This window comes from Rhodococcus maanshanensis NBRC 100610 (assembly GCF_001894865.1).
GTDB lineage: Bacteria > Actinomycetota > Actinomycetes > Mycobacteriales > Mycobacteriaceae > Rhodococcus_G > Rhodococcus_G maanshanensis.
Map to the genome: position 1 here is coordinate 1 of NZ_BCXA01000056.1, position 43,921 is coordinate 43,921.

Consider the following 43,921-nt stretch of genomic DNA (forward strand, 5'->3'; position numbering starts at 1 on the left):
TGGGTTAGCAGATCACGCAGACGCTCGGCTGGGCTATCCCAGTCGAGCGTTCTGCGTGGACGGGTGGTGAGTTGGCGAGCGTGGTGCTCGAGGACAGCCCCAAGCCTTCCGGGCCCACACGCATCCGGTGTCCCGGTTGATCCAAACAGCCCGAGCCGGGGCCGTCACACTTCCAACACGGCCCATCGACGCAAGAACCCGCAGCTTCAACACTTCGCGGTCAACCTCTGAAATCGACGCGGTCGTCGCAACTCCCACTGGGTGTTGCGACGACCGCTGGAAGCTGCCCGTGGGTGTGACCGGGGCCGTTCGTGTCTCCTCGAAGCCGACTACGCGCGGGCGTCAGAAGGCCCGGCAGGACCGGATGTCGGAGGCCAGGATCGCCTTCGCGCCGATCTCGGCGAGCTGATCCATCACGTCGTTGCTGACCTTGCGCGGCACGAGCGCGCGGATCGCGACCCACGCCTCGTCGGCCAGCGGCGAGATCGTCGGCGACTCGAGGCCGGGGGTGATCCGCAGCGCCTCGTCGAGCAGTCCGCGCGGGCAGTCGTAGTCGAGCATCAGGTACTGCTGCGCGAAGACGACGCCCTGCACGCGGGCGATCAGCTGGTTGCGCGCCTTGTCGGTGCCGTCCGAGCCCTCGCGCTGGATCAGCACGCCCTCTGAGTCACAGAGGGATTCGCCGAAGGCAACCAGGTTGTGCTGACGCAGGGTGCGGCCGGAACCGACGACGTCGGCGATGGCGTCCGCGACACCGAGCTGGATCGAGATCTCCACGGCGCCGTCGAGCCGGATGACGGTGGCCTCGACGCCTCGGGCGGCGAGGTCCCGCCGGACCAGGTTCGGGTACGAGGTGGCGATCCGCAGACCGGCCAGGTCGGCAGGCGACCAGTCCTTGCCCGCGGGGGCCGCGTAGCGGAAGCTCGAACGACCGAATCCGAGGGACAGCCGCTCGGAGACCGGGGCTCCCGAGTCGAGAGCGAGGTCACGACCGGTGATGCCGAGGTCGAGTTCGCCCGACCCGACGTAGATCGCGATGTCCTTGGGACGGAGGAAGAAGAACTCGACCTGGTTCGCCGGGTCGAGGACGGTCAGATCGCGGGAGTCGGTACGGCGGCGGTAGCCGGCCTCGTCGAGGATCTCGGCGGCGGACTCGGACAGCGAGCCCTTGTTGGGTACTGCGACGCGCAGCATGGGGTGTTCCTTCCGGAAGTGGCGAGAGGGTGGCCAGAGGACGTGTGGAGTCGATGCGGAGCGCGACTCACAGATGTCGGTAGACGTCCTCGAGCTTGAGCCCACGCCCGACCATCAGCACCTGCACCCAATAGAGCAGTTGGGAGATCTCCTCGGACAGCGACTCGTCACTCTCGTGCTCGGCGGCGATCCACACCTCACCCGCCTCCTCGAGCACCTTCTTGCCCTGCGCATGGACGCCCGCGTCCAACGCGGCCACGGTGCCGGAGCCCTCGGGACGGGTGGCGGCACGGTCGGTCAGCTCGGCGAACAGCGAATCGAAGGTCTTCACGGGTCACGATTCTTTCACGGGCGAGAAGCGACTCCCCACTCGGCCAGCAGATCGAGGAGCTCGAGCCCGCGCTCAGGCGTGGACGGTTCGCCACGCCGCGGCGAACCCCGACTCCCCTATCCCCTCGAGACTCGCCCTGTGCACCCGGCGCGGTCCGATCGGCACCGCGACCTCGCACGGCACCACCAGCACCGCGCAGCCTGCCGCCTCGGCGGCCGCCGAACCGGTCGGCGAGTCCTCGACCGCCAGGCAGTGCTCGGGAGCGATGCCGAGCAGCTCCGCCGCGCGCAGGTACGGATCCGGCTCGGGCTTGCCGCGGGGAACCTCGTCGCCGCAGACGGTGACGTCGAAGTGCTCCCGCCCCAACGTGTCCAGTGCCTGCTCGGCAAGCACTCGCTCGGTGTTGGTCACCAGCGCGGTGCGCAGCCCGCTCTCCCGCGCCGTGCGCAAGGCCTCCTGCGCGCCCGGCCGCCACGGGATGCCGAGCGAGAACAGCTCGGTGACACGGGCGTTCATCCAGGCCGCGGCGTCCGCGAGGGCGGCGGCCGTCGGGTCGAGCTCGAGTGCCCCGAAGATGGTCGCGAGCGCATCGGGCCCGGAGGCGCCGATGATGGCGTGCCGCGTGCTCGCCGTCATCACCCCGCCCAGTTCGGCCGCGAGCTCGTGCATGGCGACGTCCCAGAGCTTCTCGGAGTCGAGCAGGGTGCCGTCCATGTCCCAGAGCACGGCCTTGAGGTCTGGACCCGATACCGCCATCGACACCCCGAACGTCGAGGCCTCAGACATTGAAGTACTTGGCCTCGGGGTGATGCAGCACGAACGCGTCGGTCGACTGCTCGGGATGCAGCTGCAACTCCTCGGACAGCACCACGCCGATCCGCTCCGGCTCGAGCAGGGCCACCATCTTGGCGCGATCCTCGAGGTCGGGGCAGGCGCCGTAGCCGAACGAGTAACGGGCGCCCCGGTAGCCGAGCTTGAAGTACTCCTCGACGTCCTCCGGGTCCTGCTCGGCGAGGTTGTGTCCGCCGGCCAGCACCAGCTCCTCGCGAACGCGGCGGTGCCAGTACTCGGCGAGCGCCTCGGTGAGCTGCACGCCGATGCCGTGCACCTCCAGGTAGTCCCGGTACGAGTTCGCGGCGAACAGCTCGTTCGCGAAGTCCGCGATCGGCTGGCCCATCGTCACCAGGTTCAGAGGCAGCACGTCGACCTGGCCGGTGCGGCGCGCCTCCTCGCGCGAGCGCACGAAGTCGGCGATGCACAGGAACCGGTCCCGGTGCTGACGCGGGAAGGTGAACCGGAACCTCTCCGGCGCATCGGGAGTCGGCTCGGTGAGCACGACCACGTCGTCGCCCTCGGAGACCGCAGGGAAGTAGCCGTACACCACCGCGGCGTGCGCGAGGATGCCGTCGGTGCTGAGCCGGTCCAGCCAGTAGCGCAGCCGCGGCTTGCCCTCGGTCTCCACCAGCTCCTCGTAGGTCGGCCCGTCGCCGGCCCGCTGCCCGCGCAGGCCCCACTGGCCCAGGAACAGCGCCCGCTCGTCGAGCAGTCCGGAGTAGTCCGCCAGCGAGATGCCCCTGACGATGCGGCTGCCCCAGAACGGCGGCGTCGGGACCCCGATGTCGGTGGCGACATCGGACCGTTCCGGCACCTCGACAGGAACCTCGGCGGCCTTGCGCGCCTCGGCGATTCGCTTGGACCGCTCGTGCCGCGCCTTGCGTTCCGCGGCCTTCTCCTTGGCTGCCAACGCCTCCGGGCTGTCCGGGTCCGGTCCCCCGCCGCGCTTGGTGGTCATGATGGTGTCCATCAGCCGCAGGCCCTCGAAGGCGTCGCGCGCGTAGGAGACCTCGCCCTCGTAGATCTCGGCGAGGTCGTTCTCGACATACGTCCGCGTCAGTGCCGCGCCACCGAGCAGGACCGGGAACTGCTCGGAGACGCCCTTGGCGTTGAGCTCCTGCAGGTTCTCCTTCATCACCACGGTGGACTTCACCAGCAGGCCGGACATACCGATCACATCGGCCTTCTTGTCGATCGCGGCGTCGAGAATGGTCGCGATCGGCTGCTTGATGCCGAGGTTGACCACCTCGTAGCCGTTGTTGCTCAGGATGATGTCGACCAGGTTCTTGCCGATGTCGTGCACGTCGCCCTTGACGGTTGCCAACACGATCCGGCCCTTGCCGTCCTCGTCGGTGGCCTCCATGTGCGGCTCGAGGTACGCAACGGCCGCCTTCATCACCTCGGCGGACTGCAGCACGAAGGGCAGCTGCATCTGTCCGGAACCGAACAGCTCGCCGACGGTCTTCATGCCGTTCAGCAGTGTGTCGTTGATGATCTCCAGCGGGGGCTTCTCGGTCATCGCCTCGTCGAGGTCGGCCTCGAGTCCGTTGCGCTCGCCGTCGACGATGCGCCGCTCGAGCCGCTCGAACAGCGGCAGTCCGGCGAGCTCCTGTGCCCGGGTCTCGCGGGCCGAAGCCGCGGACACGCCCTCGAACAGCTCCATCAGCTTCTGCAGCGGGTCGTAGCCATCGCTCCTGCGGTCGTAGACCAGGTCGAGCGCGACCTGACGCTGCTCCTCCGGGATCCGCGCCATCGGCAGGATCTTGGACGCGTGCACGATCGCGGTGTCAAGGCCCGCCTCCGTGCACTCGTGCAGGAACACCGAGTTGAGGACCTGTCGGGCGGCGGCGTTGAGGCCGAACGAGATGTTCGAGATGCCGAGGGTGAAGTGGATGCGGGGGTGCGCCGCCTTCAGCTGCCGGATCGCCTCGATCGTCTCGATGCCGTCCTTGCGCACCTCCTCCTGACCGGTGGAGATCGGGAAGGTCAGCGCGTCGATGATGATGTCGGACTCGTCGAGGCCCCAGTTGACGGTGATGTCCTCGATCAGTCGCTCCGCGATCCGCACCTTGTGCTCGGCGGTGCGCGCCTGGCCCTCCTCGTCGATGGTCAGCGCGACGACGGCGGCGCCGTGCTCCTTGACCAGCCGCATGATCTTCTGGAACCGCGAATCCGGCCCGGTGCCGTCCTCGTAGTTCACCGAGTTGACCGCGGACCGTCCACCGAGGTGCTCGAGACCGGCCCGGATCACGTCCGGTTCCGTCGAGTCGATCATGATCGGCAGCGTCGAGGCGGTCGCGAGCCTGCTCGCGAGTTCGGTCATGTCGGCAGCGCCGTCGCGCCCGACGTAGTCGACGTTGAGGTCGAGCATGTGCGCGCCGTCGCGTGTCTGGTCCTTCGCGATGTCGATGCACCGTTCGAAGTCCCCGGAGATCATCGCCTCGCGGAAGGCCTTGGAGCCGTTGGAGTTCGTGCGCTCACCGATCACCAGGATGCTGGCGTCCTGCTCGAACGGCACCGCGGCGTACAGGGACGAGGTGCCACCCTCGGGAACCGGGTTGCGCGTTGCCTTCTCGACCGTGCGCACCGCCTCGGCGACCTGACGGATGTGCTCGGGCGTGGTGCCGCAGCAACCGCCGACCATGCCGAGCCCGAACTCGGAGACGAAGCCGCTCAGCGCATCCGCGAGTTCCGGTGCGGTGAGCGGGTATTCGGCGCCCTTCGCGCCGAGCACCGGGAGTCCGGCGTTCGGCATCACCGACACCGGCAGCGTCGAGTGCTTGGACAGGTGCCGCAGGTGCTCGCTCATCTCCGCGGGCCCGGTGGCGCAGTTGAGACCGATCATGTCGATGCCGAGCGGTTCGAGCGCCGTCAGCGCGGCGCCGATCTCGCTGCCCAGCAGCATGGTTCCTGTGGTCTCGACGGTGACGTGGGTGATGATCGGGATCCGGCGGCCGAGCTTCTCCATGGCGTGCTGGCTGCCGATGATCGCCGCCTTGACCTGAAGCAGGTCCTGGCAGGTCTCGACGAGGATGGCGTCGGCGCCCGCCTCGATCATGCCGAGGGCGGACTCGGTGTACGCATCGCGGAGCACAGCGAACGGCGCGTGCCCGAGCGTGGGGAGCTTGGTACCTGGCCCCATCGATCCGAGCACGAACCGCGCCATGCCGTCCCGGCCGGGGCCCATCTCGTCGGCGACCTCACGCGCGATCCGGGTGCCGCGCTCGGACAGATCGCGGATCCGGTGCGAGATGTCGTAGTCGGCGAGGTTGGGCAGGTTGCAGCCGAAGGTGTTGGTCTCGACGGCGTCGGCACCGGCCTCGAAGTAGGCCCGGTGGATGTCCGCGAGCACGTCGGGGCGGGTTTCGTTCAGGATCTCGTTGCAGCCCTCGAGGCCGAGGAAGTCGTCGAGAGTGAGATCCGCGTCCTGCAACATCGTTCCCATCGCACCGTCGCCGATGACAACGCGCTGCGAGAGCGCATCCAACAGGGCGGAGTGAAATGGGGCAGACATGCCGTCCAGAGTAGTGGGCCCCTTGAAGGACCCTGGTCGTAGGCTGGTCGGGTGAGTCCAAGCGAACCCGAAGTCACGTCCGAGCACGACGCGCCCGCGCTGCGTGACCCCATCCTCGTCGCCGCCTTCGAGGGGTGGAACGACGCGGGCGACGCCGCCAGTGGCGCCGTCGAGCACCTGGAACTCATCTGGGATGCGCGACCGCTTGCCGAGCTCGACTCCGAGGACTATTACGACTATCAGGTCAATCGTCCGACGGTTCGCCAGGTCGACGGGGTCACCAGGGAGATCGAGTGGCCGGCAACCCGGGTCTCGGTGTGCTCACCCCCCGGCAGCGAACGGGACGTGCTGATCCTGCGCGGCATCGAGCCGAACATGCGCTGGCGCAGTTTCTGCGACGACCTGCTCGAGATCATCGAGGACCTGGGCGTCACCACCGTTGTCATCCTCGGCGCCCTGCTGGCCGACACCCCGCACACCCGGCCGGTGCCGGTCACCGGCACTGCGTACAGCACGGAGTCGGCCGAGCGGTTCAACCTGGAACAGACCCGCTACGAGGGCCCGACCGGGATCACCGGGGTGCTCCAGGACGAATGCGTCAAGGCGGGGGTGCCCGCCATCTCGTTCTGGGCAGCCGTCCCCCATTACGTGTCGCAGCCGCCGAATCCGAAGGCCACCGTCGCGCTCCTGCAGCGCGTGGAGGAGGTGCTCGACGTGGAGGTGCCGCTCGGCGAGCTGCCCGCCCAGGCCGAGGAGTGGGAGCAGTCGGTCACCGAGATGACCAAGGACGACGAGGAGATCACCGAGTACGTGCGCTCGCTCGAGGAGCGCGGCGACGCGGAGGTCGACATCTCGGAGGTCATCTCCAAGATCGACGGTGACGCCATCGCGGCCGAGTTCGAGCGCTACCTGCGCAGGCGTGGACCCGGCAGCTTCGGCGGCCTGTGAGATTCGTCTCTCCCGGTCACCGGGAGGCCTTTCGGCGGGGTCGGTCCCACCCCTCGGGGCCGATCCCACCAGATCACAGGCCTGTTATTCATGTCCTGACATGTGCTGGATCGGACCGGTGAGTTCTTCCTGATTCCCACGTAACCTCTGCGCAGCCACTTCGTCACCGGAGCGCAGCACCCTCGAATCCATGGCGAGCACACGGCGGTACCTGCGCAGCGTGGACAGGTGCACCGACGGGGCCGTCACGGACCTCGGACAGGTGGTGCTCTGATGCGACGACTGGTTGTGATCGGCAACGGGATGGCGGGCGCCCGCACGGTGGAGGAGATCCTCGCCAGGGGCGGCGGCGACCAGTTCGACATCACGATGATCGGCGACGAGCCGTACGGCAACTACAACCGGATCATGCTCTCGCACGTGCTGGCCGGCGAGTCCAGCACCGACGACGAGGACCTGATCCTCAACCCGATGAGCTGGTATCGGGAGAACGGCGTGAAGCTGTACGCGGGCGATCGCGCCGTCCGGCTCGACCGGTTCGCGAAGACCGTGACCTGCGCGAGCGACCGCGAGGTCGGCTACGACGTGCTGATCGTGGCGACCGGCAGCAACACCTTCTTCCCGAACATGGACGGTCTGCGCGAGGCCGACGGACGGCTCGCGCGGGGCGTGTTCGGATTCCGCACCATCGCCGACACGAACGGCATGCTGCAGATGGCACAGGCCGAGGACGATGTCTCCGCGGTGGTCATCGGCGGTGGGCTGCTCGGGCTCGAGGCGGCCTACGGACTGCGCACCCAGGGGCTCACGGTGAACGTCGTGCACTCCCCCGGCCACCTGATGAACCAGCAGCTCGACGAGCGCGGCGGATCGGTGCTGCGCGCCAAGATCGAGGCGCTCGGCGTCGGTGTGCACACCTCGGTCCGGACCGACGCGGTGTTGCGGGACGAGCAGGGGCGGGTGACCGGCGTTTCCTTCACCGACGGCAGCTCCCTCGCGGCCGACATGGTCGTCGTCACCGCGGGAATCCGTCCGAACACCGAGCTCGCCCGCGCGGGTGGCCTGGTGATCGAACGCGGCATCGTCGTCGACGACCAGATGCGCTGTGAGGACGAGGGTTCGGTGTACGCGGTCGGCGAGTGCGCACAGCATCGCGGCGAGCTGTACGGGCTCGTCGCCCCGGTGTGGGAGCAGGCCGTGGTGCTGGCCGAACACCTGACCGGTGCGAATCCCGAAGCCGCCTATGAGGGTTCACGCTCGACCACCAAGCTCAAGGTCGCGGGCGTCGACGTCGCGGCGATGGGTGTCAAGGGCCCCGAACTCGACGACGACGAGTTCCTCCAGTTCTACGATTCACGCAACGGCACCTACAAGAACGTCGTGGTGCGCGACGGCAAGCTGATCGGGGCGACCCTGATGGGCGAGGTCGGCAAGGCCGGGATGCTCACCCAGGCGTTCGACGGCAAGATCGAGCTCCCCGAGGACCGCCTCAGCCTGCTGTTCGACCTCGCCGACGGCGGCGCGGGGTCCAGCGCGGCCGACCTGCCGGACGACGCCCAGGTCTGCAACTGCAACGGGGTCAGCAAGGGCGACATCGTGTCCTGCGTGCACGCGGGTGCGTCCTCGCTCGGCGAGGTCATCGCGAAGACAAGGGCGGGCAAGGGCTGCGGCTCCTGCAAGGGGCTCGTGGCCGACATCGTCGCCTGCGCGGCGGGTGGCGCACTGGTGCCGGATCCGTCCGCCGACTGGTACGTCCCCTGCATCCCGATGACCAAGGCCGAGCTGATCGCCGCGATCCGGGAGCAGGACCTGCGCGCGGTCTCGCAGGTGTTCACCGCACTCGCCGCCGACGGTGCCGAGGACGCGGGATCCAAGATGCCGCTGGCCTCGCTGCTGCGCACCATCTGGGGGCCGGACTGGGTCGACGAGCGCGGCGCGCTGTTCATCAACGACCGGGTGCACGCGAACATCCAGCGGGACGGCACCTTCTCGGTGGTACCGCAGATGAAGGGTGGGGTGACCACGCCGGACCAGCTGCGCCGCATCGCCGACGTCGCCGACAAGTACCACGTGCCGCTGGTGAAGGTCACCGGCGGCCAGCGCATCGACCTGCTCGGGATCCGCAAGGAGGACCTGCCCAAGGTGTGGGGCGATCTGGACATGCCGTCGGGCTACGCATACGGCAAGAGCATGCGCACGGTGAAAACCTGTGTCGGCAGCGACTTCTGTCGGTACGGCCTTGGCGATTCGACCGCGTTGGGCATCGCACTCGAGGAACGGTTTCAGGGGCTCGAGACGCCCGCCAAGCTCAAGCTGGCCGTCGCGGGCTGCCCGCGGAACTGTTCCGAGGCGCTGTGCAAGGACTTCGGCGTGGTCTCGGTTGGCGAGGACCGATGGGAGATCTACGTCGGCGGCGCGGCAGGCGCCCACATCCGCAAGGGTGATCTGCTCGCGACGGTCGAATCGTCGGACGCCGTACTCGCACTGGCAGGCCGCTTCATCCAGTACTACCGCGAGGACGCGAAATGGCTGGAACGCACATATACCTGGGTTCCGCGAGTGGGACTGGAACACTTGCAGGCCATACTGATCCGCGACGAGGAGGGGGCCGTGGCCGGTCTGGACGAGCGCATGGCGATCGCGGTCGCGGGGTACCGCGACCCGTGGCAGGAACGCACCGAACCGAAGTCGCCCGCACAGTTCGTGCCGTCGCTTCCGCTGCTCCCGCTCCCCCAGGTGCCGGTCCGATGACCGCGATCGCCGAAGGCGCGACGCCGACCACGCTCGGCGCGGTCACCGACCTGACCCCGGGTGAGGGCAGGGCGTACGCCGTCCGTGGGCTCCAGCTGGCGGTGTTCCTGTTGTCGGACGGCACGATCCGCGCGATGGACGCGGTGTGCCCGCACAAGGGCGGACCGCTCGCCGACGGACAGATCGACGGCGGCGTCGTGATGTGTCCGCTGCACCAGTACGCGTTCTCCTTCGACACGGGTGCGTGCACCTCGGAGGGCGTCGGTGCGGCGCAGACCTACCCGGCCCGGGTCGTCGACGGAATGGTGATGGTCGACATCTAGGAACCCGGCACACAAACGCAGCTCAACAAGTGGGGCCCCGCCTGCGGCGGGCCGAAGATCCTCGGAGAGGTACCGATGCCAAGCTCAACCAAGCCCGGCAGCACAACAGGAGTCGCGGGAACCGACCTCGCCGATTCCCTGCTCAAGTTCGGCAGACACTTCCAGCGCGGCGAGGCCTCCGAGGACCTGCGCACGCTGTACCAGATCGGCGGCCGTTCGTCGGACGACTTCTACCGCGATCGGATGTCATACGACAAGGTGGTCCGGTCGACACACGGCGTGAACTGCACCGGATCCTGCTCATGGAAGATCTACGTCAAGGACGGGATCATCACCTGGGAGGCCCAGCAGACCGACTACCCGTCGATCGGCCCGGACAAGCCCGAGTACGAGCCGCGCGGCTGCCCCCGCGGCGCCTCGTTCTCCTGGTACACCTACTCGCCGGCGCGGGTCCGCTATCCGTACGTGCGCGGCGTGCTGCTCGAGATGTACCGGGATGCCAAGGAACGCCTCAAGGATCCGGTGCTCGCGTGGGAGGACATCGCATCCGACCCCGAGAAGTCCAAGCGCTACAAGTCCGCCCGCGGCAAGGGCGGATTCGTGCGGGCCGAGTGGTGGGAGGCCGCCGAGATCGTGGCCGCCGCGCACGTGCACACCATCAAGAAGTACGGTCCGGATCGCGTCGCCGGGTTCTCCCCGATCCCGGCCATGTCGATGGTCAGCCACGCGATCGGCACCCGGTTCATCTCGCTGATCGGCGGCGCGATGCTGTCCTTCTACGACTGGTACGCCGACCTGCCCGAGGCCTCGCCCCAGGTGTTCGGTGACCAGACCGACGTGCCGGAGTCGGCCGACTGGTTCGACGCCGGCTACCTGATCATGTGGGGCTCCAACGTCCCGGTCACCCGAACCCCGGACGCGCACTACATGACCGAGGCCCGCTATCGCGGCCAGAAGGTCGTGGTGGTCTCGCCCGACTACGCCGACAACACCAAGTTCGCGGACCAGTGGCTGCCGGCGCGCCCCGGCACCGACGGCGCCCTCGCCATGGCGATGGGTCACGTGATCCTCAAGGAGTTCTTCGTCGAGAAGGACACCGAGCGGTTCACCGACTATGTCAAGAAGTACACCGACCTGCCGTACCTGATCACGCTGGACGAGCGTGGCGACGGGTATGTGCCCGGAAAGTTCCTCACCGCAGCCGATCTCGGAGACACCGCCGAGGGCGCCGAGCACAAGACGGTGCTGCTGAACGCGGAGACCGGCGAGACCGTGGTTCCCGGCGGCTCCCTCGGACATCGGTTCACCGAATCCGGCAAGGGCCACTGGAACCTCGACCTGCACGGCATCGACCCGCTGATGACCATGCACGAGGATCCGGAGATGGCGGCCAATGCGGTCGCCGTGGATTTCCCCCGCTACGACACCTCCACGCCCGGGGTGCTGCGGCGCGGTGTGCCCACCCGGATGGTGGCGGGCAGGCGGGTGACCACCGTGTTCGACCTCATGCTCGCCCAGTACGGCGTCGGCCGTCCCGACCTGCCCGGCAACTGGCCGACCGGCTACGACGACACCGAGGAGCCGTACACCCCGGCGTGGCAGGAGGGCATCACCGGCGTGTCCGCGGCCGCCGCGGCGCGGGTCGCCCGCGAGTTCGCCGACAACGCCGACCGATCCGGCGGCCGGTCGATGATCCTGATGGGTGCGGGCACCAACCACTGGTTCCACTCCGACCAGATCTACCGGTCCTTCCTGACCCTGACCATGCTCACGGGCTGCCAGGGCGTCAACGGCGGCGGCTGGGCCCACTACGTCGGCCAGGAGAAGTGCCGCCCTGTCACAGGCTGGGCGACACTCGCATTCGGCTCGGACTGGTCCCGACCCGCCCGGCAGATGCAGGGCACGATCTTCTGGTACCTGGCCACCGACCAATGGCGCTACGACCCCTTCACCGCCGAGGTGATGTCCTCCCCGCTGGCGAACGGCACGTTCGCCGGCCGCACCGCCGCGGACAACATCGCGCTCGCCACCCGCCTCGGTTGGATGCCGAGCTACCCCACCTTCAACCGCAATCCACTCGACCTGGCGGACGAGGCGGACCGGCTGGGCAAGAACGCGGCCGAGCACGTGGTGGACGGCCTCAAGACCGGTCACCTGCAGTTCGCCGTCGAGGACCCGGACGCGCCCGAGAACTTCCCGCGCTGCCTGACGGTGTGGCGCTCGAACCTGCTCGGCTCGTCCGCGAAGGGCAACGAGTACTTCCTCAAGCACCTGCTCGGCGCCGACTCGAACCTCAATGCCCGTGACTCCGAGGGCATCCGGCCCGAGGAGCTGATCTGGCGGGATGAGGCCCCCGCGGGCAAACTCGACCTACTCACCACGCTGGACTTCCGGATGACGAGCACCACGCTGTTCTCCGACGTCGTGCTGCCCGCCGCCACCTGGTACGAGAAGCACGACCTGTCCAGCACGGACATGCACCCGTTCGTGCACGCCTTCTCCCCCGCGATCTCTCCGCCATGGGAGACCAAGACCGACTTCGAGGCGTTCCACCGCATCGCCCGCGGCTTCAGTTGGCTGGCCGAGAAGCACCTCGGCACCCGGCGCGACATCGTCGCGGTGCCGCTGACCCACGATTCCAACGACGCCACCGCGCAGCCGGGCGGGCGAGTGCTGGACTGGAAACGCGGTGAATGCGAGCCGATCCCGGGCAAGACGATGCCGAAGCTCGTGGTCGTCGAGCGGGACTACTCGGCGATCGCGGAGAAGCTCGGTGCGCTCGGTCCGCTGGTCGAGGAGCTCGGGCTGACGACAAAGGGCGTCACCACCCACCCGACCGAGGAGGTCGAGTACCTGCGCGGCGTCAACGGAACGGTGCAGACCGGCGTCGCGGCCGGACGGCCCTCGCTGGCCAAGGACAAGCACGCCTGCGAGGCGATCCTCGCACTGTCGGGTACCACCAACGGACGGCTCGCAACACAGGGCTTCGAGCACCTGCAGGAGCGAACCGGAACCGAGCTGGTCGACCTGGCCGCCGAGAACGAGGGCACCCGAATCCGATTCGCCGACACCCAGGCCAGGCCGGTGCCGGTGATCACCTCGCCGGAATGGTCGGGATCGGAGACCGGCGGCAGGCGGTACTCACCGTTCACCATCAACACCGAACGGCTCAAGCCATGGCACACGCTGACCGGCAGGCAGCACTTCTACCTCGACCACGACTGGATGGCCGAGCTCGGTGAGCAGCTGCCGATCTTCCGTCCGCCACTCGACATGACGGCGCTGTTCAGCGAGCCCGCGGTGGGCGAGACCCACGGCAACGGGGTCGGCGGCACCGTCACCGTCCGGTACCTGACCCCGCACTCGAAGTGGTCGATCCACTCGGCGTATCAGGACAACCTGCACATGCTCACGCTCTCGCGCGGCGGTCAGTCCATCTGGATGTCCGACGTGGACGCCGCCAAGATCGGTGTGGCGGACAACGACTGGATCGAGGCGAGCAACCGGAACGGCATCGTGGTCGCCCGCGCGATCGTCAGCCACCGGATGCCCGAGGGCACCGTCTTCATGTACCACGCCCAGGACCGCGCGGTCGACGTGCCGCGCACCGAGCGCACCGGCAAGCGCGGCGGCATCCACAACGCCTTGACCCGGCTGATGATCAAGCCCTCGCACCTGATCGGCGGCTACGCCCAGCAGTCCTTCGCGATGAACTACCACGGCCCGACCGGCAATCAGCGCGACGAGGTCACCACGATCCGCCGCCGCGACCAGGAAGTGACGTACTGATGAGAGTTATGGCGCAGATGGCCATGGTCATGAACCTGGACAAGTGCATCGGCTGCCACACCTGCAGTGTCACGTGCAAGCAGGCGTGGACCAACCGCGGCGGCGTCGAGTACGCCTGGTTCAACAACGTGGAAACCCGCCCTGGACAGGGCTATCCGCGGCAGTATCAGGACCAGGAGAAGTGGAAGGGCGGCTGGACGCTCAACAAGCGCGGCAAGCTGACGCTGCGCACCGGCTCCCGGCTCAAGCGGCTGCTCAACATCTTCGCCAACCCCGACCTGCCGACGGTCTCGGACTACTACGAGCCCTGGACCTACGACTACGAGAACCTGCTGGCCTCGCCCGCCATGGACACGGTCCCGGTCGCGCGCCCGAAGTCGCTGCTGACCGGAGAGGACACCAAGGTCACCTGGGGCGCCAACTGGGACGACGACCTCGGCAGCGGACCCGAGCAGGTCGGCAAGGATCCGTTGCTGGCCAAGGTCTCCGACAAGGTCAAGCTCGAGTTCGAGCAGACCTTCATGTTCTACCTGCCGCGCATCTGCGAGCACTGCCTGAACCCGGCCTGCGCGGCGTCGTGCCCGTCGGGAGCGATCTACAAGCGCTCCGAGGACGGCATCGTGCTCGTCGACCAGGACAAGTGCCGCGGCTGGCGGCAGTGCGTCACCGGCTGCCCCTACAAGAAGATCTACTTCAACCACAAGACCGGCAAGGCCGAGAAGTGCACATTCTGCTACCCCCGGATCGAGGTCGGCATCCCGACCATCTGCTCGGAGACGTGCGTCGGCCGGCTGCGGTACATCGGCGTGATGCTCTACGACGCTGACGCCGTCCTCGAGGCCGCGTCGGTCACCGACGACAAGGACCTCTACCCGTCGCAGCTCGGTGTGTTCCTCAACCCGCACGACCCGAGGGTGGTCGCCGAGGCCGAGCGCGCCGGCATCTCCGCCGAGTTCATCGAGGCCGCGCAGAACTCCCCGGTGTACAAGCTGATCGTCGACTATCAGGTGGCGCTGCCGCTGCATCCGGAATACCGCACCATGCCGATGGTCTGGTACATCCCGCCGCTCTCCCCTGTGGTCGAGGCCCTCTCGGACACCGGCCACGACGGCGAGGAGGCCGACAACCTGTTCGGTGCCATCGACTCGCTCCGCATCCCGGTCGAGTACCTGGCCGAACTCTTCACGGCGGGCGAGATCGGACCCGTGCGCGCCTCCCTGCAGCGATTGGCGGCGATGCGTGCGCACATGCGCCGGGTCAACCTCGGCGAGCCGACGCGGCCCGAGGTCGCGAACGCGGTCCGGTTGACCGAGACCGAACTGGAGTCGATGTACCGGCTGCTCGCCATCGCGAAGTACGAAGACCGGTACGTCATCCCGAACGGTGCAGGCTCGGACGCGCACCGGCTCGACGCGCTCGCCACCGGCTGCAGCCTCGAGGGCGACGGCGGACCCGGCATGACCGCGTTCGACGTGATGGCCGACAAGTTCCATCTCACCGAGCAGGTCGTCGACACCAATTCCGATGCGGCCCCGGAGAACAAGTCCGGCCGGATCAACCTGCTCAACTGGGACGGCAAGAGCACAGCGGGCCTGATCCCCGCCGCGGCCGCCTCCAACCGGGACGGCGCCTGATGGTCGCGCTCGGATTGCGCCGCAAGGTGTCCAACAAATTCCGGCCGGGGGCGGAGGTGACCCTGTCCGAGCGGGACCAGCGGGTCGTGTGGCGGATCGCCGCCCTCCTGCTGGACTACCCGACGGAGCAGACGCTCGGGATGCTCGGCGACCTGCGCAGAGCGGCCGAGACGGTACCGGGATCGGCAGGCGCGAACCTGGTTGCGTGCGTGGACTTCATGCAGCGCACGCCCCGGATCGAGCTGTCCTCACTGTACGTCGAGACGTTCGACCTGCGCAGGCGCAGCAGCCTGCACCTGTCCTACTACGCGTACGGCGACACCCGCAATCGCGGTATGGCGCTGCTGCGCTTCAAGAACGCCTACCGCAACGGCGGCGTGACGCTGGGTGACCACGAACTGCCCGACTTCCTGCCCGTGGTCCTCGAGTTCGCGGCGACCACCGATGCCGCGCGCGGGTGGCGGCTGCTGGTCGAACACCGCGCCGTGGTGGAGGTGCTCCGGCTGTCCCTGCGCGACAGCGAGTCCCCCTTCGCTCCCGTCCTGGATGCGCTGTGCGCGACGCTGCCGGAACTCGACACCGACGACAGGCAGAAGGTGGCGAAAATGGCAGCCGAGGGCCCGCCCGAGGAAGCGGTCGGCCTCGACACGTACGCGCTCGACCCCGCATTGCACCCCGAGATGGGAGAACGACGGTGACCACGCTGATGTGGCTGACCCTGCCCTATATCGCCCTCACCTCCTTCGTGGTGGGGCATGTGTGGCGCTACCGCAAGGACCAGTTCGGCTGGACCACCCGCTCCTCCCAGATGTACGAGAGCCGATTGCTCCGGCTCGGCAGCCCGCTGTTCCACTTCGGCATCCTGGCCGTGCTCGCGGGGCACATCGGCGGCGTGTTGATCCCGGCCAGTTGGACGGAGGCGCTTGGCATCTCCGATCACACCTATCACCTGCTCGCGGTGGGGTTGGGCGTGCCCGCCGGCATCGCGACCGTCGTCGGCCTGGCCATTCTCGTGTACCGGCGGATCAGTGTGCCTGCCGTGCGTCAGTCCAGCAGCACCAGCGACAAGATCATGTACGTGCTGTTCATCGCCGTCATCGCGACCGGGATGTTCAACACCCTCGGCGAGAATCTCATCCTCGGCGATTACGACTACCGCTCGACGGTGTCGCCGTGGTTCCGGAGCCTGTTCACGCTGAACCCGCAGCCGGACCTGATGGTCGGCGTCCCGCTCAGCTTCCAACTGCACGGCCTGACCGTGCTGGCGCTCCTGGCGATCTGGCCGTACACCCGCCTGGTGCACGTGTTCAGCGCACCGATCGGATACCTGGGCAGGCCGTACGTGGTCTACCGCAGCAAGGACGTCAAACGACCCGGTGGAAACCGTTACGACAAGGCCTGGGAGACCGCAAACCGAAACCGCGCGTGAACACCTGTCGCCACACTGCCGAAAATGTCGCGGCAGCCAGCGCTATCAACTAGCGTTCGAGAAGCATCGGGGATCTGTGTTGATTTGGGCCAATCGCGAGTACGCGAGGGGAAACTCGACCGAACGGATGTGGAATTCATGGCAAGATTTCGTGGACCTCGGCGCCACCGCGGAACTGGGCCTGGTCGGGCGGCTGCGGTTGCCGCCCTCGCGGTTGCGGGAATGATCCTGGGAAACGGCACCTCGGCAGCGGTGGTCAACAATGCGAACAGTCTCATCGACTACAAGGGCAATCGGATCGAGGTCTCGCAGGGCGACACCAACATCACTGCCGTGCCGCCACTCGACAGTTCGCCTCTGAGCCGGGAGTTCTTCCACAACGGCTACGCCCAGGTCACCATCGACGGCCCGACGGCAGCGGACTTCACCGGCACCAAGCTGTCCTTCGGCTATCAGATCGGCTACCCGGTCGCGCTCACGGGCGCGTCGGTGCAGCTGAACACCCCCGGACTCGGCTTCGAGCTCGAGCACACCGACGGCATCATCTTGGGCGACTTCTTGGGCGATCCCAATGTCGAACTGGGCTTCGAGAACCGCGGCATGCTGGTAGGCGACATCATCCCGCAACAGAATCTGATCGTCGACCTCGAACCCGGCGGGATCACCGATGTCCCGCTGGTCAGCGAGAAGGAGTTCGACGGCCCGGGAGCCAGGATCCGGCTCGCGGGTGTGCACGGCAGCATCTCGGGTGCCCTCGGACAGGTCACGCTCCGGCCGTATGCCCGGGTCGAGACGGCGTCCGGCGACATCGCGATGACCTACGGCGCCCCGGTGCCGCTGTAGGCCCCGGAACAGCACAGACGAGGGCAGGGGGACGCGGGTTCGCGTCCCCCTGCCCTCGTCTGTGCGGCCGGCGACGGGTTGCGAAACGCCGATCCGAACGCCCGCTAGGTACCGTCCGGCCGCTCCCCTACCCTGTTCACGATGAGTGATTCCGGAACGCCCGCCGCGGGCCCGCGCGATGACCGGCTGCGGCTGTTCGCCTTCACCAGCGCGGAGAAGCGCGGGGAGTACCTGTGGGTGCTGCGGGCGTTCGACCACGCGAGGGCGAACTACGTGGTCCTGCTGCACGCGGGCGAGATCGCGGAGATCCTGGGCCGGATCGCGGGCGACGACCAGGCAGGCCGGCTGGCGGGCGCCGAGATCACGCCGCTGCTCGAGCAGCTGCACCTGTGGGGCGTGCTCGAGCGCAGCTACGACGGCACCAGGGCGGCCACCCTCGCGGAGTACCGCAACCGTCACTTCGTCTACCAGTTCAGCCAGGCCGGCTACCAGGCTTTCCGGGCGGTCGAGGACGTGCTCGGGGCACGCCTCGAGGACGCCTCGCTCTCCCGCCTCGCGCTGCCCGACCTGCTGGCCGACATGCGGGAGCTGGCCGAGGCCAACCGGGATGCCGACGGCGACCTGATCTACCGCAAACTCAGCAGGCTCGATTCCACGCTGTCGGACATGGCGACAAGGGCGGCCCAGTTCTACCTCACGCTCGGCGACCTGGTGCGCACCACCGAGATCACCCCCGAGTCGTTCCTCGCGCACAAGGACGCGCTGCTCACCCACATGCGCGAGTTCAGCTCCGACCTCGCCCGATACGCGCCCAAGCTCGCGGAGGCGATCGCGGCCGTCGAGGACACCGGGATCGACCGGCTCGTGGCCAGGGCCGCGGCCAGCGACGAGCGGGTGTTCCTGACCCTGCACGAGCGCGAGGACGACTGGCGGTCGCGCTGGTCGGGGCTCAAGCACTGGTTCGTCGCCGACGCGGGTGTCAGCGAATCGGACCGGCTGCGGGAGGGCACCATGAGCGCCATCGCCGCTGTGCTCTCGCTGCTGCGCCGCGTCACCGAGACGCGCAGGGGCGGCGTGAGCAGGGAGAGCCAGCTGCGGCACCTGGCCGGCTGGTTCGCGGCGACCCCGACCGAGGACGCCGCGCACGCGCTGTACCAGGCCGTGTTCGATCTCGGCAGGCCACGGCACCTGTCGATGCTGCACCCCGACGCCGACATCATCCCCGAGTCGCGGTCCTGGTGGGACGCCCCGCCGGTGGAGATCTCGCGCACCCTCGCCGAGACCGGCCGCACCCCGTCTCCCGGCCTGCCCGGCCGGGTGCAACGCAACGACGCCAGCATCCGCAGGCTGCGCGAGGGGCAGCTCGCGGCGCAGCGCGCCCGCGCCACCGCGGCGAAGTCGCTGGCCGGTGGGGGTGTCTACGACCGGGTGCTCGACGAGCAGGAGACCGAGGTGCTGCTGAGCCTGCTCAACGCCGCCCTGACCGCGCGGGTGCCGGTGAGCGGTCGGGTCGGCAGCTCGACCGGCGCCGAGAACGGGGTCCGGCTGACGCTGCGCCCGCACGACGAGTCGACGACGGTCCGGACCGCCCGCGGCATGCTGCACCTCGACCGGCTGCAGGTGAGCGTGCAGTGAGGGCGCGCGAGATCCCACCGCTGGCGCTGGACTCCTACCAGCGCGCGGCCCGCATAATCCTCTCCAATCACCTTGTCACACAGAACTATCCGGACCGGATCGCGCTGCCGCTGCTGCGCAGGTGGGCCACCGAGCTGCGCGAGGACCTGCTCGAACTCTTCGGCTACCGGCTCGAGGTCACCGAGACGACGGCACGGCTGTTCACGGTGACCGACCGGCTGGACCCGACGGCGGCGGCCAGGACCGGCACCGACCGCACCTTCGACCGGCACCGCTACGCCTACCTCGCCCTGTGCCTTGCGGCGCTTGGCCGAGCCGGGAACCAGATCACCCTCTCGGAGCTGGCGGACCACGTCGCGGCCGACGCCACCCAGGTGGACGGCGTGGAACTGTCCACAGAGCGGGCCGCCGACCGGGACGCGTTCGTCGACGCGGTCGGCTGGCTCGCGGCCAGGGGCGCCATCGCGCTCGCGGACGGCGACGCGGGTGGCTGGGCGGCCAATCCCAGCGCGGGCGAGGCGCTGTACGACATCGACCGGTCCGTCGTGGTGGCGCTGTTCCGGCCGCCGCGTGCCCTCCAGCACCTCACCTCGATCAGGGGCCTGCTGGCGGGGCAGGAGGTCCAGGCGGCCGACGAGGACGGGCTCGTGCCCGACCGGCCTGCCGACCCGAGGGAGACCGCGCGGCGGGTACGCCGGGCTCTGGTGGAACGCCCGGTCGTCTACGCGGACGAGCTCGGCGACGACGAGCGCCTGCAGCTGGCGCTGCCGCGGACGGCTGCGGACGTCGAGTCCCTCACCGGGCTGGCCGCCGAGCGACGGGCCGAGGGCATCGCGCTGATCGACACCTCGGGCCGCATGTCGGACGTGCGCTTCCCGAGCACGGGCACCGTCGCCCAGGTGGCCCTGCTCCTGGCAGGCGAGATCGCCGACCGGGTGCTGGACCCGGACGCGGGCGAGCTCGTCCGGGTTCCCGCAGGCCCGACCCGCACCGCCGCGCTGATCGACGCGCTCGACGGCGCCATCCCCGCGGCAGGTGTCTTCCACGGACTCGCCGAGGAGCCTGCCGTCGACGCGGCACCGGACGCCGAGCCCGGCCCCGAGCCCGTGCTGTTCCCGCTCATCGACGACGCCTGGATCGCATCCGCGGTGGCGGACCTGGTCCGTCGGTTCGGCCGGACCTTCGCGGCACAGTGGCAGGCCGACCACGACGGGTTGCGAGAGCAGGCCGTCGCGCTGCTGGACAAGCAGCGACTGGTCCGCCGCACCGAGGGCGGCGTGCTCGTGTTGCCTGCGCTGGCGCGCTACCGCGGCGTCGTCGTGAACGTCCGCGACCGGGCGAGCCAGCCCGAGTTGTTCGGTGACAACCCCGATCCCGCAACCCCGTCCGAACCAGTAGAGAAGTAGAGGCAGAACTCGCATGGCAAGCGCGCGCTTTCGCCCGACCCGGGCCGGGATCATCAACCTCTGGGACTACCGCGACCAGGAGTTCTCCTTCGCCGACGGTCGCCTCGTGCTGCGCGGGCCCAACGGCTCCGGCAAGACCAAGGCCCTCGAGGTGCTCTTCCCGTTCGTGCTCGACGGCCGCATCGAGCCCCGCCGTCTGAACCCGTTCGCCGGCGAAGAGCGCACCATGAAGTCGAACCTGCTCTACCGCGGACAGGACTCCGCGCACTCTTACGTCTGGATGGAGTTCGCTCGCGGATCCCATGCGGACCCCGAGGCGGTCACCGTCGGCATCGGGATGCGCGCCACCAGGCAGAACGACAAGGTCACCCGATGGCATTTCGTCGCCGACGGGCGGGTCGGGGTCGATTTCTCCCTGCTCGGCGGCGACGACCGCCCGCTGACGAAGCGCCAGCTGGCCGACCAGATCGGCACCGACGCGATCACCGACCGGCCCACCGACTACCGGGCCGCGATCGACGCCCGGCTCTTCGGGCTCGGCGCCGAACGCTACGACCAGCTGATCAACCTGATCCTCACCCTGCGCCGACCTCAGCTGGCGAAGAACCTCGACCCGAAGGGCCTGTCCCAGGCGCTGACCGACGGCCTGCGCCCCCTCGACGAGCAGTTGGTGCTCGAGGCGGCCCGCTCCTTCAGCGACATGGAGGAGGTCGGCCGCGCGCTCGAGGGCCTTGCCGCCGCGGATCAGGCCGCGCAGGGCTTCGTCGGGGTCTACACCAAGTACCTCCGCCAGCAGGCCAGAGCGGACGTCGAGCAGGTGTCGCGGCGACTCGAGTCCGTCGAGCACGGTGTCGTCGCGCTGGCCGAGGCCGCGGAGCTGCGGACCAGCCGCCAGCAGGAGCGGGTGGCCGCGGAGGAACGGTTCAATGCCGCGGAGCGCGCGCTCGAACAGGGTCGATCCGACCTCGAGACGCTGCAACGGTCCGGCGCGTACGAGGGCAAGCAGCAGCTCGACGACCTGGCCGCCGTGGTCGCCCAGCTCAAGCTCTCGACCGAGCAGCAGCTCGACAAGGCCCAGAAGGCCCAGGCCGGTCTCGAGCAGCGCGCCGACGAGGCCGCGAGGTCCGCGAGCGCGGTGACCCGCGCGTCGGCGGCACTGACCAGGGCCGAGGACGAACTGCAGTCGGCGGCCGAGGACGCCGGGATCGCCTGGACCCCGTTGCCCGCCACCGCCCGTCCCGACCAGTTCGCGGCGACGCTGCGGGGCCACGCGGAGGAGCGCGACGGAGATGTGCGCGCGGTACGGACCGCGCTCGGCACCGTCGAGAAGGCCGGGACCGAGCGGACCCGTGCCGACCGGGCCGGCACCCGCGGGAGCGAGTTGCTCGAGACGTCGAGGGCCGCCGTCGCCGAGGCCGAGGCCGCCACGGCGCTCGCCCGCGCCGAATGCGCGGCGGCGCTGCGGTCCTGGTGGACCGACCATTCGGCCCTGTTCGCCTCCATCGGGGTCGGCAACGCCCTGTTCGATGCGCTCGACTCCGCGGTGGCGAGCGCGGGCGACGACGAATCACCGAGCCTGGCAACGGTGTTCGGCGAGCACACCGAGGCAGGCCTCGATACGGTGCGGGCCACCCGGGCACAGGCGGAACTGCAAGCCGGCCAGTCGGCCTCGATCATCGCCGAACTGTCCGCCGATCGGCAGCGGATCTCCGCGGAAACCGACGATGCACCACCGCCCTTCGCTGCCAGGGCCGGTTCTCGCGAGAATCTGGCCGGAGCCCCGCTGTGGCGCCTTGTCCGCTTCGCCGACACAGTGAGCCGGGAGACGGCCGCGGGGGTCGAATCCGCGCTGCAGGCCGCGAACCTGCTCGACGGGTGGGTGTACGGCGGCGACGGCCCCGCACCGGCAACCGATTCGGAGCAGCACCTGGTCGCCTTGCCCGAATCGGACCGCCCCGGCGGCCCGACGCTCGCCGACGTACTGACCGTCGAGTCCGACACCGGGGTGCCCGAGGCGAGGGTGCAGGCGATCCTGTCCTCGATCGCTCTGCACGCCGAGCCCACCGAACCGGACGCCTTGGTCGGCGTCGGGGTCGACGGACGCTTCTGGCAGGGCGTGCAGCAGGGCAGGCACAGCAAGCCCGACGCCGAGTACATCGGCGCAACCGCTCGGGCCCGGCGACGCGAGCTGCGGCTGGCCGAACTCGACGACGCCATCACGGAGGCCGAGCGGTCCCGCACCGAAGCCCTTGCCGCGCAACACGAGGCGGGCGAGCTCGCCGGACGGCTCGCGGCCGCATCGAAGGCCCTGCCCCGCACCACGCCGGTGCTCGCCGCGCTCAAATCGGTCACCGAGGCGGCCGGGGCCCTGCGCACCCGCTCGGAATCGACCGCCGTCACCCAGCGCGAGCTGGACCAGGCCATCGCGGACCTCGGCGCGAAGGAAAAGCAACTGCGCGCGGCTGCGGTCGCGCACCGGACCCCGCACGGGGGCCGGGAACTGGACTCGCTCGCGGCGGCGATCCGGCACTTCGAGAAGCAGGGCGACCTGGTGCAGCGCTGCAGGCGCGAACACGACAAGGAGATCGAGCACCACCGCGAGTCGGACGACCGGCACAGCGAGGCCCGTGCAATCGCCGAGGAGTTCGCCGAGGAATCGGCGATCGCCGAGGAGAACTACGCGACGCAGGTGCAACGGCTGGAGATGCTGCGCGACAACCTCGGTGCGAGCGCCGAGCAGATCGATGCGGACCTGGAGAAGGTCCGCGCCCGGATCGAGGACCTCAAGTCCGAACAGCGGGCGGCCCGCAAGGCCAACGAGTCCGCCGTCGAGCAGATCGGCAAGGCGGAGGGTTCCCACAGCGCCGCGGTCGAGGCGCTGCGCAGCGCGCTCACCGAGGCACGGGCCGACGCGGACCGGTTGGCGCCGTACGCCCGCCGCGACCTGCTCGAGCTGTTGGGGATCGCCGAGCACCACTCCTGGCCCGCGAGCGCGGCGGCGTGGCTGACCGCCGACCAGATCGTCTACCGGATCCAGAACGAGGACGGGGCAGGCACCGGTGCGTCGGTGCTCCCGGACGAGGTGGACGCGCTCCATCGCGCGCTGGCGGAGGCGACGGAATCCGTGCGGGTCAGCGACGGGGCACGCAAGTCCACCAGGACCGCATTGACCACGGCATTGCAGGACTTCGATGCGCAGCTCGCGGCGGCGGGTCAGGACTACCGACTGCAGTGGGACGCCCCGGACGGGCTCACCACGGTCCGTGTCCAGGACGAGCAGGGCTACTCCTCGATCGGGGAGTTCGCGGGCCGCATCGCCGTCGCCCGCCAGGATCAGGAACAGCTGCTCACCGAGTCCGAGCGGAGGATCCTCGAGGACGCGCTGCTGACCGGTCTCGCGCAGCAGATCCACGAACGCACCGTCGACGCGCGGGCACTCATCGCGCAGATGGGCACCGAGATGCGCGAACGGCGGATGTCCTCGGGCAACACCATCGGCGTGCACTGGGTGCTGGCCGACAACCTCGACGAGAGCTCGCGGGCGATCTCGAAGCTGCTCGACCGCGATGCCTCCGCGCTCGGAGCCGACGAACTGGCCACCATGCGAGCACATTTCGCGGCCCAGATCCGGTCGTCGCGGGCGGCGCACCCGGAGCGGTCGTACCCGGAGATCCTGGCGACGGCCCTGGACTACCGGCGCTGGCGGGTCTTCTCCTTCACCCTGATCGGCGGCGACGGCAGCGAGGATCGGCTGACCGTGGCCCGGCACGGCGCCCTCTCGGGCGGTGAGCAATCGGTGTCGCTGCACCTGCCGCTGTTCGCGGCCGCACACGTCATGCTGTCGTCTGCGGACCCGCACTCACCTCGGCTGCTCGGCCTCGACGAGGCATTCGCCGGTGTCGACGACAACGGCCGAAGCGAATTGCTCGGCCTGAGTGTGCAATTCGATCTGGACCTGTTCATGACCGGATACGACCTCTGGGTGACGTACGCGGGCGTACCGGGGTGCGCCCACTACGACCTCGCGCATTCGACCGCGGAGCAGTCCGTGAGCGCCGCCCTGCTGGTGTGGACGGACGGGGAGCTCCTGGCCGAGCACGACGGCAGCGACCTGGCGACCGCGCTCGGCTCGCCGCTGCGCCGCCGGGTCCTCGCCGCGGCGGAGGGCGGCCTGGAGTTCGCGCAGGTGTGAGGGCGAATGCTGGCGGCGGTATCGGCGTCCGGCACGGATCCGGACGCCGATACCGGTCACGTCAGTCCGAGGCCGTGTCGGCGGCCCGGCCGAGGTGACGGGCGAAGAACCGGGCCGAGCTGTCGCGCTCGTACTCGGGCACCTGGTTGTGCCTGCCCGGGTGGGCGTGCAGCGTCTTCTCCCTCGCGGCGAAGGCGTCGAACAACGCGATCGCAGCGGTGTGGTCGATTTCGTCCTCGTCCCACGGAATCCGGTACTCGACAGGGACGGTGATCTTTCTCGCCGCCTCGATCAGAGCGTCGTGCACATAGACCCCACCGAAGCTCACGGCAGCGATCCGGGAATCGACCGCCGTCAGCATCAGCCCGGTCACGACACCCAACGTCATTCCGCCGTAGCCGATAGGCGCTTCGGCGCCGACCTCGGGCAGCGCCTGCAGGGCGTCCAGGGTCGCCTGCCATTCCGGCACCGCACGCTCCGCCAGCGACATGTTGTAGTCGATGACGATCGGGGCGATCGGAGCTATCGCCGCCCTGGCCCGATGGATCGCCTCGGCCCACCGTTGATCCTGACTGTTTCGCGGCCGGTCACCATGTCCGGGCGCATCGATGGCGGCGACGGTGTACCCATAGGTGGTCACGCAGTGGAGCGCGCTGGCTACCAGCCCCGGCGCCTTCTTGTGCATGCCGCCGGCGTGCCCCGACAGCAGCAGCGGTGCGCCAACGGTTCCGGATGTGGGTGACCAGAGCACGCCGGTGATCTCATCCAGGGTGAATGTACGTTCGATGACACCGTTCGACGATGTCTCAGAGGTGAAATGCATGGTGTTGCCTTTCGGGATCGCCTTGTTGTCGAGGCGCTCCCGGCGACACCTACGTCGATCGCCGAACCGTGAACACGAGTGGGAGCACCCACATGGTTACTGCGTTCATGGGTCCCACCTCCTCGCGTGATGTCACGGTCTCGCGCACGCTATCAACCTGAACCGAATCCCGTCCAACCTATTTCCTGCCTCGCCATTGGCCCGTTGCACGCGCAGGGGAAGTGCCGCGAATCCCGAACGGCTATGGCAGTTCCCGGATCACCCGGCACGGGTTGCCCGCCGCGAACACCCGCGACGGCACGTCCTTGGTCACCACGGAGCCCGCGCCGATCACCGTGTCGTCCCCGATGGTCACGCCGGGACAGACGATCACTCCCCCGCCCAGCCAGACGTTGTCGCCGATCACGACCGGAGCCGCCGACTCCCACCGCTGCCGCCGCGCCTCGTGGTCCTCCATCGGATGCAGCGCGGTGAGCAACTGGGCACGGGGACCGATCGAGACGTCGTTCCCGATCGTGATCGGCGCGCAGTCCATCAGGATCGCGTCGTAGTTCAGGAAGCTGTTCGAGCCGATCGTGATCAACGATCCGTAGTCGCACTGGAATCGCGGCATGACCCATGACCCCTCGCCGATCGAGCCGAGGAGCCGCTTCAACAGGTCCAGGCGCAGCGAATCCTCGTCGGCCCCGGTGGCATTGAACTGGTCGAGCAGGCGCTGGCAGGCCTTCCGCTCCGCGACCAGGTCGGCGTCGTTGTCGCGATAGAGCTCGCCGAGCAGCATTCGATCTCGTTGTTCCCCCATGACGCCGACCCTAGCCGACGGCATGGGGGGACGCCGGTCAGCGCAGCGAGACCCCGAGCAGTCCGTCGACGGCGTCCGCGAGCGCTCCCGGTGCCGACGGGTCCGAGCCGCCGTGATCCACGGCCCACCGGGCCCAGGCGTCAACAGCGTCGATCGCCTTCGGGGTGTCCAGGTCGTCCGCCAGGTGCTGGCGCAGCCGTCCGATGGTGTCCTCCGCGGACTGGGCCGACCCGAGCGCGGCGGCACGACGCCACAGCGCGAGGCGCTCCTCGGCCGCGGCGAGCACGTCGCCCGTCCAGGCCCGGTCGGTGCGGTAGTGCCCGGACAGCAGACCCAGCCGGATCGCCATCGGGTCGACGCCCTCGCCGCGCAGCTTCGACACGAACACCAGATTGCCGCGGCTCTTCGACATCTTCTCGCCGTCGAGCCCGATCATCCCGGTGTGCACGTAGTGCCGCGCGAATCGGCGGTCCAGCACAAGGGATTCGGCGTGCGCGGCCGAGAACTCGTGGTGCGGGAAGATCAGGTCGCTGCCGCCACCCTGCACATCGAAGCCCGAACCGATCCGGTTCAACGCGATCGCGGAGCACTCGATGTGCCACCCCGGCCTGCCCGGCCCGAACGGCGACGGCCAGGACGGCTCACCCGGTCGCTCGGCGCGCCACACCAGCGCATCGAGCCGGTCCTGCTTCCCGGCCCGCTCGGGGTCTCCCCCGCGCTCGGCGAAGAAGCGCTCCATGGTGTCGCGGTCGTAGCCGGACTCATAGCCGAACTGCTCGGTCGCGTTCGCCCGGAAGTAGACGTCCGGGTACTCCTCGTCGTCGACCACGTATGCGGAGCCCGCGGCGAGCAGCTTCTCCACCATCTCGACGACCTCGTTCACCGATTCGACGGCGCCGATGTAGTCGCGCGGCGGCAGCACCCGCAGCGCCTCCATGTCCTCGCGGAACAGCGCCGTCTCGCGCATGCCGAGCACCACCCAGTCCTCGCCGTCCCTGGCCGCACGCTCGAAGAGCGGATCGTCGACGTCGGTCACGTTCTGCACGTAGTGCACGTTGTGACCGGCGTCGCGCCACAGGCGGTTGACGAGATCGAACGTCAGGTAGGTGGCGGCGTGCCCGAGGTGTGTGGCGTCGTAGGGGGTGATCCCGCACACGTACATGGTGGCGGTCTCGCCCGGGGTGACGGGTCGGACCCGGCGGTCCGCGGTGTCGAAGAGCCGAAGCGGCGGCCCCTGACCGGGAACGGAGGGAACGGCTGTGTCGGACCAGGACTGCATACGGACGAGCCTATCGGAGGGCCCGAAGTCCCCCGGAACGCGTTCCCGCTAGAAGGCGGGCCACGGGATCGGCCGGTGGTTTCCCGGCAGTGGCATCACCGGGTCCGCGAGCATGGCGTCGGTCCGCGCCACCAGCGCGTCGATCTCGTCGCCGGTGATGTGCTGGTGCAGCTGATCGGCCAGCGGGCCCCGCAGGCGCTCGGCGAGGGCCTCGACGTCGACGAGCAGTGCGCCGTGTACCGGCTGGCCGGCCCAGCCCCACAACACGGTGCGCAGCTTGTCCTCACTGTGCAGGCAGATGCCGTGATCGACGCCGTACACCGAACCGTCGATGCCCTCGAGCGCATGACCACCCTTGCGGTCCGCGTTGTTGAGCAGCACGTCGAGCACGGCCATCCGCTGCAGCCGGGGGTCGTCGGCGTGGACCAGCGCCACCTGCTCGCCGTCCCCGTCGTACGCGAGCAGCACCTCGAACCACCCGGCAGGCACCTGGTCCGGCGGGCAGATGTCGACCAGCGCCATCCGCTCACCCAGCTCGCCGGTCGGTTCCGGCGTCTCCACCCAGCGTTGCACCATGCCGGGGCCGTACGGCCCGTCCCGCAGGATCGTCTCCGGGATCACGCCCCATCCGAGCGCCTCGGAGATCAGATAGGACGCGACCTCGCGACCGGCGAGGGTGCCGTCCGGAAAGTCCCACAGCGGGCGCTCACCGCGGATCGGCTTGTACACGCATCGGACGCTCTGCCCGTTACTCGTGGCCTCGCAGACCAGCGTGGCGTTGCTGGCGCTGACGATCCGACCCAGCACTGACAGTTCGCCGGTGTGCAGCAACTCGGACTCCTCGTCCACGACGTGGTCGGCGGTCAACGGCTACTCCTCTTCGGGTAGTTCGTCGATGCGCTCGAAGTTCGCGCCACGCCGGTAGCCGTTGGTGCGGATGCAGACGTGCCCCTCAGGGGTCAGCGGCTCACCGCACAACGGGCACGGTGCGCGCCCCGCCGCGATGACCCGCTCGGACCGCAACGCGAACGCCCTGGCCTGCTCCGGCGTCAGGAAGACCCGGACCGCGTCCGGTCCGTCCTCCGCGTCGTCGAGGACCACGGACTCGTCGAACTCCGACTCGCTGACCGCGAGCAACTCGACGACAACCGAGCCCGCGTCCGCGTCCCACCCGAGGCCCATCGTGCCGACCCGGAACTCGGCGTCGATCGGCGTCATCAACGGGCTGAGGTCCTCGAGCTCGACGTCCTGCGGCGGCACGGCCGTGCCGAACCGGCGGTGCACCTCGTCGAGCAGCAGTCCCATCCGGTCGGCGAGCACCTGTACCTGCTGCTTCTCCAGCAGCACGGTGATCACCCTGGACTCGTGGATCGCCTGGAGATAAAAGGCACGGTCACCCGGCTCGCCGACGGTGCCGGCGATGAATCGATCAGGGGTGCGGAAAACGTGTATTGCTCGGGACATCAGCACCTCCGTCTGGTCGAGCGGTCGATATCTGTAACCGTGGTCGGGCGGAATCGCGGCGCAGGTCGCGTCCACGACGGGACTCGGGTCGCGTCACTCATTATCCGCCCACCCCCTACCTTCCCACCTCGCCGCCGGGAACGGCATCCGACGATCCGACGCCCGCGGGCTTGGCAGGCGCGCTGCCGTTGAGTCCCGACAGGTCGCCCGTGTCGTTCATCCGCAGCACGAACGGTCGGGTCGCGGTGTAGCGCACCACGCTCACCGACGCCGGATCGGCGACGATCCGCTGGAACCCGTCCAGGTGGGTCCCGAGTGCATCGGCGAGCACCGACTTGATCACATCACCGTGCGTGCAGGCCAGCCACAGCACGTCCCCGCCGTGTTCCTCGGCGAGCCTCGCGTCGTGCGCGCGGACCGCGGCGACCGCCCTGGCCTGCACCTGCGCCAGGCCCTCGCCGTCGGGGAACACCGCCGCGGACGGGTGCTGCTGCACCACCTTCCACAGCGGTTCCTCCAGCAGGTCCTTGATCGCCTGTCCGGTCCACGACCCGTAGTCCACCTCGATCAACCGGTCGTCGGCGATCGGGTCAAGGTCCCGATCCCGCGCCAACGGTTCGACGGTCCGTTCGCAGCGCAGCAGCGGGGAACGCACGATCGCCGCAAGCGGCACGCCGGAGAGCCGATCCACCACCGCGCGGGACTGCTCCCGGCCGCGGTCGTCGAGATCGATGCCCGGCGACCGGCCGGCGAGCATGCCAGAGGTGTTGGATGTCGATCGCCCGTGCCGCAGCAGGATCACTGTCATGGGACCAGACTAGGTCGCCGAGATCACGCCGGTGCCCAGCAACCCGAACACCAGCAGACCCAGGATGATGCGGTAGCCCACGAACCAGTACATCGAGTGGTCGACCACGAACCGCAGCAACCACGCGATGGTGACGTACCCGATCACGAACGCGATCAGGGTCGCCACGATCAGCTGGGCCCCGCTGGCGTTGAGTCCCTCGCCCGCGGGCGCGAATGCGTCGGGGAGGCTGAACAATCCGGCCGCGGTGACCGCGGGGATCGCCAACAGGAACGAGTAGCGGGCTGCCGCCTCACGGGTGAGACCGAGGAACAGGCCTGCGCTGATGGTGCCGCCGGACCGCGACACACCGGGGATCAGGGCCAGCGCCTGAGCGGAGCCCATGATCACGCCGTCCTTGAGCGTGAGCTGTTCGATCGGCCTGCGCTTGCGCCCGTAGTACTCGGCCGCGGCGATCACCAGCGCGAAGACGATGAGCATCGTCGCGACCAGCCACAGGTTGCGCGCCCCGGTGCGGACCTGGTCCTTGAAGAGGAACCCGAGGACGCCGACGGGGATGGTGCCGACGATGACGTACCAGCCCATCTTGTAGTCGTGGTCGCCGCGCTTGCCCGGGTCGAACAGGCCACGGAACCAGGCCATCGCGATCCGCCAGATGTCCCTGGCGAAGTAGACGAGCACCGCGGCCTCGGTGCCGAGTTGGGTCACCGCGGTGAAGGAGGCGCCCGCGTCGGTGTCCCAGAACAGTTCCGACACGATACGAAGATGGCCGGAGGAGGAAATCGGCAGGAACTCGGTCAGCCCCTGGATCACTCCGAGGACGATGGCCTGCAGCCATGTCATCGATTCCACGATCACTGGCCGACTCCAGGGGACACGTTAACGCGGCAAAGAAGATTCACGGGAGCGACCGTACCCGGCGCGCCCCCTGGGCGCGCACCGCGCGGCACCACTACGCTCCCCTTCTTGTGGTGATCGAATTATGAGGCAGCGCGCGGTCGGAGACAGCGGACTCCGGGTGTCCCGCATCGGGCTCGGCACGCTCGGGTGGGGTCGGGACACGGACGGCGTCGAGGCCGCGGCCCAGCTGATGGGTTTCGCGGAATCCGGTGGCACCCTTGTCGATTCGGCACCGTTCTACGGCGACGGCGTGTCGCAGCGGATCCTTGCCGAGCTGCTCGACGACGTGGTGCCGCGCAGCCAGCTCGTGCTCAGCAGCAGCTCGGGCATCCATCCGGGCCGCGAACGCCTCGACTGCTCCCGCCGCGCGCTGATCGGTCAGCTCGACGCGACCCTCAAGGAGCTGGGCACCGACCACCTCGACCTGTGGCAGGTCGCGACCTGGGATCCGTTCACCCCGGCCGAGGAGGTCGCCTCGGCGCTCGAGTTCGCGGTCGCGACGGGACGCGCCCGATACGTCGGCGCGCGCGGCCACCTGGGCTGGCAGCTGGCCACCGCCGCGGCAGGCACCAAGCTCATCGCCACCCAGGCCGAGTACTCGCTGCTCGCCCGCGGGGTGGAGGACGAACTGATCCCGGCCGCCGACCATCACGGCATCGGCCTGCTGGCGGCCGTTCCGTTGGCGGGCGGCGTGCTGACCGGCAAGTACCGCGACGGCATCCCCGCCGACTCCCGCGGGGCAACCGAGTCCGGCGCGGACCTGGTGGTCGGGTACCTGAACGACGACCACACCGCCCGGGTCGTCGAGGCCGTCGTCACGGCGGCCGACGGGCTCGGGGCCTCCCCGCTGGCCGTGGCGCTGGCGTGGGTGTGCGACCGGCCAGGGGTGGCCAGCGCCATCGTCGGCGCCAGGGACTACGCCCAGCACACCGGCGTGCTCGCGGCCGAGGACCTGGAGTTGCCCGCGGCGATCGCCGCGGCCCTCGACGACGTCAGCGCCTGACGGCCCCACCTCCGGCAGTCTGGCCACCTACGCTGGAGGGGTGCCTTCCACGTCGATGCCGCAGGCCGAGCTTCGCAGCCGGTTCGCCCGCGCACGGGTCGCGCGGCTGGCCACCGCAGGCGCCGACGGGCTGCCGCACCTGGTGCCGGTGGTCTTCGCGATGGCGGGCGGGGTGATCTACACGGCGGTCGACGACAAACCCAAGTCGACGCGGCGGCTCCGACGGCTCGACAACATCACCGCGACCGGGCGGGTCAGCCTGCTGGTCGACGAGTACGCCGAGGACTGGTCGCAACTCTGGTGGATCCGCGTCGACGGCACGGCGCGGGTGCTCGACGACGACGCGCAGAGCCGGATCGGCACCGACGCGCTCGTGCGGAAGTACGTGCAGTACACGACCTCTCCGCCCGAGGGTCCGGTGGTCGCGATCGATCCGGCGCGATGGGTCTCCTGGTCCGCCCTGGACACCCGATCTACTAGGGCAGGCTAACCTTGTACGGAATGCGCTTCCGAGGAGCTACAGGAGAAACGATGACAGTGCTCGATGCCGGTGTCGACGCCGCGGATGATGCGACCGGATTGGCCGAGCGGATCAGGACGCAGACCGACGCGGCACACCGCCAGACCGAGCAGTCGCGCTTCGTCGGTGATCTCCTCGCGGGCAAGCTGACCAGCGCCGGGTACGCGGCCCTGCTCGGCCAGACCTACCTGGTGTACCTCGCCCTCGAGGAGGCGGGCCGTGCCCAGGCATCGAACCCGATCGTGGCGGAGTTCCTCGGCGACGAGCTCCTGCGCACCGAGGCACTCGAGGCCGACCTGGAGTTCCTGCTCGGCGCGAACTGGCGCGACGAGATCACCCCGCTGCCCGCCACCACCCGGTACGTCGACCGGCTCAACGAGGTCGCGTTCGACTGGCCCGCCGGCTTCGTCGCGCACCACTACATCCGCTACATGGGCGACCTCTCGGGCGGGCAGATCATCCGCCGGATGCTCGAGCGCGCCTACGGCTACACCACCGACGGGCTGCGGTTCTACATCTTCGACCAGATCGAGAAGCCCAAGCTCTACAAGGACGCCTACCGAGGCAAGCTCGACGCCGCGCCGCTGTCCGCGGACGAGCAGCAGCGCCTGATCGACGAGGTGATCCTGGCCTACCGGCTCAACGGCGACCTGTTCGCCGACCTCGAGGCCGAGATCGAGAGCTACCTGGTCAAATGAGCCGACTGCTCGGTGCTCGGGGCGCGCGACTGCTGGCCATCGCGCTGACGGCCGCGGCGATGACCACAGCCTGCGCGACCGGCGGCGACGCGCCGACCGGCGCGCAGACCGGTAGGACCACCGCCACCCTCGAGAGTCTCGACCCCGACCCGATCGCCGAGCACCCGGCCTCGGTCCTGCCGGTGACCGTCAAGAGCGCGGATGGCGCCGACGTGACGATCACGGACACCAGCCGGATCGTCGCGGCCGATCAGTACGGCACCCTCACCGAGACCGTCTACGCGCTCGGTTTCGGCGACCGCCTCGTCGGCCGGGACATCGCGGCGAAGTTCCCCGCCGTCGAGTCGGTCCCGAACGTCACCCCCAGCGGCCGCCAGCTCTCCGCCGAGGCCATCTTGAACCTGCACCCCACCGTGGTGCTCACCGATGCCAGCATCGGACCGCGGGCCGTGCAGGACCAGTTGCGTGCGGCCGGCATCCCGGTCGTCTTCTTCGACCCCGCCCGCTCACTGACGAGCGTCCCGGACCAGATCCAGGCCGTCGCCGACGCGCTCGGGGTGCCCGCCGAGGGCACCGCGCTGCGGGAGCGGACCGCCGCCGAGATCGCCGACGCCACCGCACTCGTACCGTCGAACGCCGACCCGCTGACGATCGCGTTCCTCTACATGCGCGGCCCAGCGATCACCATGCTGGCCGGCCCCGGATCGGGTGCCGACTCGCTGATCGAGGGGCTGGGGGCCACCGACGCGGGGACCGCGGCCGGGCTCACCAAGGACTTCACGCCGATCACCAGCGAGGCGATGATCGCGGCGGCGCCCGACGTGTTCCTCATGATGACGGGCGGCCTCGAATCCATCGGTGGCGTCGAGGGTCTGACCGCCATCCCCGGCATCGCGCAGACCCCCGCCGGCCGCGATCAGCGGATCGTGGACATGCAGGACGGCGCCCTGCTCAGCTTCGGACCGCGCACCGGCGCCGTCCTGAAGGCACTGGCGACGGCCGTCTACGGCCCACCCGCCCAGTGACCGCCACGACGGCCACCCCCGCGGCCGCGCCGCCGCGCAGGCGGCTCCGCGGCGGGGCGGTCCTGGCCGCGCTGGCCATCGCGCTCGTCGTGCTCGCGTTGGTCTCCGCCTGCGTCGGGCAGGTACCGACCGCGCCGATGGAGGTCATCGGCAGCGTCCTGCATCGCATCGGTCTCGACCTCGGCCCCATGCCCGCGCACCCCAGCGGCGAGGTCACCCTCTGGCAGGTCCGGTTCCCGCGGGTCGCGCTGGCCATCGTGGTCGGCGCCGGACTCGCCTGCGCGGGCGCGCTCCTCCAGGGCGTGTTCGCGAACCCGCTCGCCGAGCCCGGCGTCATCGGCGTCTCCGCGGGCGCGGCGGTGGGCGCGAGCGCCGTGATCGTCACCGGCGGCGCGTTCGTCGCCGGTCCCTCCGTGGCGGCGGCCGCCTTCGTCGCGGGTCTCATCACCACGGCCCTGGTGTACCTGCTGGCGCGGTCCGAGGGCCGCACCGAGGTGGTGACCCTCGTCCTGACCGGCATCGCGATCAACGCGTTCGCGGGTGGCCTGATCGCGTACTTCACGTTCGCCGCCTCCCCCGCCGCCCGCGATCAGATCGTGTTCTGGCAGCTCGGCAGCCTCAACGGCGCCACATGGAGCTCGGTCGCGATCGTCGCGCCGATGGCGGCCGTCGGCATCGCGGTGACCATGGCGATGGCGACCAAGCTGGACCTGCTGGCCCTCGGCGAGAGCGCGGCCGCGCATCTCGGCGTGAACGTGGAACGGGTGCGTCAGCTCGCGGTCGTGGTCGTCGCGCTGCTCGTCGCCTCCTCGGTGGCGTTCACCGGCATCATCCTGTTCGTCGGCCTCGTGGTGCCGCACCTGATGCGGATGATCGTCGGACCGGGCCATCGTCTGCTGATCCCGGCCAGCGCGCTGGGCGGGGCGATCCTGCTGCTCGCCGCGGATCTCGGCGCCCGCACCCTGGTGCCCAACGCCGACCTGCCGCTCGGCATGCTCACCTCGCTGGTCGGCGGCCCGTTCTTCTTCTGGCTGCTGCGCCGGACCCGTCGTCAGCAGGGTGGGTGGGCCTGATGGCGACACTGGCGGCGCAGCTGCGGAATCTGTTCGCGCGAGAGCTCGAGGTGCCGGAGCGACGGGAGCCGGGCGCGGTGAGCATGCGCGCGGTCGGCGTCAGCGTGGACCGCGGGCAGCGCCGGGTGCTGGAGTCCGTCTCGCTCGACGTGCGCGTCGGCGAGGTGCTCGCCCTCGTCGGACCGAACGGCGCGGGCAAGTCGACGCTGCTGGCGGCGATGGCGGGCGACCAGGCCATCGCGGAGGGCCACGTCGAGCTCGACGGCAGGCCGCTGGAGCACTGGACGGGCACCGACATGGCCCAGCGGCGGGCGGTACTCCCGCAGCAGCACACCGTCGGGTTCTCGTTCACCTCCCTCGAGGTGGTCCGGATGGGCCGGGCGCCGTGGACGCGCACCGCCTGCAGGGACGAGGACGCCGACGCGGTGCGGGAGGCCATGGAGGCGTGCGACGTCGCCGCGTTCGCGGAGCGGCCGTTCGCCGCGCTGTCCGGCGGCGAACGCTCACGGGTCGCCCTGGCCCGGGTGTTCGCCCAGCGCACCGAGACGCTGCTGCTGGACGAACCGACCGCGGCGCTCGACCTCGGCCATCAGGAGGCGGTGATGTCGCTGGTGCGTGAGCGCGCGCGGGCGGGCACCGCGGTGGTGGTGGTGCTGCACGACCTCGCGCTGGCCGCGGCGTATGCGGACACCGTCGCCGTCCTGGAGGCCGGCGCGCTTGCCGCGTACGGCAGCCCGCGCGAGGTGCTCACCGAGACCCTGCTCAGCCGCGTGTACGGCCACCCCGTCGAGGTGATCGCGCATCCGCGCTCGGGCGCCCAACTGGTGCTTCCGCAGCGGGGCTGAGCCGAGTGTGCACCTTCCGGCGTGTCGGCCGAGTGCAGGCGACGGCAGCTGCACACTCGGCGGGACTCAGCGCCGGTCGAGCACCGAGCTGAGCCGGCCCAGCAGCGCGCGGAGCGTGGTGCCGGTTGCCGTTCCCGGGTTGACCGGGTCCGCCGACGCGACGGCGTCGCGCACCGCGGCGGCGATGCTGCGCTCGTCGGTCAGGTCAACGGTGATCATCGAGCGTTCGGCGGTCGCGACCACGTCCGACTTGTCCGGGACCGTCGACTCGAGGTCCGCGCGGTACACCTCGACGTAGAGGGTGCTGCGGCGGACACGGAAGGCGAAGGCCTGCCCGTCCGCGTTCGTGCCGAATCCATGTGCGTACGGACCGACGCTCAGGTCCTCCAACGCGAACCCGGGGGTTCTGCCTGAGTCCACCCCGCCTCCTCCCCGCCGCGGTCGACGACTGTGCCGGACGCCGGCCCAGGTGCATTCACGGTAGACCCGATCCGGCCCGAGGGCCCGAGTCGGATTATTCGGACGAGACGCGATCAGGGATGCTAGGGGGCGGACACGGTGAACATCGGGCGACGGGTCGGCGGCGGGGCACGCCGCGACATCGAACGCCGGCACCGAAGAGCGACTGAGGAGACGTACATGCGGGTACCGGCGGGACGCACAACCACGGTCTTGGCGGGTGCGCTGTTATTGCTGGTCACCGGCTGTTCCTCGAAGGACGAGGGGGAGAATCTCAAGACCATCGAGCCCGCAACGGCGGCGGTCTCCCCCGCGACGGTCGCCCCGCCCGCGGGCACCGTGCGGCCGCTCCCCGGCGCTGTCGAGACGGCGGCGTTCGACCCGAAGACCGGGACCGTGGCCTTCCTCACACCCGACGCGGACCGCCTGCTCCTGCTGCCCGCCGCCGATCCGGGCGCCGCCCCGCGTGAGGTCCAATTGCCCGGCGGCGTGGCCAATCTCGGCGCGCCGCGCGACGGCGTGTTGCTGGTGCCCGCGGGCCGCGCCGTGGTCCGGGTTGACCTGGCCTCAGGTCAGACGACCACCGTCGACGTCGACGGCGACGTCAGCTCCGCCGCCCTCCTCCAGTCCGGGTCGACGGCGGTCGGCACCGCCGACGGCTCGGTCCTCGTCCTCGACGCGAGCGGCAAGGAAACCGAGCGCATCTCGGGACTTGCGTCCGTCGACGCGCTCGGCGTCACCGGCGAGCAACTGACCGCGCTCGATCGCAAGCAGACCTCCGTCACCGAGATCGACATCCAGGACAAGTACCTCGGCCGCGCCCTGCGAGCGGGCGAGGGTGCCACCAACCTGACCACCGATCACTTCGGCCGGGTCCTCGTCACCGACACCCGCGGCGGCGAACTCATCGCCCTGACCACCGATCCGCTGATGATGCGTCAGCGCTTCCCGGTCCCGAACTCCCCGTACGGCATCGCCTACGACGACACCGCCAACCTGGTCTGGGTCACGCTGACCCGCAGCAACGAGGTGGTCGGCTACGACCTCTCGAGCGGGATCCCGGTCGAGAAGCGGCGCTTCCCCACCGTCCGCCAGCCCAACGCGGTGACCGTCGACCCCGGCACCGGCACGCTCTTCGTCGGCTCGGCGGTCGGCGACGGCCTGCAGTCGATCGACACCAAGGCACAGTCATGACGGTTGTCACCGCCGACGATCGCACGACCGGAATCTAGGGAGATTCGTTGTACAGCTTGCTGCTTCGCCTGATGTTCCGGCTCCAGCCGGAACGAATCCACCACATCGCGTTCCGCGCCATGCGGCTGGTCACCGCCGTCGGGCTGGTGCGCGCACTGGTCGCCAAGGTGCTCACCGTCTCCGATCCGGTGCTGCGCACCCGGGTGTTCGGGGTGGACTTCCCGGCTCCGCTCGGCCTGGCCGCCGGGTTCGACAAGGACGCGACCGGCGTGAACGCCTGGGGGCCACTCGGGTTCGGTTTCGCGGAGGTCGGCACCGTCACCGCGCAGGCCCAGCCGGGCAACCCGGCGCCGCGCCTGTTCCGGCTGCCAGCCGACCGCGCGCTGATCAACCGGATGGGCTTCAACAACCACGGCGCGGGCCACGCGGCGAACCAGCTGCGCCAGCGGCGAAACGGGGTGCCGATCGGCGCGAACATCGGCAAGACCAAGGTCGTGCCCGCGGCCGAGGCCGACGCCGACTACACGGCCAGCGCCCGGTTGCTCGGCCCGCTAGCCGATTTCATCGTCGTCAACGTCAGCTCGCCGAACACCCCGGGTCTGCGCGACCTGCAGGCCGTCGAGTCGCTGCGTCCGCTGCTGGGCGCGGTGCTGAGCGCGGTGGACGTCCCGGTGCTGGTGAAGATCGCGCCGGACCTGTCCGACGAGGACGTCGACGCCGTCGCCGACCTGGCGGTCGAGCTCGGCCTGGCAGGCATCGTGGCCACCAACACCACGATCAGCCGCAGCGGCCTGCGCACGCCGGAGTCCGAGGTGGCCGCGATCGGCGCGGGCGGCCTGTCCGGCCCTCCCGTCGCGGACCGCTCACTGGAGGTCCTGCGCCGCCTGTACACGCGGGTCGGTGACAAGCTGACCCTGATCTCCGTCGGTGGCATCGAGACCGCAGACCAGGCCTGGGAGCGAATCCTCGCCGGCGCCAGCCTGGTTCAGGGCTACACGGGATTCATCTACGGGGGCCCGTTCTGGATGCGCCGGATCCACAAGGGCCTGGCGCAGCGGGTCCGAGCGGCCGGGTACTCCTCGCTGTCCGAGGCGGTCGGGGCCGAGCACCGGGGCTGAGCCGCTGACGTGATGCGTCTCCTGCCCGTCATCGCCGGTTGCCTGCTGAGCTGGGTGCTCGGTGCGGTCGTCGTCCGCCTCGGCTTGGACTGGGCGGACACCTTTCCGTACAGCGAGGCGTCCGAGCGGCGCTATCTCGGCGTCGCGGGCGCCGCCCTGCTCGTGGCGATCGGCGGTTCGGTCGCCACGCTGCTCGTCGCACGCCGTCGGCACCGCCGAGACCGAACAGCCCTAACGACCCCAGCCGTTGCCGTTGAAGGGGATGATCTTGGTTCGTGAGCCATCGGGATGCCGGGGTGCCACCGAGGAATACCTGCTGGCCGCCCGGTCACGGAGCAGGTTTCCAGGACGCAGGAATTCCAGGCCTACCCGGACCCACCAGAACCGAGGACGAACTGCAGGCTGATCAGGTCGGTGCTCAGGTTCGATCGGTTCCTTCCTGACATAGTGGCTCATGCCCAGAGTCTAGGCGCGAGAGCCCTGTCCCGGCCGTTTCCTATTGGTCCACCTCGATCAGGGCGAGCTTCTTCATCAGATCCTCGGCCACCACCCCGACGCGCGGCTCATCGATGATCTGGATGTGATCGCCACCGACGTGGATGATCTCGAGGTTCCTCACCGCCTCGCCCCACCCCCCGTCGGGCTGACGAGTGCGGAATGTCGGCTCGATGATCATCAGGTCGTCCTGGTAGCTGTCGGTCATGTACAGCACGACGTCCCCGTCGTACGTCGCGAGGTCCGCGGTCTGGATGGCGCGGTACTCGAGCCAGGACGTGCGCTGGTGTTCGATGATGCCGCCGGGAATCTTGGTGCCGCTCATCGTGAGCAGGTCCATCAGGATCTGGATCTGGGCCTCGTCACTCTCGGCCGCAGCGAGCTTGTCGTAGGGCAGCGGGTAGTCGAGGTTGTACGTCTTCTTCGCGAACGCCGCGTACCGCTCCCAGCGTTTGCGGATCTCCTCGGGCGTGTCCTCGACCTTCTCGCCGGGCATGACCGTGTCGATGAGACCGACGATGCGCACGTCCGCGCCTTCGTCGCGGAGCAGCTTGGCGACCGCGTAGGCGAGGGCCCCGCCGAACGACCAGCCGTACAGCACGTACGGGCCGTCGCCCTGGATCTCGCGAACCAGCGGGAGATACGCCTTCGCCCGTGCCTCGAGCGAGCCCTCGGTGCGCTCGAAGCCGTACATCGGGGTGTCCGCCGGCAGCCGCTTGAGCAGCGGCTCGTAGGCGACCGTCGAGCCGCCGGCCGGGTGGAACACGAACACCGGCACCGCGGACGACCCTTCGGGACGGGCGCGCAGGGTGCGCACAAGCCCGTCGATCTTGACTCCGTCCTCGAGGTGCTCGCGGACCTTCTCGGCGAGCTGCTCGATGGTCTCCGAGTCGAGAATGTCGTCGAAGGTCACCTCACCGCCCGCGCGCTCGGACAGGCGCGCGGCCAGCTTCTGGGCGGTGTCGTCGTCGAGCACCGGCAGGGTGTTGAAGATGCCCTTCGCCGACTTCCCGGTGACGACCGCCCAGCTCGCGAACGTCAGCCGCTCGGCCGCATCACGCGGGGGCACATCGACATCCGAGCGCTCGGCTGGCGCAGGCCGCGGCACCCCGGCGGGGGCCTCGGTCTCGGCGGGGAGAGCCGCAGGCGCGGGCACCGACCCCTTCTCGAGCCGCTGGCTCTCGGCGAGCGCCTCCAACTCCTCGCGGTTGTCGATCGCGTAACGCAGGTACTTCTCCATCTCGCGCAGGCTCGCGTCGCGGACCGCCTGCAGCTGCAGCTGCGGGATGTCGAACTCGTACTCGACGCGGTTCTTGATCCGCACCGCCATCAGCGAATCCAGTCCCAGCTCGATGAGCGGGATCTCGGCGGGCAGGTCCTCGACCGCATAGCCCATGGACTCGGCGACGATCAGACCGAGCCGCTCCTCCAGGCTCTGGCCACTACTGGAATCCCACTTGCCACCGAAGGATTCGACGATCCCGGGCAACTCCTCCATCGGCGAACCGGACCGCCCCGCCGGCGCGGTGACAACCGGCTCGGGCAGGACCGCACCGGTCGAGACGACCGCCTCGAACAACAGCGTGAATCCCGCCGCGCCCGCTTGGCGAAAGACCTGCACCGATCCCCCACCCAGATGCGGCACCAGGGTCACCGTCAGGCTCCCGTCCGACGGCAGCTCCCCGTGCGTGACGGTGGCACTGAGGACGGAGTCCGGCAGAACCTGGGCCGTCACAAACGTGACGAGTGCACCGAGATCAGGCGCAGACGACACCGGGACCTCCCACGCGTGCCTGCCGTCCGGCAGCGGAACATAGGCACCGACAGTGCAATTGGTCTCGCTCGACATGTGAAGTCTCCCCTCCTCGCGACGCGCACCGATGTCACGGCGCAGCGCCCAGATTCCATTCGTGCGACACGCGAGCCCCGCGCCCCGATCCCCCCGGCGCGCAGACCCAAACCCACTGATCATGACACGTCGGGCCGCCTCGAACCGCCGTATCGCGCCTTGGCGCGCTTGTTCGTTGCGACGAACGCGCGGCGCGGTGTGGCTATGGTGGGGCCGGTGACTGTGACGACCGAGTTCAGAACCGAACGGCGTTCTCTGAGCGGGTGGGGTAGGCGTGCAGCGACACCGGCCGACGTGCTGTCGACTCCCGACCTCGAGACCATCGCCAAAGCCGTGAGCCAAGCCGGACCGAGAGGGGTCATCGCGCGCGGTCTCGGCCGCAGCTACGGCGACCCCGCGCAGAATGCGGGCGGACTGGTGATCGACATGACCGCCCTCGACCGGATCCACCGCATCGACCCGGACTCCGGGGTCGTCGACCTCGATGCCGGGGTCAGCCTCGACGCGCTGATGCGCGCCGTCCTCCCCCACGGCCTGTGGGTTCCCGTCCTGCCGGGAACCAGGCAGGTCACGGTGGGCGGGGCCATCGGGGCCGACATCCACGGCAAGAACCACCACTCGCACGGCAGTTTCGGCAACCACGTCGAGTCGCTCGACCTGCTGACCGCCGATGGGAGCGTCCGCACCCTGTCCCCGACGGGCGACGAAAAGGCCCTGTTCTGGGCCACCGTCGGCGGAATGGGGCTGACCGGCATAATCGTCCGGGCGCGCGTGCGGATGAAGGACACCGAGACGGCCTATTTCATCGCCGATCACGACCGCACCGCCAACCTCGACGAGACGATGGAACTGCTGACCGGCGGCTCCGACGAGGGCTACGACTACTCGATGTCGGTGCCCGACACCATCTCCACCGGCCCGAAGCTCGGCCGAGCGGGGTTCACCCGCGGATCACTGGCGACTCTTGACCAGCTGCCGCCGAAGCTGCGCCGGGATCCCCTGCGGTTCAACGCTCCTCAGCTACTCACCGTCCCGGACATCTTCCCGAGCGGGTTGGTCAACCGCCTCACGACGCGGATCGCCGCGGAGGCCGCACACCGGATGTACCCGAAGCACGGCCGGGGCACCGTCCAGAATCTGACGCAGTTCTACCACCCGCTCGACCTCCTCGGAGAGTGGAACCGTGCCTACGGCCCACAGGGTTTCATGCAGTATCAGTTCTCCATCCCGTTCGGCGCCGAGCAGCAACTCGCCGATATCGTGCGCGCGATCGCCGAGTCCGGGCACCGATCGTTCCTCAACGTGTTCAAGAGGATGGGTGACGGCAATCCCGCGCCACTCTCGTGGCCGCATCCGGGATTCATGCTGAGCCTCGACTTCCCGATCTGCGCGGGGCTCGGGCGATTCTGCGACGAGCTGGACGAACAGGTGTTGGCCGCCGGCGGTCGCCTCTACTTCGCCAAGGACTCTCGCACGACCCCCGAGCGCATTGCCCGGATGTACCCGCGGCTCTACGAATGGCGGACTGTTCGGGACAGCGTGGACCCCGAGCGCGTCTTCGCCTCCGATCTGGCTCGGCGTCTTCGGCTGGTGTCTGGCTAGCCGGATCGTGGTGCCACCCTGAGGATCCGGTCGGCGCGGTCGAGGTTGACGTCGACGCGGTGCCGGCTTGCGTCCACTCGGGACTCGATGCCCGTGTTCATGCCCGACCAGGGCGTGTCTGGCAAAGTCGCGGTCCAAGCGATGACCGCCCGTGCTCGATACAGTGATCGAATGCTCATTTCCGCTGACGTGATCGACGTCCTGGACCCGATGTCGGGCCTCGTTCTTGCCGGCGAGGCGGGCGGGCGTCTGACTTTCGCGCTGTGGCGAGACGGTGCAGTGCGTCTCCTCGACGACAGACTCGCCGAGAACTCGCGGCGAGAGCTCCCTCTGGGGGATGACGTCTGCGTCCTTGCGGCGTCCAGCCTCGATCTGCTTGTTCTCGCCTCCGCCGGCGGGCTCGTCATCGCCGGAGAGGAAGTGGTCACGGTGCCCGGAGTACCCGCCGACGCTGCCGCGCTCCTTGGCGGTCTACTTGTCGTCGCCGTCCCGGACGGCGAGAGACACCGGCTGCTCGTGCTCGATCCCGCGACCGGGGCGATCCTCGACGACCAGGCGATCGATGCCGATGATGCTCGCGCCTTCCTGCATCCCCATCCCTCCGAAGACACGGCGATTCTCGAGCTCGCCATGGGGCAGGATGGCGTTCTCGCCTTCCGCGTCGATGTCGAGGGATCGCGCCTACATCTGACCGAGATCCTGGCAGGAGATGATCCCGTGGTCGCGGGCTTCAGTCCGTCGGGTGCGAGGCTACTTCTCACCCCGTATCCAAGCGATCCGCAGACCGTACGGGTGCTGTCGTGGCCGGATCTGAAGGAGATATCACGGCTCGACGCGAGTGACGTCGACGCCGAGTACGGTTTCGGGCTCGCCGGATGCTGGATCAATGACGACCGAGCCGCCGTGTACGCGACCGAGGACGCATTGATCGTTGCCGACGAGAACCTCGACTCGTCCGAACGCATCGTATTGCCGATCGACTTCGGCGACGAGGGAGAGATCGAGAGGCTCACGCATCTGGGTTCGGGGAACGTCGCCGTCGGCGCGTGGACGCCAGCCGGTCGACTCACCCTCGTCGTGCGCCTCATCTGAAACCGCGACACCCGTCTTGCGGTCTCAGCAAGCATCCCCAACCCTTGCG

At 69.4% G+C, this 43,921-nt stretch carries 34 protein-coding genes and 1 pseudogene; 22 read left to right on the forward strand and 13 right to left on the reverse strand.

All coding sequences use genetic code 11. The features are described from left to right. Positions 1–342: 342 nt before the first annotated feature. The 4 genes from hisG to metH all read right to left on the reverse strand — a co-directional run bounded on the left by hisG (position 343) and on the right by metH (position 5,873). The gene (gene hisG, locus RM1_RS23225; RefSeq protein WP_072754002.1) at positions 343–1,194 is read right to left on the reverse strand and encodes an ATP phosphoribosyltransferase; all 852 of its coding nucleotides are present in this window, start codon (positions 1,192–1,194) and stop codon (positions 343–345) included. A 67-nt stretch (positions 1,195–1,261) separates the two neighbouring features. After that, positions 1,262–1,525: a phosphoribosyl-ATP diphosphatase gene (locus RM1_RS23230; RefSeq protein ID WP_027501839.1), complete on the reverse strand. Its 264-nt coding sequence runs from the start codon at positions 1,523–1,525 to the stop codon at positions 1,262–1,264. Between the two features lie 72 nt (positions 1,526–1,597). Beyond that, entirely contained in the window at positions 1,598–2,311 is a 714-nt protein-coding gene (locus RM1_RS23235; protein WP_425528729.1) for an HAD family hydrolase, read from the reverse strand. Beyond that, positions 2,304–5,873, reverse strand: a complete 3,570-nt coding sequence (metH, locus tag RM1_RS23240) for a methionine synthase (protein WP_072754004.1) — start codon at positions 5,871–5,873, stop codon at positions 2,304–2,306. The genes RM1_RS23235 and metH overlap by 8 nt, the downstream gene beginning before the upstream one ends. Positions 5,874–5,924: 51 nt before the next feature. Here metH and RM1_RS23245 point away from each other — a divergent pair, with 51 nt between their 5' ends. From RM1_RS23245 to RM1_RS23295, 11 genes are all read left to right on the forward strand, one after another. Then, on the forward strand, positions 5,925–6,821 hold the full coding sequence (locus tag RM1_RS23245; RefSeq protein ID WP_027501842.1) for a PAC2 family protein: 897 nt from the start codon (positions 5,925–5,927) through the stop codon (positions 6,819–6,821). A gap of 273 nt (positions 6,822–7,094) precedes the next feature. Further along, positions 7,095–9,572: a nitrite reductase large subunit NirB gene (gene nirB / locus RM1_RS23250; protein WP_072754005.1), complete on the forward strand. Its 2,478-nt coding sequence runs from the start codon at positions 7,095–7,097 to the stop codon at positions 9,570–9,572. Next, positions 9,569–9,895, forward strand: coding sequence for a Rieske (2Fe-2S) protein (locus tag RM1_RS23255; protein WP_072754006.1), 327 nt, complete (start codon positions 9,569–9,571; stop codon positions 9,893–9,895). The genes nirB and RM1_RS23255 overlap by 4 nt, the downstream gene beginning before the upstream one ends. Positions 9,896–9,970: 75 nt before the next feature. After that, the gene (locus RM1_RS23260) at positions 9,971–13,684 is read left to right on the forward strand and encodes a nitrate reductase subunit alpha (RefSeq protein WP_072754007.1); all 3,714 of its coding nucleotides are present in this window, start codon (positions 9,971–9,973) and stop codon (positions 13,682–13,684) included. Positions 13,685–13,692: 8 nt separating this feature from the next. Beyond that, positions 13,693–15,318: a nitrate reductase subunit beta gene (narH, locus tag RM1_RS23265; RefSeq protein ID WP_072754008.1), complete on the forward strand. Its 1,626-nt coding sequence runs from the start codon at positions 13,693–13,695 to the stop codon at positions 15,316–15,318. After that, on the forward strand, positions 15,318–16,016 hold the full coding sequence (narJ, locus tag RM1_RS23270) for a nitrate reductase molybdenum cofactor assembly chaperone (protein ID WP_072754009.1): 699 nt from the start codon (positions 15,318–15,320) through the stop codon (positions 16,014–16,016). The genes narH and narJ overlap by 1 nt, the downstream gene beginning before the upstream one ends. Beyond that, a complete protein-coding gene (gene narI / locus RM1_RS23275; RefSeq protein WP_072754010.1) occupies positions 16,013–16,747 on the forward strand; it encodes a respiratory nitrate reductase subunit gamma in 735 nt (244 codons plus the stop codon). The genes narJ and narI overlap by 4 nt, the downstream gene beginning before the upstream one ends. Positions 16,748–16,969: 222 nt before the next feature. Further along, complete coding sequence (locus RM1_RS23280) at positions 16,970–17,590, forward strand: MspA family porin (protein ID WP_245816569.1); 621 nt, start codon at positions 16,970–16,972, stop codon at positions 17,588–17,590. Positions 17,591–17,731: 141 nt separating this feature from the next. Beyond that, positions 17,732–19,225, forward strand: coding sequence for a TIGR02677 family protein (locus tag RM1_RS23285; RefSeq protein WP_072754011.1), 1,494 nt, complete (start codon positions 17,732–17,734; stop codon positions 19,223–19,225). Then, a complete protein-coding gene (locus RM1_RS23290; protein WP_072754012.1) occupies positions 19,222–20,631 on the forward strand; it encodes a TIGR02678 family protein in 1,410 nt (469 codons plus the stop codon). Before RM1_RS23285 ends, RM1_RS23290 begins: the two co-directional genes overlap by 4 nt. Positions 20,632–20,644: 13 nt before the next feature. Further along, entirely contained in the window at positions 20,645–24,823 is a 4,179-nt protein-coding gene (locus RM1_RS23295) for a TIGR02680 family protein (protein WP_072754013.1), read from the forward strand. A gap of 61 nt (positions 24,824–24,884) precedes the next feature. Here RM1_RS23295 and RM1_RS23300 read toward each other — a convergent pair whose 3' ends face one another. The 7 genes from RM1_RS23300 to RM1_RS23330 form a co-directional block, all read right to left on the reverse strand. Beyond that, the gene (locus RM1_RS23300) at positions 24,885–25,646 is read right to left on the reverse strand and encodes a dienelactone hydrolase family protein (RefSeq protein WP_072754014.1); all 762 of its coding nucleotides are present in this window, start codon (positions 25,644–25,646) and stop codon (positions 24,885–24,887) included. Positions 25,647–25,887: 241 nt separating this feature from the next. Beyond that, positions 25,888–26,448: a sugar O-acetyltransferase gene (locus RM1_RS23305; protein WP_072754015.1), complete on the reverse strand. Its 561-nt coding sequence runs from the start codon at positions 26,446–26,448 to the stop codon at positions 25,888–25,890. Positions 26,449–26,485: 37 nt separating this feature from the next. Further along, positions 26,486–27,727 (reverse strand): cysteine--1-D-myo-inosityl 2-amino-2-deoxy-alpha-D-glucopyranoside ligase, encoded by a 1,242-nt coding sequence (mshC, locus tag RM1_RS23310; RefSeq protein ID WP_072754016.1) that lies wholly within the window; start codon positions 27,725–27,727, stop codon positions 26,486–26,488. A 48-nt stretch (positions 27,728–27,775) separates the two neighbouring features. Then, positions 27,776–28,594 (reverse strand): SCO1664 family protein, encoded by an 819-nt coding sequence (locus tag RM1_RS23315; RefSeq protein ID WP_072754017.1) that lies wholly within the window; start codon positions 28,592–28,594, stop codon positions 27,776–27,778. Between the two features lie 3 nt (positions 28,595–28,597). Beyond that, positions 28,598–29,191, reverse strand: a complete 594-nt coding sequence (locus RM1_RS23320) for a DUF3090 domain-containing protein (RefSeq protein ID WP_072754030.1) — start codon at positions 29,189–29,191, stop codon at positions 28,598–28,600. 115 nt (positions 29,192–29,306) lie between these two features. After that, positions 29,307–29,999, reverse strand: a complete 693-nt coding sequence (locus tag RM1_RS23325; protein WP_072754018.1) for a histidine phosphatase family protein — start codon at positions 29,997–29,999, stop codon at positions 29,307–29,309. A gap of 9 nt (positions 30,000–30,008) precedes the next feature. Next, the gene (locus tag RM1_RS23330) at positions 30,009–30,854 is read right to left on the reverse strand and encodes an undecaprenyl-diphosphate phosphatase (RefSeq protein WP_174562994.1); all 846 of its coding nucleotides are present in this window, start codon (positions 30,852–30,854) and stop codon (positions 30,009–30,011) included. A 127-nt stretch (positions 30,855–30,981) separates the two neighbouring features. Here RM1_RS23330 and RM1_RS23335 point away from each other — a divergent pair, with 127 nt between their 5' ends. From RM1_RS23335 to RM1_RS23360, 6 genes are read left to right on the forward strand one after another with little or no spacing between them, the layout of a single operon-like run. Next, on the forward strand, positions 30,982–31,902 hold the full coding sequence (locus RM1_RS23335) for an aldo/keto reductase (RefSeq protein ID WP_027501859.1): 921 nt from the start codon (positions 30,982–30,984) through the stop codon (positions 31,900–31,902). 55 nt (positions 31,903–31,957) lie between these two features. Then, positions 31,958–32,392 carry a TIGR03668 family PPOX class F420-dependent oxidoreductase gene (locus RM1_RS23340; RefSeq protein WP_072754020.1) on the forward strand — a complete coding sequence of 145 codons (435 nt, stop codon included), beginning with the start codon at positions 31,958–31,960 and terminating at the stop codon, positions 32,390–32,392. Positions 32,393–32,433: 41 nt separating this feature from the next. Next, positions 32,434–33,120 carry a biliverdin-producing heme oxygenase gene (locus RM1_RS23345; RefSeq protein WP_072754021.1) on the forward strand — a complete coding sequence of 229 codons (687 nt, stop codon included), beginning with the start codon at positions 32,434–32,436 and terminating at the stop codon, positions 33,118–33,120. A gap of 59 nt (positions 33,121–33,179) precedes the next feature. Beyond that, entirely contained in the window at positions 33,180–34,145 is a 966-nt protein-coding gene (locus tag RM1_RS23350; RefSeq protein ID WP_092667944.1) for a heme/hemin ABC transporter substrate-binding protein, read from the forward strand. Then, positions 34,142–35,218, forward strand: coding sequence for a FecCD family ABC transporter permease (locus RM1_RS23355; protein ID WP_027501863.1), 1,077 nt, complete (start codon positions 34,142–34,144; stop codon positions 35,216–35,218). Before RM1_RS23350 ends, RM1_RS23355 begins: the two co-directional genes overlap by 4 nt. Then, the gene (locus RM1_RS23360; protein WP_072754031.1) at positions 35,218–36,063 is read left to right on the forward strand and encodes a heme ABC transporter ATP-binding protein; all 846 of its coding nucleotides are present in this window, start codon (positions 35,218–35,220) and stop codon (positions 36,061–36,063) included. Before RM1_RS23355 ends, RM1_RS23360 begins: the two co-directional genes overlap by 1 nt. 66 nt (positions 36,064–36,129) lie before the next feature. Here RM1_RS23360 and RM1_RS23365 read toward each other — a convergent pair whose 3' ends face one another. Next, positions 36,130–36,483, reverse strand: a complete 354-nt coding sequence (locus tag RM1_RS23365; protein WP_072754023.1) for an SDR family oxidoreductase — start codon at positions 36,481–36,483, stop codon at positions 36,130–36,132. Positions 36,484–36,702: 219 nt separating this feature from the next. Between RM1_RS23365 and RM1_RS23370 the strand changes: the two genes are divergently transcribed. Genes RM1_RS23370 through RM1_RS23380 form a run of 3 tightly spaced genes read left to right on the forward strand, consistent with a single transcriptional unit; the run spans position 36,703 to position 39,113 of the window. Beyond that, on the forward strand, positions 36,703–37,716 hold the full coding sequence (locus tag RM1_RS23370; protein WP_072754024.1) for a YncE family protein: 1,014 nt from the start codon (positions 36,703–36,705) through the stop codon (positions 37,714–37,716). A gap of 47 nt (positions 37,717–37,763) precedes the next feature. After that, on the forward strand, positions 37,764–38,834 hold the full coding sequence (locus RM1_RS23375) for a quinone-dependent dihydroorotate dehydrogenase (protein ID WP_072754025.1): 1,071 nt from the start codon (positions 37,764–37,766) through the stop codon (positions 38,832–38,834). Between the two features lie 12 nt (positions 38,835–38,846). Then, on the forward strand, positions 38,847–39,113 hold the full coding sequence (locus RM1_RS23380; RefSeq protein ID WP_072754026.1) for a hypothetical protein: 267 nt from the start codon (positions 38,847–38,849) through the stop codon (positions 39,111–39,113). 217 nt (positions 39,114–39,330) lie between these two features. On the opposite strand, the pseudogene RM1_RS23385 reads toward RM1_RS23380, so the two are convergent. Further along, positions 39,331–41,193 (reverse strand): annotated as a pseudogene (locus RM1_RS23385) (thioesterase domain-containing protein); the annotation flags it as partial. 189 nt (positions 41,194–41,382) lie between these two features. Between RM1_RS23385 and dprE1 the strand changes: the two are divergent. Together dprE1 and RM1_RS23395 are read left to right on the forward strand one after the other, a co-directional pair. Further along, the gene (gene dprE1, locus RM1_RS23390; RefSeq protein WP_072754028.1) at positions 41,383–42,780 is read left to right on the forward strand and encodes a decaprenylphosphoryl-beta-D-ribose oxidase; all 1,398 of its coding nucleotides are present in this window, start codon (positions 41,383–41,385) and stop codon (positions 42,778–42,780) included. A 171-nt stretch (positions 42,781–42,951) separates the two neighbouring features. Further along, on the forward strand, positions 42,952–43,872 hold the full coding sequence (locus tag RM1_RS23395) for a hypothetical protein (protein ID WP_143187343.1): 921 nt from the start codon (positions 42,952–42,954) through the stop codon (positions 43,870–43,872). Positions 43,873–43,921: the final 49 nt, after the last annotated feature.

Excerpts from the sequence above, each read along its gene's own strand:
- RM1_RS23235 (WP_425528729.1), bottom strand. The coding sequence starts at position 2,311 with ATGTCTGAGGCCTCGACGTTCGGGGTGTCGATGGCGGTATCGGGTCCA.
- RM1_RS23395 (WP_143187343.1), top strand. The coding sequence starts at position 42,952 with ATGCTCATTTCCGCTGACGTGATCGACGTCCTGGACCCGATGTCGGGC.
- RM1_RS23360 (WP_072754031.1), top strand. The coding sequence starts at position 35,218 with ATGGCGACACTGGCGGCGCAGCTGCGGAATCTGTTCGCGCGAGAGCTC.
- mshC (WP_072754016.1), bottom strand. The coding sequence starts at position 27,727 with ATGCAGTCCTGGTCCGACACAGCCGTTCCCTCCGTTCCCGGTCAGGGG.
- RM1_RS23325 (WP_072754018.1), bottom strand. The coding sequence starts at position 29,999 with ATGACAGTGATCCTGCTGCGGCACGGGCGATCGACATCCAACACCTCT.
- RM1_RS23345 (WP_072754021.1), top strand. The coding sequence starts at position 32,434 with ATGACAGTGCTCGATGCCGGTGTCGACGCCGCGGATGATGCGACCGGA.
- metH (WP_072754004.1), bottom strand. The coding sequence starts at position 5,873 with ATGTCTGCCCCATTTCACTCCGCCCTGTTGGATGCGCTCTCGCAGCGC.
- dprE1 (WP_072754028.1), top strand. The coding sequence starts at position 41,383 with ATGGTGGGGCCGGTGACTGTGACGACCGAGTTCAGAACCGAACGGCGT.
- nirB (WP_072754005.1), top strand. The coding sequence starts at position 7,095 with ATGCGACGACTGGTTGTGATCGGCAACGGGATGGCGGGCGCCCGCACG.
- RM1_RS23340 (WP_072754020.1), top strand. The coding sequence starts at position 31,958 with ATGCCGCAGGCCGAGCTTCGCAGCCGGTTCGCCCGCGCACGGGTCGCG.
- RM1_RS23300 (WP_072754014.1), bottom strand. The coding sequence starts at position 25,646 with ATGCATTTCACCTCTGAGACATCGTCGAACGGTGTCATCGAACGTACA.
- RM1_RS23305 (WP_072754015.1), bottom strand. The coding sequence starts at position 26,448 with ATGGGGGAACAACGAGATCGAATGCTGCTCGGCGAGCTCTATCGCGAC.
- RM1_RS23260 (WP_072754007.1), top strand. The coding sequence starts at position 9,971 with ATGCCAAGCTCAACCAAGCCCGGCAGCACAACAGGAGTCGCGGGAACC.
- RM1_RS23335 (WP_027501859.1), top strand. The coding sequence starts at position 30,982 with ATGAGGCAGCGCGCGGTCGGAGACAGCGGACTCCGGGTGTCCCGCATC.
- RM1_RS23295 (WP_072754013.1), top strand. The coding sequence starts at position 20,645 with ATGGCAAGCGCGCGCTTTCGCCCGACCCGGGCCGGGATCATCAACCTC.
- RM1_RS23380 (WP_072754026.1), top strand. The coding sequence starts at position 38,847 with ATGCGTCTCCTGCCCGTCATCGCCGGTTGCCTGCTGAGCTGGGTGCTC.
- hisG (WP_072754002.1), bottom strand. The coding sequence starts at position 1,194 with ATGCTGCGCGTCGCAGTACCCAACAAGGGCTCGCTGTCCGAGTCCGCC.
- RM1_RS23285 (WP_072754011.1), top strand. The coding sequence starts at position 17,732 with ATGAGTGATTCCGGAACGCCCGCCGCGGGCCCGCGCGATGACCGGCTG.
- RM1_RS23370 (WP_072754024.1), top strand. The coding sequence starts at position 36,703 with ATGCGGGTACCGGCGGGACGCACAACCACGGTCTTGGCGGGTGCGCTG.
- RM1_RS23255 (WP_072754006.1), top strand. The coding sequence starts at position 9,569 with ATGACCGCGATCGCCGAAGGCGCGACGCCGACCACGCTCGGCGCGGTC.
- RM1_RS23350 (WP_092667944.1), top strand. The coding sequence starts at position 33,180 with ATGACCACAGCCTGCGCGACCGGCGGCGACGCGCCGACCGGCGCGCAG.
- narH (WP_072754008.1), top strand. The coding sequence starts at position 13,693 with ATGGCGCAGATGGCCATGGTCATGAACCTGGACAAGTGCATCGGCTGC.
- narJ (WP_072754009.1), top strand. The coding sequence starts at position 15,318 with ATGGTCGCGCTCGGATTGCGCCGCAAGGTGTCCAACAAATTCCGGCCG.
- RM1_RS23320 (WP_072754030.1), bottom strand. The coding sequence starts at position 29,191 with ATGTCCCGAGCAATACACGTTTTCCGCACCCCTGATCGATTCATCGCC.
- RM1_RS23280 (WP_245816569.1), top strand. The coding sequence starts at position 16,970 with ATGATCCTGGGAAACGGCACCTCGGCAGCGGTGGTCAACAATGCGAAC.